Here is a 56,492-nt window from a genome sequence, read left to right as displayed (position 1 = left end):
GGTGAGGTCGGCTGTCACGACAGTGCCGTTCTTGATGATGGTGGTCATGGCTCGCTCCCTTATTTGATTGTGGCGATCGGCAGCACCGACTGCCGAAGTCCGATAATACTGATCAATGCACTCTCAAGCCGCTGCATCTCGTCGTCACCGAGATGCCCGATGATCTGACGGATCGACGCCTTTCTGAGGTGGGTCAGCTTGTCGGTCATGATCTGGGATATTGCCTGCAGCCCGTTACTCGCCGAGGGCGTCAGGGTCGGTCGAAAATCCGGAGAGTCAGAGAGAAACGTCGTCAGCGGGCATAGGAGAAGCGTGACGTGGCCTTCGATAAACTCGTCGGCGTGGACGATGACCGCGGGTCTTGGCTTGCCAAGGTCACCCTGAAACGCCGCCGTGACCATGTCGCCTCTTTTCAGGTTCACGGTTTCTCCCAGTCGTCAGCAGGGCTTTCGTCAGTGAATTTTATGATGCCAGCGTTGCGATCCGCCTCTGCCGATGCCTTCGCCTGCAGGGCCGCCCGCAATCGATAAGCCTCGCTGGTAAAGTCCGGCACCCAAACCTCGATCGGCCGGTAGCCCTTGCGGATCAGCTCGGCGCGTTCTTCTTCAGAGACTTCCCGTGGCCTGCCCATGTCATTGCCTCCTGTCACTGCTGGCGCATTGCCGCGCTATGGACGAGTTTTCCGCGTCGAGCTCAATGCGATGGCTCGAACCTCGTCGCACGCGCGTTTGCCCGTCGCGCTGACGGCGCGGCGATGCTTGAAAACAAGAATTTCCGGTGCGGGTGACATGCGGCTGGCTCCGCTTTTGTTGCCGGCGTCGAGTGTAGCTCGGATCTCCTCACGCCACAATCTCCGCCGTTTCCAGCACCGCATGCAGCAGCACGTCGCAGCCGGCGGCGGCCCAGTCCTTGGAGATCTCCTCGGCCTCGTTGTGCGAGACGCCGTCGACGCAGGGGCAGAAGATCATCGTCGAGGGTGCCAGTCTGGATGCCCAGCACGCATCGTGACCGGCGCCGGAGATGATGTCCAGGTGGCTGTAGCCGAGCTTGACCGCGGCATCGCGCACCCGGCCGACCAGAACCGGATCGAAGGTCACCGGATCGAAATGACCGACGGCTTCCACCGCGCAGCCGACGCCGAGCTCTTCGCAGATCTCGATTGCGCCCGCCTCGATCTTTTCCCGCATCCGGTCGAGCTTTTCCTGCGTCGGCGTGCGCATGTCGACGGTGAAGACGACCTTGCCGGGCAGCACGTTTCGGGAATTGGGCGAGAAAAACGCCTGGCCGACGCCGGCGACAGCGCCCGGCTGCTCCGCCATCGCCACGTCCTGCACCAGTTCCAGAATACGGCCGAAAGCAAGCCCGGCATTGACGCGGCGGTCCATCGGCGTCGAGCCGGTATGTGCTTCCTTTCCCGTCAGCGTGAATTCCAGCCACCACAGGCCCTGGCAGTGAGTAACGACGCCGATCTGTTTTTGCTCGGCTTCGAGGATTGGGCCCTGCTCGATATGATATTCGAAATAGGCATGCATCTTGCGGGCGCCGACCTCTTCGTCGCCCAGCCAGCCGATCCGCTTCAGCTCTTCGCCATAGGTCTTGCCGTCCGGATCCTTGCGGCTATAGGCGTAGTCGAGCGAATGAACACCGGCAAACACACCGGAGGCGAGCATGGCCGGCGCAAACCGCGCACCTTCCTCGTTCGCCCAGTTGGTGACGACGACAGGATGCTTCGTCTTCACCCCGAGATCGTTCATCGAGCGCACGACTTCGAGCCCCGCCAGCACGCCGAGCACACCGTCATATTTGCCGCCGGTCGGCTGGGTATCGAGGTGGGAGCCGATATAGACCGGCAGCGCATCCGGATCGGTGCCGGCGCGGGTCGCAAACATCGTGCCCATCTTGTCGGTGCCGACTGTCATGCCGGCGTCTTCGCACCAGCGCTTGAACAGGTGGCGGCCTTCGCCGTCCTCGTCGGTCAAGGTCTGGCGGTTGTTGCCGCCGGCAATGCCGGGGCCGATCTTTGCCATCTCCTCCAGCATGTCCCACAGCCGGTCGCCGTTCACACGCATGTTCTCGCCCGGTGCTGCCGCCATCATCCTGTCCTTACCCGTTATGCCTGCTTGAGCCGCGTTCCAGACCGACGTTTGCACGATCTGAAACATCGGCATTGCGTTTGTTTTGTCTGTGATCGATAATTTGACCGACTGGTAAAACATACAATGTCCCGACCGCCACTCAAGCCGTAAATCACGAAAAATACTCGCCTATTTTCGCGCCACATGCCCTGAAAATGGGCCTCGTGATACGAATCTGGATCAGCGTTTGGGACTGCAAGGCAGGATACGGATGGCCATTCCACGAGCGGCGAAAACGCAGCGGCGCACCCGCATCCAGGAGGAGAAGGAAGAGGTCATTCTCGAGGCCGCTCTCGAGGTGTTTTCGGTCAGCGGTTTCCGCGGCACGACGATCGACCAGATCGCCGAGGCGGCTGGCATGTCGAAGCCGAACCTGCTCTATTATTTCCGCACCAAGGAAGCGATACACCGCCAGCTGATCGACCGGGTGCTCTCCACCTGGCTGGAGCCGCTCCGGGCTTTCGACGCCACGGGCAATCCTGCATCGGAAATCCGCTCCTATATCCGCCGCAAGCTCGAAATGGCGCGCGATTTCCCCCGCGAAAGCCGTCTTTTCGCCAACGAGATCCTGCAGGGCGCGCCGCATATCGAGGACGAACTGAAAGGCCCGCTGAAAGACCTGGTCGACGAAAAGGCCCGCGTCATCCGCGCCTGGTCGAAAGCCGGCAAGATCCGCACCTGCGACCCTTATCACCTGATCTTCTCGATCTGGTCCACCACGCAACATTACGCCGATTTCGACGTCCAGGTCCGCGCCGTCCTCGGCCAGGACCAGGACGGCGAGGACCGTTTCGAGGACGCGGCGAGATTTCTGGAGGGGCTGTTTCTGGAGGGGCTGAAGGTTTGAGGGCTTCCTGGAGGACTTTGCGTCACAGGCGCGGCCGATGTTGCATCTCCGGCGGCAGCCGTCTTGGCGAGGCGCCCCTCACACACTCCCTCATTCCTGTGCGTGTCACAGGAATCCAGGCTGCCCAAGTCCTTGGGCTAAGGAGAGCCTTCCCGCGCCGCAGACGCGACGCTGCTGGATCCCTGTGACGAGCACAGGGATGAGGGTGGAGAGAGCTTTTGCGCCTCAAGCGGCAATGGCTCCAGCGTCCTAAGCGACAGCCGACTTGGGATCACAAGCGGCAGCCGTCTTCGCGAGCGGCCCTCCCACACTCCCTCATTCCTGTGCTCGTCACAGGAATCCAGTCAGCCGAAGTCCTTGGGCTGAGAAGACCCTTCCGCGCCGCGGACGCGACGCTGCTGGATCCCTGTGACGAGCACAGGGATTAGGGTGTGGAGAGGGTTCAGGGTGCGGAGAGGGGGATGAGGGCGGATAGGGGTGAGCCCTGAGCCCTGAGGGCGGAGAGGTGCCGATCCAGGGGAGCGTGCCGGGAAAGCCTCACGTGCAGAACCCCCGAAACAAAAAAAACGCCGGCGCGAGGCCGGCGTCTTCGTTGTCCTTGGGAGGACGCTTTATCTTAGGCGGCAGCCGACTTCGCGAGCGGCACTTCCGAAATCGTCTTCAGAACCTGCGAGGCGATCGCGTAGGGGTCGCCCTGGCTGTTCGGACGGCGGTCTTCGAGGTAGCCCTTGTAGCCGTTGTTGACGAAGGAATGCGGCACGCGGATCGAGGCGCCACGGTCGGCAACGCCGTAGGAGAACTTGTTCCACGGAGCCGTTTCGTGCTTGCCGGTCAGACGCAGGTGGTTGTCCGGGCCGTAGACGTCGATATGGTCCTGCAGGTTCTTGTCGAACTGCGCCATCAGCGCCTCGAAATACTCCTTGCCGCCCACTTCGCGCATGTACTTGGTCGAGAAGTTGCAGTGCATGCCGGAGCCGTTCCAGTCGGTATCTCCGAGCGGCTTGCAATGGAACTCGATGTCGATGCCGTACTGTTCCGTCAGACGCAGAAGCAGGTAGCGGGCCATCCAGATCTGGTCGGCGGCGCGCTTGGAGCCCTTGCCGAAAATCTGGAATTCCCACTGGCCCTTGGCCACTTCGGCATTGATGCCTTCGTGGTTGATGCCGGCTGCGAGGCACTGGTCGAGATGCTCTTCAACGATTTCGCGGGCAACCGAACCGACGTTCTTGTAGCCGACGCCCGTGTAGTACGGACCCTGCGGAGCGGGGTAGCCGCTTTCCGGGAAGCCGAGCGGACGGCCGTCTTCGTAGAAGAAGTATTCCTGTTCGAAACCGAACCATGCATCTTCGTCATCGAGGATGGTCGCGCGGCTGTTGGACGCGTGCGGGGTAACGCCATCAGGCATCATCACTTCGCACATGACCAGCGCACCGTTGGTGCGGGCCGGATCCGGGTAGATGGCGACCGGCTTCAGCACGCAGTCGGACGAACGGCCTTCGGCCTGATTGGTCGACGAACCGTCGAAGCCCCACAGCGGCAGCTGTTCCAGCGTCGGGAAGGTGTCGAATTCCTTGATCTGCGTCTTGCCACGCAGGTTCGGGACGGGGGTGTAACCGTCGAGCCAGATGTACTCGAGCTTAAACTTGGTCATATTTTATCTCTCAGGCCGTGGTGTTCATGGTTGAGCCATCCAGAGACTGCGACGCGAAAGCGCTGCATCCCGGGCATGAGACATAGAACGCACATACCGTGCCAGTTTCTGTCGTTGCCCGAAAATCCCGATAAAAAAGTCGTATGATTGGCCGGGCTTACATGTCTGCGGGTGACGACTGTAACGCCATCATCCCAGCCCGTTTGAAAATCAATCGATTTTTCGCACACCCACCGGGGGTCTTGAAACAAGGAATTCTGCTTCGCGTCTGAGTTCCGCCGACGAAACTATATCGCCCCGAGCTCGTTTGCTTTCATTCGTGCCTAGCGCCGAACAGGCAAATGATGTAAAATAGTGCAGAAAGCACAAAAAATGTGCATATCTCTGGTTGGTATGCGTTTGAGTGCGCATTGAGGAGGAGGCGATAGGATGGTTATTGGCATCCATCGTGAGACAGCGCAGATCCTGCAATTTCCATTGACGCCACGGATCCGTCTTGAGAACGGCGCCACGGTGCCGGTCGGGACCTACCCGGTCGCGGTGCAGGACCACTGCTGGTATCATGAAGAAGCAGTGAGCAGTGCGCTGGTCGACACCAAGCCGGAACAGGGGCCGAAACCCTGCTGAGCGTTGCGGGCCATCGCCGGATGGCCGATTCGAATTGAAAAATCCCGAGAGCATCGCTGCCCCCGGGATTTTACGGTCTGATTGTCCAGGCTTTTATCAGGCCGCGCGCATCCGGCGTGCCATGCCGCCGAGATCGCTGCCACCTTCCAGCTTGAAGTTGGAGAGAAGCGCCTGAAGCTGGCGGCTTTCGGCTGCAAGCGTCTCGCTTGCAGCGGTCGTTTCTTCCACCATCGCGGCGTTCTTCTGGGTCATCTGGTCCATGTGGTTGACCGAGGAGTTGATCTCGGCCAGCGCCGTCGACTGCTCGCGGGCAGCCGTGGCGATGGATTCCACATGTTCGTTGACCTTGTTGACCAGGCTTTCGATCTCGACAAGTGCTGTACCGGTCGAGCGCACCAGCGAAACGCCGCCTGCGACTTCGGAAGCCGAGGCGCTGATCAGCGTCTTGATTTCCTTTGCCGCATTGGCGGAGCGCTGGGCGAGCTCACGCACTTCCTGAGCGACGACGGCAAAGCCGCGACCGGCTTCGCCAGCACGGGCGGCTTCGACGCCGGCGTTCAGCGCCAACAGGTTGGTCTGGAAGGCAATCTCGTCGATGACGCCGATGATCTGGCTGATCTTCGTCGAGCTGTCTTCAATGCGGCTCATGGCGGTGACGGCGCTGCGAACAATTTCGCCCGACTTTGCCGCACTCTGCTTGGTCTCATAGACCATGTCGCGGGCTTCGGTGGCGCGGGCAGAGGCGGCACGCACCGTCGTGGTGATCTCGTCGAGGGCGGCTGCCGTTTCTTCAAGCGCTGCAGCCTGCTGCTCGGTCCGCTTGGAGAGGTCGTTTGCCGCCGAAGACAGTTCGGCAGAGTTGTCATTGATCGTGCCGGCTGCGCCGCGCACGTTGCTCATGGTGGCGCTCAGACGGTCCATCGTCGAGTTGACGTTGGTCTGAAGCTCGGCAAACGCACCCTGGAACTGGCCGTTCATGCTCTGGGTCAGGTCGGCATCGGCAAGCGCTGCGATGACGCGGCGAACTTCCGTGACGGCATTGTCGACGCTTTCCACCAGCTGGTTGACGCCCGATGCAAAGCGGTTGAGGTCTTCGTTCTGGTAGTCCTTGCGGATGCGGCCGGAAAAATCGCCGGCGACAGCGGATGCGACAACTTTCGAAATCGACGTCTGCAGGTCGCTGGAACGCTCGTGAAGGGCTGCTTCCTGTGCCTTGAGGTCGGTCATGGCGACAGCGTTGGTATGGAATACCTCGACGGCGCGGGCCATCGCGCCGATTTCGTCGCCGCGGCTTGCGTCGACGCCATCGATGTTCATATCGCCCTTGGCAAGGCGGGTCATGGCTTCGGTCAGCTCGCGGATGGGGCGAACGATGCCACGGCGTGCGACGATCGTGCTGATCGTGGCGCCGATGATGATGAAGGCGAGGGCCGACAGCGCCGAAACCAGCATGGCGGTGGTCGAGGACGCAACGGCTTCTTCGCGGGCCACAGCCAGTTCCTTGCCGGAATAGGTGCTGTAGACCTTGACGGAGTCGGTGACGACCTTCTGGCCATCCAGCGCCTTTTTCAGCGCAGCCGAGATGGCGGCGGTGTCGGCTGCATTCTTTTCGGCGGTGTCCACCATGCTGCGGATCGAGACGAAATAGCTGTCGAGGGCGGCTCTCACCGTCTTCAGCTGATCCTGTTCGGCAGCGTCTGCGGTTGCTTCGATCTTCGGCAGGCGGGCCAGCATTTCGCCGGCGCGCTTTTCGGCGTCGATGCGGAAATCCTTGGCTTTGTCCGGCGCCGCGGCCAACTGATAGGTCATGCGGCTAATTGCGATAATGTCGACCCGCAGATCCATCGCTTCACGAGCGACTTCTTCACGCGCGCCGACTGAAATGATTGCCTTTTGCAGGCCATAGAGCCCGCTTCCCGCAACGCCTGCAATAATAAGAGAAGAAAGGCCCATTACGACGGTAACGAGGCCGAGTTTCTTCGAAATAGCCATATCCCGAATTGCCATAGTGCACACCACTTCAACTTGCCCAACAATACATCCCAACCCGCCAATTCTCGGCATGCGCGAGGACGCCCACCTAAGCTATTGCCGTAATTGCGCTAATCGCTGGTTAAAATAGCGGGCGAATATTTGTCCGGACTTGGGCGAAAACTGACAGTACACGCTAAGGTTTGAATTTATTCTCGGTTTTGAGCAAATGCTCAGTATAGGGTACGCTAAAACTGCTATGAATCCCGAGGCTTCGTTGATCGAGCTGTAAGCCGACGCCGGCCTCGCCTATCGATGCCCCGAAAAACCACGGTCTGCTGCCATACGCTACGTGAGCAGAAAAACTGCCATTCGGCGCGCGTGTCAGTCGAGAACGACGCGGGCTGTGCCCGTAAATTAATATGAGTGAGAGAGTCGACTTTAATCTTTACTCTTAAATTCAAGTTTCATATGGTTCGCCAACGACGGGGTTTGCCCCGAATTATTCCGGCCCAATACGGAGAGCATCATGGCGAAGAAACAGAAGCGGAAAAGCACGAGTGGCGGAAATGCCGCATCCGATGCTGCGGCATCCTCGAACCGCAGCGCTGCCAATGGCGCCTCCGGGATCGGCGGGGAAGTGGTCGACATCCGCAGCTTTCTCTATGTCGGCGGCCGGGACTGCCAGGTGGCCCATCTGCGCGCCATCGCCACCCGCCACGGCGCGGAACTGATCCATCACGACGGTGGGTTGCGCGAGGCGGTTTCCCGCATCGATACGGTGCTTCCCTCGGTTGACTGCGTGTTCTGCCCGATCGACTGTATCAGCCACGATGCGTGTCTGCGGGTAAAGACCGGATGCAAGAAGTTCGGCGTCACCTTCATCCCCTTGCGCAACGGGTCGAAGTCAAGCCTTGAGCGGGCGCTGCAGACAATCAAGGATCGCAATGATGAAAACAGGTTATCCTGATCAGCCTATTCTCGATCGCGAGGGGCGCGATCTCGACGCGATGGCGGTCCTGCACAAGCTCGCCGAACAGAGCGGCGACGGCATGGTGACCGAGCTTTACCGGCTCGCGATGGACCGCTCGCAGGATACGGCTTTGCCGAGATCGATACCTTCGAGCCAAACCCGGACGGTCTAGCGCCGGTCCTCGGCGCGCAAAAACGCTCCGATCGCGATTGCGAGCCAGCCGAGAATCATAAGATTGCCGCCGAGTGGCGCGGCAAACGGAAACAGTCGGCTTCCGAGATAATGACGCGCCACCAGATCACCCGCAAACACGATCGTCCCAAGGCCCAAAATGAGACCGGCCAGCGTCGCTGTGCGGATCTGCTGATGTCCGAGATAAAGAGCGAGCAGCACCGGCGCGTGCGCCAGGCACATCATCGAGGCAGACCCGAGCAAAAGCGTATCGCCGCCATGACTTGCGGCAGCCGCAAGGCCTACGCCGCAGGCGCCCATCAGACCGCTCGTAAAGAGAATGAACGGCCGCAGTTTATCGAGTCTCGCCAAGGCTCTATTCCCTGTTTTGCATGTGATGAGCCAGCCGCTCGATCGGCGGCCAGATGATGTCGCGCAGGGCCGGGCTTGCGATCGTCTCGTCCATGGCGCGGCGGAAGCACAGCAACCATTCGTCGCGCTCCACCGGTCCGATCTCAGCCCCGAAATGGCGCGAGCGAAGGCGAGGGTGCCCGTGTTTTTCCACATAGACGGGCGGGCCGCCGAGATAGCCGGTCAGATAGTCATAGAACTTCGCTTCACTTCCCGTCAGACTTTGCGGATGAACGGCCCGGCAGCGCGCAGCTTCCGGCAGCGTATCCATCAGGGTGTAGAAGCGCGCCGCAAGGGCCCGAACCGTCGCATCACCCCCGATCGCCTCGTAAAGAGTAATCGTTTCGCCGGATGTGGTCTGCCTGTCCTCGTCTGCCATCACGGTTTCCATGGCTCACCCATCCGGCGTCTTAGACGGATCAAGGGTGGTTGATCGTTCAAGGCTTGGTAGGCCGGAGCAACCGTCAGGGCAAGACCCGGACTAGGGCCTGAGGGGCAAAGCGATGCCGGGCGACGGTCAGGGAGTATCTTTGCATCGATGGTGCCGCCGACGCGGGGTCGGCGGGCACGATGGAGTGCAGCGGCCTTTTTCAGGCGAGCATTCTGACCTTTTCGGTCACGCCTGCATCCGCATTCGACTCATGGGTCGAATTGAGCTTGCGGGCGACGATGTCGTGGTTGAGCCACACGACAGGACCGGTCGGGTTCGAGGTTTCCGCAAAGATCAGCTGTCCGGTTGCCTCAACGACCAGCGTGCTCAGCAGATCGCTGATCAGAACCTTGCTGTCCTTGTGCATCTGCGTGATCTCGGCCGAGGTGCCGATGGTGAGATCGGACTGGCCCTGGCTGTTTGGCATCGGCCAACGCTTGAAATCGTAGAAGGGCTGCATGACTTCGTCTGCCTGAAGATCGATGATCTTCTGCAGCGTGTCTTCAACCGTGTAGCCGTCTGCCAGGCGCTCCTGGCAGGCCTGCCACAGTTCTTCAGCCCAGGCGCCGCCGCCTTCCTTCTTCAATGCGAGAAGGAGAGGGATGAGCGGCAGTTCGATACCGGCAAACACGTCGGAAGAGTTGGTCCGGATTTCCGGGCAGTTGTAGACGGTCGCCTTGATGCCATCGGCCCAAGCCTTGCGCGCTACATCCTCAAGGCGCATCTTGGCATAGCCCTGCGTGTAGTTGGTGTAGGTCTGCCAGCGATATTCGTCGCCGATCAGGATGCCGGTGCCGTGATATCCATAGGCCGTGTAGCGCACCTGGTTGCCCGCTGCTTCGATCCGCGTGCGGATGGCGGTGCTGAGATCGATCAGGTGGTGATAGGTGTTGGCGGAAACCTCGTCGAAGTTTGCAAGGATCAGCTTGCCCATGTCGCTGTCGAGCAGTGTCTGCGAGGACATGTGGCGGGCGCCGCGGCCCTTGTAGATGCGGTTGGCAATGACGAGGAAAGCCTTCGCCTTGGGGATGCCACCCGCCATCGTATGAGCAAAGAAGACATTCTTGCCGGCCGGGATCATGTCTTCGAGGATCGCCATGACTTTCGTCAGCGAATCCCGGAAGCGCTCCACGCCGACTGTGCGGCATGCCTCGATGTGATCCCAGTCCAGTTTGTCGGTCTGCCAGCTTTCGAGCGTCATATCGGCCAGAAGATCGGTCGGGGTCGGCGTGCCGGCCGGTGAGTCGAGATCAAAGCCCGCCATCAGCGGAACGTTGATGATCTTGCCGCCGAGCTGCGTTTCCGCAGCCTGCAGTTCGTCATCGGTCAGCGGACGCAGCGCGTTGTTCTCGTCGCGGCGCCCGACGGTGATGCCGACGATCTTCATGCCCGCACGCTTGGCCTCTTCGATCAGCCCGGTCGCGTAACCGCGCCCGAACAGCTCGCCGAACAGAACAAACACGTCACCTTTGCGAAAGACGACATTTTGGGAAATGCGTTTCAGGGGGATCGGATTTTCCATGGCGCAAACTCTCTCAAAAAGGACCGGAATCGATCCCTCGAATATCTTTGAGACCTAGTGCACCATAAAAACGGGAAATGGGAACTCATTTTGCGTGTCCAAGTATGTCGATTCGTGAACTGGCGAGGTGATCAGGGCGGTTGTTAAGGCCGATCGTCCGCCTAACAGCCGTGCCGAAACCGTGTCGGGACGGCAGCCCGTCCGTCTTCCACGACCATCCGCGCTGTGCATAGCGCAACGCCGGCACGTGCGCGACAAGGCGCGTTGCATCAGATTTTATGAGCTCAATCTTGGAATAATCCTGCTGCGGCAGGGCCTATACGCGCTGCATGCGCTCTTGGAGCGCATCCACGACGGCCTGCAGGAACGCCTTGCGCCGCTCGTCCGTCGTTGCGTCAGCCGTGACCTTGAGCGGCCCGCGGATATTGTTCATGAAACCGGAGTGGTTGAAACTGTCGGCGGCCACGTTGACCTCGACCTCGTCCATGTAATGCGACAGCAGGGGCGCCAAAGCGAGGTTGGTGTCCTTCTGGTACTGGTGGGCCATCACCTGAGCAAGCTTACCCATCTGCACGTACGGACCGAATTCGGCGCTCATCTGTCATCGTCTCCTTCAATTCATGGCCTAGGCGCCTAAGGTAGGGTGAACGCGTCGCAACGCAAATGTCGATCGGGGATATGCCCGCGTTTTCCGAAATGGTCGCGAAAAGTTGAACGAATTGGCGCCGTTGCGTGCCACGGATACCCCAACCTCGTCCGAGGTCATTCAGCCTTTTCCGCCGCGGCGCATCGGCATGCGATCGATCAGGTCGAACATCTCGACGTCGCTGACGACCGTATCGCTTTTCAGCTTCACGCTGCCATCCTTGCCGACAAGGACGACATGAAACGCACCGTCCGCAATATTAGCCTCCGCGCGCAGCCTGCCCGCGTCGATCCGGTCGGCGTCACCATAGATCGTTTCCACGACATCTCCGGAAACCTGCAGCACAACCATGTCGCGCTCCGCCAATTCCGCCTTTTGCGATATCAGGATGCCGACCTGTCTTGCAATCGATGCATTGCCCTTGTCACCGAAAAGGATGAGGACACGCTTTTTCCATTCGAGGTGTGAAAGGCTGTCCATGGCAAACACCTGCGAGGTTGCGAGCGAGAGGGCGAAGGCGATGAGTGTTCGTTTCATGCGGTCATCTCCAGATCTACCGAAGGAACGCAACAAACGCGTGATGGTTCAGGTGCTTCCTGTCTGTACGCCCTCTCTGGATTCTTGAGCTAGTCGCTCCCATCTTATGATCATCAACTGAAATAGGGAGGTTGCGATGGCAGATACCTCTGCGCACGCACGCGATGGCAACGTCATGGAAATTCTGTCTCCCACCCGGGTCGCCGGCCCGGGCTCGCCCATCTGCGACTGCTGTCGACAACCAAGATCCGTGGAGGAGTTCGATCAGGATTGCTGCGGGATCTGCATGACCTGTCTCGAGTGTGACGACATGCTGGTGGATGTGGAGCCTGAGGCATCGCCTCGTACGGCGAGAGGGCGTCCGGTGCCGTGAGCGGCCAGATGGTGGCAATGGTGCCGGGCAGGGTGGTCTCGATACGCGCCACAGCGGAACCGCGGTGAACCATCGAACGCCTGGTCATGACGATGTCGACCAGAGAATGAAAGGAGGGCTGGATCCGTGAAAGAACTTCGGCCAGCGCTCCAGGTGCGTTCAGGAGTTGAAGAGCTGCATAATCGTCTCGCTGCTGCTATTGGCGATCTGCAACGCCTGAACGGCAAGTTGCTGCTGCGTCTGGATTGCGGACAGCCTGGCGGAGGCTTCCTCCATGTCCGTGTCGACAAGGCGGCTTACACCGCTTTCGATATTGTCCATGAGGCTTGAGTTGAAGCTTGTCTGCATGTCGAGACGCTGCTGGAGCGAACCAAGGAACGCGGCGCCGTCGACGACCCTCGATTTCGCGGTTTCGATGTAGCTCAGATAATTGTCGATATTGTCGGGGTTCTCTTCGATGTCGATGTCGAGAAAGTCGAGCGCCGGACGAGGCTCGTTGCTGACGCGGATTTGGCTGAACGTTATGCTTGTTCCGCTTCCCCATTTCCGATCGACTGCGGGATCTGACTTGATGGTGACGTGGGTGGCATCCGTCGCCTCGATGACTAGGTTTGGCCAATCGGCGTCGAGCAGCGAGTGCAGCAGAGTTTCCATCTCCTCTGTGACCTGAGCCCCTGACCTTCCTCCAGATTTTGGTAGAGTCCGTCACATCAAGGAGACGGACGAATGAAGCGTTCACGGTTCACGGAAGAACAGATCATCGGGATATTGAAGGAGCAGGAGGCGGGCGCGAAGACGGCGGACGTCTGCCGCAAGCACGGCATCTCGGACGCAACCTTCTACAAATACAAGGCGAAGTATGGCGGCATGGACGTGTCCGATGCGCGCAAGCTGAAGGCGCTTGAGGACGAGAATGCCAAGCTGAAGAAACTGCTCGCCGAAGCCATGCTGGACAATGCGATCCTGAAGGATGTCGCTGCAAAAAAATGGTGACGCCCGATGTGAAGCGGGATGCGGTGGCTCATGTCTGTGCGCAGCATGGGGTGAGCCAGCGTCGGGCGTGCGAGGTTCTGTCGGTGGATCGGTCGAGCATGCGATATCGCAGCGTGCGGCCTGACGATGCGGCCATTCGTGAGGCGATGAAGAAGGTGGCATCTGAACGACGCCGCTTCGGTTATCGCCGTATCCACGTCATGCTCGACCGGCAGGGGATCGTCATGAACCTGAAGAAGCTTCGGCGTCTTTATCGGGAGGAGAAGCTGACGGTGCGCAAGCGCGGCGGCCGGAAGCGAGCCTTGGGGACAAGGCGTCCTCTGGCTCTGCCCTCGCGTCCCAATGAGCGCTGGAGCCTGGACTTCGTCAGCGATGCCTTCACCGACGGTCGCCGCTTTCGGGTCCTGGCCGTCGTTGACGACTTCACCCGCGAATGCCTATGCCTGGTCGCCGATACATCCCTGTCAGGCGCAAGGCTTGCCCGTGAACTGGATAGTCTCATCGCCAGACGCGGAAAACCGAGGACGATTGTCTCGGACAACGGGACGGAGATGACCAGCATGGCCATCCTCAAATGGTGCCAGGAGAGCAAGGTCGAATGGCATTACATCGCCCCCGGCAAGCCGATGCAAAACGGCTTCGTCGAAAGCTTCAACGGCAGCTTCCGCGACGAGTGCCTGAACGAGACGCTGTTCTCGTCGCTCGCTCAGGCCCGCGCCGCAATCACTGCATGGAAGGAGGATTACAACAGAAACAGACCGCACTCGTCGCTGGGCAATATCACCCCCAGCGAATTCGCAATGAAAATGGCCATGGAAAAACAGGCCGCATGAGGCCAGATTAAAAATCCAAGACTCTCCCGAAAACTGGAGGGAGATTGGGTCTCAGGTCACGACAATTCCGTTCAAGTTGACGAGGAGATCAAGCTTACTGCCGCTGCTAAGAACGCGATTGCGTCCCAGTTCTCCGTCCCTTCTGTGGAAGTAAAGCTCTTTAAGGAGCTTCTGGCTGTGGGCCACTGCGTGCCTGAGGTCGCCACCGAGACGCTCGTGAACCGTTTCGATGACCCCGAGGATAAGTCAGCTCCTCGCCGTTTCGCGCATCGCCACTACGTCTTCTATCCAGGTGGCAACATCGTTGTTTCGCCAATCCTGTCCGAGGCGAGTGTCATTGTTGAGGTTGAGCCGATCGCCAGCCTCCTCGGGGAGATGCCCATCCAGGGGCACGTCGAGTTTCGAACCCAGCAGATCGCGTCTATTGAGGCGAACTTGGCTGGCGATCGCGCCGATGCCTTCGATTTAAGGGCGGAAGACGCGACCGGCACCAAGAGCGGTGTCGCACGTATCATTCTGTCGTCGCAGGCGGCCGTGAGGGACAAGGAGGGCAAATCCAAGACCATCCCTCTGTTGGTGCAGCAGGTCTACTCCAGGTCCGGCGTGTTTCCGCTGGCGCTTTCCCCCTTCATCCCGAAGCACACGTTCAAGGACGCGGACATTCTTTCGGCAATGAAGGAGATCGGGGCATCATGCGGAGATGCGATCAAGAAGACCAAACCAGTAACGATATCTGGATCAAAGGGCAAGGTCACGTTCTGCGTCGGTAAGGCAGAGAAGTCTGTCGATCACTCGGGTGTGACGAACGACTTTTCTCTCAACGTGCGTGCCGACGACTTCTCCGCAGTCTCTTGCGCGCTAGCCGATGTCGATATCACCACCGGCATCACGTTGGGCATCCATTCGGAGATGCTAGGGCTGAGTTTCGGAACCAAGTCAGCCTCCTACTCGGTCTATATCCCGAGGCAGGGCATCGATGGCACGCGTTCCAACCGCTTCAAAAGCAAGCTGGAGCCGCAGGTATGGCCAGGTCTCGCTTTGACCGAGGACGACGAAGCCGCTGAGGCTGAGTGACCTGCAATGTGGGGAGTGAAACGCTCCCCACTCTCTCCCCTTCATTCCGCTAAAAGGAATACAACGATGAAGTTCAACAATCATTGGGCCGACTATGCCCGCTATCTACCAGCGCCCAACGATCACTTTGTGAAGTTCGCAGCTCAGTCAGCCACCAATGCCCTCAATAGCCGTTTGCCAAATGGCGTTCTTGCCAGGCATACAAACTTTTTGAACCCTACGTCGCCACTCTTCTGTTGGCCCGACGTTCTCTTCACGGCGACATTTGGGGTCGGAACTGGTAAGCCCACCATCATTTCAAAACGGGATCGAACCAATACCTTTGTGTTGGGCGACAGCGGCGGCTTTTCACTAATCAGTGGCGCAATTAGCGCCTCCATGGGATCATGGCGTGAGGCTACCCTGGATTGGCAAGAGGCCGAATGCGATGTCGGCATTATTGTGGATGTACCGACCCGAGCCATCGACGTGCCCGCCAGCGGTTATACGAACTTTCAGCAATGCCTTGATCAGACCATCGACAATGCGGAGTTCGCCATAGCCAATCGCTCGCGTTCCGACCTCAAGCTGCTTGCGGTCTACCAGGGCCGCACTAAGGCGGAGGCCGACAACTGGGCGAAGGTGATGGAGACTTACCAGCCGCGATTTGATGGCATGGCCATCGCCGGTCATACGCGGCTGGAAATCGCCGACTGGATCAGACGTTTCCGTAGCATGATGGACCGTGGGCTGTTCGGTACCGTCTCCCACATCCACTTCCTTGGGACCAGCCAGCCTCGATTTGCGGTTCTCGCGACGGCCCTCCAGCGCGCGTTGCGAAAGCATATACGTCCCGATCTCAACGTTACCTTCGACAGTTCGACGAGCTTCACCTTTGCCCAAAAGTTTGGCCAGATCGTCACAGGGCTTCAGTCGGATCGAAAGGATATGCGCATGACAAATCATATCATGCCGAACCGTGGCGGGGAGTTCAACCGGTCTACCCCGTTCCCATATCGCAGTCCGCTCGCTGATCTTTGCACGGTAAGCGATTTTCTACCGGGAACAGATCCGACCAAAAACCCCTCAGACGTGGTTGGAAACAATATGCTTTCGCACCACTCCGTCTATGCGGAGCTATCAGCGATCCTGCAGGCGAACCGGCTCGTGGACCTGGCTCAGGAGGGCAAGAACGGCATGGTGCCCTATGAGATTACCCTAGCGATCGACCTGATCGACAAGGCGATTGGCGGATCGGATCGGGGGCTGGTCAGCCTGCAACAGCTGCTGAACAGAGGGGGCAACAAGATTGTGGCTGCGGTCGAAGACCGTGCCGATGAGGTTTGAAATGACCACGCAACGCCCGTTTGGCGCCTACATCATTAGTTACATGCCTGATGGCTTGAGAATTCGGAAGGAACGCCGCGACGACCTTGCCACGGTTCTCGACTGGTGGATGACCAAGACCTCAATCCCAATTACCCTGATCACGTCGAACTGGAAGTCGGCCGATTTTTTGCTCCTTGGTCTTTCCATCGATGTCGCCAAGCTCAACGTGGTCGAACAGCCTAGCCAGCCGCTCATTCTCAATCGGATCGCCAGCCTCCAAGCCTTCTATTCCAGCGAACACGACTGGGGGATAATGCTGGACGATGATGCGGTATTGTACGATGGCCCGCAGCATAATCGTGGACCTCGCTTGTTCGCTGAGATGGTTGCCAACGGCATCGCCGCCTACCACGGCGTGGACGTGTTTTTTCCAATCAATCCGCAGAAGATCGGCTTCTCGCCCATATATGCGACAGATCCCCCACTCTATGCGGCGCACCATGTCTTTGAGCGCAGCGTAGACCTCAAGGGTAGCATGTTTGTCGTGCGAAACTTTAAGAAGGAAGGGAAGCCTGTTGTCTTGCCCGATCCGAATTTCCTGCTGCATGGAGAGGATCGGCACTTTGCGCTTGAAGCCGTAAGCAGTGGCTACTCGGTCATGCGATGCGAAAACATTGTGCTGCGCGAATTGTCTGGTATCAGCCACTTTGGGGCAGATCGGCTGACCCAGATGAAGGTCGGCTACACTAGGCTCGCGCGAATGTATAAGGGCTACGGCTTGAAGATCAAGCCGGAAAGCCACCAGCAGGACCTAAAGGAGTTCTGGAAGAACTGCTGGGGAAACCGGCCCACAAGGATCATCGTTTGATAGGGGCACCGGGGCGGTTCCATCCCAGCTTGAACGATCCCGCTTTTCAAGTTCTGTCAAAAACAGATAGTCCTCGTCAATGGTCATTCCTCGCAGCATCTCCAGTGCCGGATACTGCCGGCATGCTTGATCGAACATGCTGCGACCCGCCTTCGATGGCGGCGGGCTTCTCAGCTTTGCAATGCCCCTGGTCAGTGGCAATTCAAAAAGCTCCGGCCCATCGACAACACGGCCCGTCATAGCCGCGGCGCCAAGATACGCGCTGATTGGCAGCGTTGGCGCGAATTCCTGGTCACGAACAAGCTCGATACCGAGCATTGGGCGCAACGCCAAGATGTCGGCGATCCACAGTGGCTGGAACACCGGGCCGCCATCGGTCAGATTGTGAAGTGCGTCAACACCGTGACCGCAAAGACGGCTTCGAGTAAGAAGCAACGTTTTGCCGTGGCGATCATACAGCCGTGCGACCGGCGGAAAATTGGCACCTAGTCGAGCGTGCCACTGAAGACGGCGCAGCAGGGTTTCCGGGAGTAGCCTACGATATCGTCCTGGTCTATCCATCTCCTGGGCGGCTACGTTTTTCCCCTCCATAAGCGCAAATAAGACGATGGCCCGCCAAGAGAGAGGCGACAGGTAGCTGCGCTGGTAGGTGTCGCCGTCGATCTCGTAGCGCAGGTAAAGCGACGTGCCCTTACGCTTGACAGTGGATAGGGGCCTGGAACCCACATACAGGTCTGCGGTGAACAGCAAGGCAAGATCGATTTGCGCTTGGGTTGGCTTCTCGCACTGGGCGTCTGTTCCTCCGTCCTGTTTGTTGGGCATCAGGGCCTCGCATCTGATTCGACCGGAACAAAGCTCCAGAGCGCGCAAAGGGCGAGTTCGAATTGATGGCTAAAAGCGGGCGGCTCCATCGCGGCCACCTAACAGCAAAGCATACTGGTCGAAGCGCATCACGCAGAAGCAAAGAAGCATCAAAGAACGCAACCGCCAACTAGCACAACGCAGCACTGCACCCGACATCAAGCGCGCGTCTACGGGCTTCTCCGGCGATCCTGGCGGCTTGCTAGAACGCAGAAGACATGGGATCAATTATGATCCCATGTCTTCTGCTAGCTTGCCGGGGAACTGCTCGGTTCATTCGGCCTTGCGCAGGAGCTTTCCCCGCTCGGCGGCGGCGGCGGTCAACTGCGCATCGAGCTCGCCAGCGCGAACCGCCTCGATCAGCGTATCGAGCACTGCGGGGAGCGCCAGAAGCTCGCCAACCTCGACCGCGTTCTTGTCTTTGGCAAACTCGATGGACTTACCAGCGTAACGGAGGCTGAAGTAGACCTTGCCGCTGCCATCGGTGAACCAGCTCTGTCGCACGCGCTTCAGCGTCTCGACCTCAATGCGTTGCCCTTCAGCATTCTTGCGGCGAACAATGTGCGTCGGTGCAAAGGCTTGGCCGGTGATCTTTGCCTCCGCCATCTGCTTCTGTTCGGCCAGCGTTGCAACCATCTTTTCACGCGCGCGCTGGCCCGGATCGACAGTTGCTCGAAATGGAACTGCGGTGGTAAGCTTAAGTGCCTTGAGGTGAGACATGCTGTGATCCTTAAAAAGTCGTTGATCGTACTTCCCGGATACAGCCGTCTGACAAAATAGCGAACGAAGATGTCGTTGCGGATTTCGCTTCCATTATTAGGTGCTCAGTTTTCGAGCAAAATGGGCATGCACTTCGGACCCGGACATGCGATGCTGCAATAAATTCAACGAATTTTATCGTTCTATCGTTAATCCAGGTTCATGGACGCGAACAAAACACCCGCGACAATTCTACAGAGGGTCAGCCTGCCAACAGGCTTCCTTTCGCTGCTTGCGATCTGGTGGTTGATCACTGCGTCCTTCGATATCCCACTGAGTGTACTGCCATCCCCGGCCGATGCGGTGATCGCGCTACTGGAGAGCAAGGGCGTGTTTCGATCGCTAGGAGTAACAATCCAGACGACGCTGATCGCCTTACTGGTTTCCGTCGTCGCGGGCGTCGCCATCGCACTTCTTCTGCATCGCTGGCTTCTGCTACAGCCGCTCGTTCTGCCGCTCTTGGTGACGCTCCAGGTCACTCCCGTTATCGTGCTTGCGCCGGTCGTGGTCGTGGTCGCACCACCCGGGCTGACGCAGGTCATCGTCGCCTTCCTGGTGGCGTTCTTCCCGATCACCGTCAGCACTTTGCAAGGGCTGAAGAGTACGCCGTCGGTTCTGCTCGATGCGATGCGGATCTATCCCGTGTCGCGATGGCAGACATTCTGTTACCTGAGATGGCCGTTCGCCTTGCCGTTCTTCTTCAGCGGGTTGCGTACCGCTGTCGGGCTGGCGCTTGTTGGCGCCGTCATTGCTGACATGATGACCGGTCGCGGCGGACAGTATTCCGGTATTGGCATGCGTATCCAGAGCGCACTGCAGGGCAATATCCGGCTCGTGTTCGGCGAAGCCCTGCTCGTCACTGCAGTTGGGATCCTGCTCATCGAAGCCGTTGAAATGATGTCCAAACTGACGCTTGGCCAATGGCGCAGAAATGACGGTTGACTTTGCCTGATGATGGTTGCATTGGCTGAACCTGAAGTTGAACTTCTTCTATGTCGTATTTGAAACAGCAGTCTAGGTCCGACATGCCGGCCAAAGTGCAGATGTCCCGAGCTGGGTCTGGGGAACCGTGATGCCTATTCGATTGATGACTGCATCCATCATCGCAATTCTTGCAGGCGGCAGCGAGGAGGCTCTGGCAGCCGACAAGGTTCGGTTCGGCACCGACTGGCTGGCGCAGGCCGACCATGGCGGCTTTTATCAGGCGCTGGCCGACGGCACCTATACAAAGCATGGGCTCGATGTGGAGATCATACCCGGCGGCCCGAATGCGGCAAACCAGGCGTTGCTGACGTCCGGCAAGATTGATTTCTATCTTGGTACGCCCCAGAACGTGATCAACGCGACGGTCGACGGCAGCCCCCTCGTTGATATCGCGGCAATCTATCAGAAAGCACCACAGATCCTGATGGCCCATCCCGGTGTCGAGACGTTCCAGGACCTGACCCGGCTTGCCGACATATTCATGAGTGCAGGCGGCTACGAAAGCTATTTCGCGTGGATGCTCGCGTCATTCCAGGGTTTTTCCGAGGAGCAGTATCGGCCATACAATGGCAGTCTCACGCCCTTCGTTACCAATACGCATTCCGCGCAACAGGGCCTTCTCACGTCCGAGCCGTACTCGGTGCAGCTGCAGGCGGGATGGTCACCGAAAGTGTTTCTGCTCGCCGACCAGGGCTACAAGCCTTATGCCCAGACGATCACCGTGCGACCATCGTTCATTGCTGACAGGCCCGATGTCATCCAGCGTTTCATCGACGCGACGATCGAAGGCTGGAATACCTACCTTTACGGCGACAACCATTCGGCAAACGAGCTTATCAAGCTCGAGAACCCGGACATGACGGACGAGCTTCTTGCCTATGCGCTCGACGTCATGAGACAATATGGCCTCGTGGATAACGACGAGACGGTGAAGACTGGCATCGGCTGCATCACCGAAGAACGCTACAGGTCATTCTTCGACACTCTGGTGGCGGCCGAGACGATCAGCGCAAACTTCGACTACCGTCGGGTTTTCGATGCGCAATTCGTCTGCAAGGGCGTCGGCGTCGCCTTCCGGAAATAACTCAGCGAGTTTGTGAGGAATGATGAGGCCGCTTTATGTCGGCCCCACCTCACGCGACCGGTATCGATCAGTTGAACAACTGCATGATGGTCTCCGGCGCGCTGTTGGCAATCTGGAGCGACTGCACGGCGAGCTGTTGCTGCGTTTGCTTCGCCGAAAGGATCGCCGATGCCTCTTCCATGTCGGCGTCAACGAGGCGACCGACGCCTTGTTCGATATTGTCCATGAGCGTGGCATTGAATTGTGCCTGTATGTCGATCCGGTTTTCCGCCGCACCCAGCGTCGCACCACTCTTGATGACGCGCTCCAGCATCATGTCGAGACCGTTGATGTAGTTGTCGAGATCATTGGCCGGATCGGTGATATCGACATCGAGGATATCGAAATTAGGGCCCCGAACGTTGTCTTCGACGTTGTCGATCGAAAACCAGGAGCGATTGCCCTTGTCGGGATAGAGGGAGCTGTCGATAGTGAAGACGACACTTCCTCCACTAGAAGAAACGATAACGCCGGATGTCGAGAGCGTTCCACCATCTCTGTTTTTTGCCAGATTGAGAATGGAGGCGAGATCCGCTGAGGAATTAACCATGCCGTCAGCCGTTCCGAGCGCGGCATCAACGATATCGCGCGTGACGACGAACTCCTGCTCCTCGGTGTTCGGTAAATTCAAGTCGAAGGTGAAATCAACATCACGATAGATCTGGAAGGGACCGGTGAACGCAAAGGAGGTCTGCGCGTAGCTGCCCGGGGCATCCTGATACGGCGTATCCTCGAACCCGCCGGCAGTAGCCGCTGGGCTTCTGATTACGTTCGTCACCTGAATGCTCGACCCGCTGTTTCCGCTCTGCTCTGTGCTTACGATGGAGAGGAGGGAGCTACTATAGGAGCTTCCATAGGTCGAGACGCGGCTTGAGAGGCCTGCATCTGCGAGGGCTTTGCGGATCACGGTGGCATAGTCGTCATCGTCCGAAATGATGCCATCCGTGGTGCCAAGCGCCGCATCGACAGTCGCCTTGTCGATGGAGACGTTCGTTGCCGCCGTTCCATCAATTGAGATATCAAATGAGATGCTCTCTCCGGCAGCCAACGTCACCGGTCCGGTCATCTCCCATTGCTGATAGCCGTTGCGGTTCTGGCCAGCCGGATCGGCATTGCGGAAGCCTCCGATACCACCGAGCGAGCGAATGTCCTTCTGCAGTGAGCCGCCGCCGCCAACATTGAACACGCTGACATCAGCGGTATCAATCTCCGTCTTGTCGACCTGAACGGTCCCATCCGGTGAACGGATGAAACCGGAGACCACGTAGTCCGGCAGGGAAGAAAGGACCGCAAGATTGTCGTCGGACTTGGTGTTTAACCAGTTCACGCCGCTAAAGCTCGCAGATGTCGCTGTGGCCACCAGCTGATCTTTGAGTGCATCCAGTTCGCTTTGAACCTTCGACCTGTCGATGCTCGTTTCTGTCGCCGTCACCAACTTTGCACGGAAGTCGCTCACGATATCGATCGTCGTGTCGATCGCCGCCACCGCGACGTCGATTTTTGCAGATCCAATGCCGATGGCATCATTGACTGCCGAGTTGGCCTTGTTGTCAGAGCGCATCGTGGTCGAGATCGACCAGTACGCCACGTTATCGGACGCGGTCTGGATGCGAAGGCCGGAGCTGACTTGCTGCTGTGCGGTATCGAGCTGGTTGTTGACCGTGCGAAGGGTCTGAAGTGCCGCTGTTGCGGAGGTATTGGTTAGTATGCTGGTCACGTTAAAAAGCCCCAAGAGCAAGGGCTAGCCCCCGGACGCGAAAACGGGTCCGGCGAAGTAAGCTAGCAATGATCGGAACATCGTTAACGGTTAACCCAAAGGGTGCCCGTCGTAATGGCGGGACCGTAACCTTTGAAACCCCAGGTCTGGGTTCTAAGGCTGCTCAGCAATTTTGTGGTGTAAATGATTGCCGTGCACTTGTGTTGTAGTTTTCGACTGGAAATGGTTAACGGACGGTTAAAAGCTGCAAGCAAAACTTGATATTACGCAAATTTCTGCGGCGGCAGTAAGGGGAGGTACTCTGTGGAAAAGCATTCCGACCGGCAGCCCGATCGCCCGGTCTACCGCCTACCAAGGACAGTCGCGACCAGTTCCAACTCCGGGTCGAAGTCGCTGACGAGCATCTTCAGCTGCGCTTGGATTTCCCCGGAATTGGTAATGTCGTTCAGCGGGATCACGTTCCTGCGCAAAAAGCGTGAGTAGAGCCTACCAGTTTCGGCTGCGTCCGGCTGGAACTGAATGCGGTCAAGATTGCTGGCGACGGCCGCGGTCTTGATCGCTTCGATCATGCCTTTCCGAACCTCGTGCGAAGAAGCCGGGCCGACCTCGGCATTCAATCGCAGATATCCTGATATGCCGTCCTCGCTCACCCGCATCTCGGCCAGAAGGATCATTGGATAACCCGCCCACCATCTTTCGCAACCCTTCCAGACAATACCCATCTTGTCGAGCTCATCCCGCCATTGGATAGGAAGGAAAGCCACAAGGTTCTTAGCCGATCCGGCATAGAGGAAATGGCGACCCCCGATCTCGACCTGTTGCTTGGGCCTCAGCTCGCTACCGAACACACTTCGGATCGCACTATCGAAACCGGTATTCGCATTTGCCTTTGCAAGCAGGCCAAGCAGTTTTTTGCTGTCGAGATAAAGCTGGCGCGTCTGTTTTTTCATTTCGGAGCGTTCACGTTAAATCAGTCGGTTATTATTTTGGCGCAGGTAGAAATAAGCATCTAGGGGACTGAATGCGTTGAGGAAAGAACCTTGGGGTGGAGAGGGTAATCATTGTGCTTACGCTGCGCTAGCGTATTTCCGATCCATTAGAGATCAAGAAGAAAAATAAAAATCAATGATTTCTTTGGTTTAGTGGCGCACCCGACAGGATTCGAACCTGTGACCTTTGGAATCGGAATCCAACACTCTATCCAGCTGAGCTACGGGTGCATGCCGAAAAGCGATGACTCGCTTCGTCCGATGAGACGGTTCTTAACCCAGGATGCTTGCGGCATCAATTGGCAAAATCGGGAAATCGCAGCCTGTGGGCAAGATAGCGGCCGTGGGCGTCCCGCGGGGCTGCGTCGGGGAGAGGGAAAGTGGGAGTGATCCCTTGCAATTTTCGCTGGGGACAGGGATATCGTCGGGGCAGGGCCGTATCTGGCCGCGAGGGGAGCAGGCAGGCATGATCGATCCGAACCACCCGTTTTATGGGCCGCTCTGGCGGCGGATCCTCATTCCGGCGATCTGCTTCGGCTGGGCTGTGTTCGAGCTTTATGCCGGTTCGGTCACCTGGGCTGTCATTTCCGGGGGTCTCGGCCTTTATGCGGCCTACAAGCTGTTTCTCGAAAAGCGGCCGGCTGCACCGGTTACGATGGCCGAGCCTGCACAAGACGAGGATGCGCCGGCCGACGATGCGCAGGTGCGCAATGCGCCTGAGCGGCCTGCCGACAGGACGTTCGACAAGACCTGAACTTTAAAATCAGCCGAACATCCGCGCGTGGATTTCCCGCGCCCTGATCGCCTGGTCGATCAGCAGGTTGGCGATCTGCATCCGCGTGGTCGCCGCCGGACGGAACCGCTCGGCCACGCCGTCCGGATGGTTGGTCTTGGCAAACCGTCTTCGCTTGTCGTTAAGCGTGGCTTCCGTGTCGACGTCGACAATAGCAAGTTCGCCGGCAATCTCATCCGTCGTCAACCGGGTCAGGTGTACAGGTATGGACGGTTCTACCGGATCGACCGGCTGCGGCTGCGGGGTTTCGGATGTGAAATCACCTGGCGAGGGCGGAGCTTGCGCCTCCATCTCTTGCTGCGTGCCGGCTCCTGGTTCCAGTTCCGAGATGTCGGCGAGGTCTGCGAAATAGGCGTTGGTGTCGCCAGTCGCACCTGTCTCTGGTTCCTCGTCGGTCGTCGAGATGACGAAACCCGTTCCAAGGCCGCGGACGCGGAAATCCGCTGCCGCCTCTGTCGGTTGGTCGTCGTCGCGCTCGCGCTTCAGCCGTGTCAGCACCGACTGGAAGATCGATTGTCCCAGCAGCATTTCCGCTCCCTTGCTATCGGCGCAGACAATCATGCCTGGATGGTGCCGGGCTTGCGCGAGAGTCGGTTAAATTTACGTAAACAACGACGGCTGTCTTAGGCAGCCGATCCTGATGTCACGACTGGTTTTGTCCTTGCGTGGTCTGGCTCTGCCCGCCCTGAACCTGGCTCTGTCCACCTTGGCTTTGGCTCTGTACACCGCTCTGGCTTTGAGAACCCTGGGTCTGTGAGCCTTGAGCTTGAGTCTGGCCCTCATCCTCCACCGTCAGCGACACCTTGAGGTTTTCGCCGAACGTCTCGGAGACCCGGCCGATGCGCATGCCGGAGATCGGGGCTGCGTCGCGGTAGTCGAGGCCGGTGGCGAGCCGCACATAGCGCTCGTCCGGGCAGACGTCGTTGGCCGCATCGAAGCCCACCCAGCCGAGGCCCGGAATATGCGCCTCCGCCCAGGCGTGCGTCGCCACCTGTTCGGTCGTGCCCTCCATCAGAAGATAGCCGGAAACATAGCGGGCAGGGATATCGCGCAGCCGCGCGGCGGCAAGGAAGATGTGGGTGTGGTCCTGGCAGACGCCGGTCTTTGCGGCAAGCGCTTCTTCGGCGGTGGTTTCTGTCGTTGTGGTGCCCGGCGTATAGGCCACGGTCTCGTGGATCGTTTCCATCAGCGCATGCATGCGGGCAAGCTCGCTGTCGCCGGTCAGGGCTTCTGCCAGCGCCTTTACCAGCGGGCCGGCTGCCGTGCGCGGGGTTTCGCGGAGAAACAGCCAGAGCGGGCAGAAGCCCTGATGGGTGCCGAAAACGCCGGCCTTGTCCACGGTTTCCACTTCGCCCGAGGCGACGATGCGGATTGTGTTCTCGCCGCCTTCCGACGACACCAGTTCGACGCGGTTGCCGTACTGGTCGGCATAGCCTGCCTCAACCGTGGCGCCGTCCACGCTCACCGTCCAGTTGATGATCTTCTGGGTGGATCCTGCGGTCGGCGTCAGGCGAAGCCGCTGCAGCGAATAGGGCAGCGGTTCGTCATAGGTATATTCCGTCGTATGGGAAATCTTCAGGCGCATTGTTTCAAATCCTCAAGGGACGCCACTCGGCCCGTCCTACTGGTAAAAGCGATAGCCTTGCGAAATCTCGGCGCTCAACTGGTTGTTGCGCGATACGAATTCCTCGAGAAACTCATGCAGGCCGTGATCCATGATCTCGGTGATCGAGCCCCGCGTCAGCGTCGCGCGGATCGCGTCGGCCGTGTCGTGGGCCGTGTGCCGCTCTGCGTATTCCCGCTGCAGGTAGCCGAGATTGCTGACGATCTTTTCGTAGCAATAGGCAAGCGAGCGCGGCATCTGAACTTTCAGGATCAGGAAGTCGGCGATATTGCCGGCCTGATAGTCGCCGTCATAGACCCAGCCATAGGAGCGGTGAGCGGAAACCGAGCGAAGGATCGATTCCCACTGGAAATTATCAAGCGCGCCGCCGACCTGGCTGACGGAGGGCAGAAGCACGTAATATTTCACGTCGAGAATGCGGCTCGTGTTGTCGGCGCGCTCGATAAAGGTGCCGATGCGCGAGAAATTGTAGAGATCGTTTCGCAGCATGGAGCCGTGAAAAGCACCGCGGATGAGGGCGCAGCGGTGCTTGATGACGTCGATCAGTTCCGGCAGTTCGGTGGCCTTGAGGTTGCGCGCAAGCCGTGCCTTGAGATCGAGCCAGGCCTCGTTGGTGGCTTCCCAGGTTTCGCGCGTCAGGGCAGTTCTGACCATGCGGGCATTGTTGCGGCCCGATTCGATGCACGACAGGACGCTCGACGAATTGGCCGTGTCGCGCAGGAGATAATCCACCGCGTCGGCTGCCGTCAGCTTGGCATGCACCTGCTTATAGGCATCGCGCACGCCGGCACTTTCCAGAACGCCGTGCCAGTCCTCGTCGGAGGATCCGGCCCGCGTCAGCGAGACGCGCAGACCGGCATCGACGAGGCGGGCGATGTTTTCGGCACGCTCGATGTAGCGGAACATCCAGTAGAGGCCGTTTGCAGTTCTTCCCAGCATGTGTTTACGCCCTCAATCTTCCAGTACCCATGTGTCCTTGGTGCCGCCGCCCTGGCTGGAATTGACCACAAGCGAACCCTGTTTCAGGGCCACGCGTGTCAATCCGCCGGGAATGATCTTCACCTTGTCGGACACGAGGACATAAGGGCGCAGATCGACGTGGCGGGGGGCAACGCCCTTGTTGACGAAGATCGGCACGGTGGACAGAGCCAGCGTCGGCTGGGCGATGTAGTTGGTCGGTCGCGCCTTGAGCTTTGCGGCAAACTCGGCGCGCTCGGCTTTCGTCGCGGTCGGGCCGACCAGCATGCCGTAGCCGCCCGATCCATGCACTTCCTTGACTACCAGTTCCTCGAGATGCTCGAGCACGTATTTGAGGCTGTCGGCTTCCGAGCAGCGCCAGGTCGGCACGTTTTCCAGAAGCGCCTTGCGGCCGGTATAGAACTCGACGATCTCAGGCATGTAGGAATAGATCGCCTTGTCGTCGCAGATGCCGGTGCCCGGCGCATTGGCGATGGTGATGTTACCGGAGCGGTAGACGTCCATGATGCCAGGAACGCCAAGCGCCGAATCCGGCCGGAATGTCAGCGGATCGAGGTAATCGTCGTCGACGCGGCGGTAGAGCACGTCGATCGCCTCATAGCCGCGCGTCGTGCGCATCTTCACCTTGCCATCGATGACACGAAGGTCCGATCCCTCGACCAGTTCGACGCCCATCTGGTCGGCCAGGAACGAGTGCTCGTAATAGGCGGAATTGTAGATGCCGGGGGTCAGCACCGCGACACGCGGCCGTCCCTTGCAGCCGGGGGGTGCGAGCGAGGCCAGCGACTGGCGCAGCTGGCGCGGATAATCCTCCACGCGCTGCACCTTGTTCAGGGTGAACAGCTCGGGGAACATCTGCATCATCGTCTCGCGGTTCTCCAGCATGTAGGAGACGCCGGACGGGGTTCGGGCATTATCCTCCAGCACGTAGAACTGGTCCTCGCCGGTGCGCACGATATCGGTGCCGACAATGTGCGTATAGACGCCGCCCGGCGGCTTGAAGCCGATCATTTCGGGCAGGAAGGCCACGTTCTTCTCGATCAGCTCGCGCGGAATGCGGCCGGCCTTGATGATTTCCTGCTTGTGGTAGATGTCGTCGAGAAAGGCATTGAGCGCCACGACGCGCTGCTCGATGCCTTGCGCGAGCTTGCGCCATTCGCGGGCGGCAATGATGCGGGGAATGATGTCGAAGGGGATGAGTTTTTCGGAACTGTCGGCATGACCATAGACCGCGAAGGTGATGCCGGTCTTGCGGAAGATGTTTTCGGCATCCTGCGTCTTGCGGATCAGATGCGCCGTATCCTGGCTGGCATACCAATCGTGGTAGGTCTTATAGGGCAGACGCGGCTGGTCGTCCGCGGTTAACATTTCATCAAATGCCAAAGGTATGTTCCCCATTTTTGGTCATAAGAATACAACGGCATTGGCAATGCAAGAACCATGCTCAGTTGCGTATGACAAATATACGACCCGTCCTGATGCGGTGAGATAGGGCCTGAACGACGATCAAAAAGGGCAACTGCCGATGGAATTAGCGACGGCTCATCTTCGGTCGTAGAAAGACCGCTCGTCAAAGCAGCAACTGCCTCATCGCTGATCACACCGGAGACCGGATCTTAGTCGCACACCGTCAGATGCGCTGATGGGAACGGTGAGTATTTCTACTTTGACCGCGTCGCCGCCACAGCCTAATCAGACGCCGGATCATTTCCCGCCCACCGGCCTTGTCAAAGCCACGCTCCGGAACCTTCTAATGCTCGACCGCCTGGCTCCGGCCGTTTTTGTTTTCCTGTGGTCGACCGGGTGGATCGTCGCCAAATATGCGTCCGCCCATGCGGACCCCGTCACCTTTCTGGCCGCCCGGCATGCACTGGCGGCCGTCGTCTTCCTTTGTCTCGGGCTTGCCCTGCGGGTCACGTGGCCGAAGACCGGACGCGAGATCGGCCATGCGGTGCTCTCAGGCATTTTTCTGCACGGGCTTTATCTCGCCGGCGTCTGGTATGCGATCGGGCAGGGCGTGCCTTCGGGGCTGTCGGGCATCATTGCCGGGCTGCAGCCGCTGATGACGGCGGCGGTCGCGCCGTTCCTGCTTAGCGAAACGCTTTCCCGCCGCCAGAAGCTCGGCCTCGCGCTCGGCTTTGCCGGTATCTTCATCGCCATCTCGCCGCAGCTTTTTAGAAGCCTGTCGGCCGGCATGACCGGGCTCGGCCTGCCGCTTCTCCTCAATCTCATGGCGATGGGGTCGGTCACCTACGGTACGATCTACCAGAAGCGCTACCTGCAGCAGGGCAACCTCGTCGCCATCGGCACGCTGCAATATGTCGGAGCGTTCATCGTGACGCTGCCGGTCGCCTATCTGATCGAGCCCATGCGCTTCGACTGGACCACCCAGGCACTCGCCGCCATGGCCTGGTCCGTCATCGGCATCTCGCTCGGTGCCGTGGCACTGCTCCTCTACCTCATCCGCCGCGGACAGGTTTCCCGCGCAGCCTCGCTGATCTATCTCGTGCCCCCCGTTGTTGCCGTCGAAGCGGCGATCCTGTTTGGCGAACCCCTGACCCTCCCCATGGTCACCGGCACCGCGATCGTGGTTCTCGGCGTGTATCTGGTGAACCGCAAGACGAGGGCGGGGTGAGGGCCATTTGAGGCTGAACCTCTCTCGCTCCGACCTCCTCTGCGTCAACATGGCGGATGTTGTACGCAGCCGTTCTCATGTACTGCTCCGCCCGCCCGTTAATGCACTCAAAAGCCTGGATATCACCGACATGTGGGATTGGTTCCCGATCGTCTTCTTCCCGCTCAAGATCATCGTGCTCGGCACTGGCATGTTCTTCGCCATCAAGTGGCATAGGGATCAAGAGAAGAAGAAGTAGCGGGAGAGGAAGCTGGCTTCTGTGCAAGCAGCCCGATCGCTGGCGGGGATGGGGAGTAAGCCCGGGGGCAGCTTTGCGCCAATTGCGGAAGTGGAAAGTATTCAAGCTTGATCCAATACATCAATGACCGGATCATGACTGCTCCTAAAAGCAACCTCGAATCACTTTTTTGGTCAGTTGTGAATCGTCGTCGGTTTTTCTGATCTTATATCACAGACCGGAGGCGCTTCTCGCTTCTGAGGCTTTGCGCTCAAAGGCGCGTTCTATTGCGTGATTAAGAAAGGCAAAGTCGTCGAAACTGTAACTATCTTCCTCCGGCACACTTTCGCGAATGCTCGTAACCGATTCTCCTGCGCGAAGGCGTCGACGACGCTTCGCCGCAACATCGGGAGTTCCGACAAGATCGATCAGCGCTATTTTCGGGGCCGCATGGATGCCCACCACTTACTCGAGATGCCGTTCAGATGATCACGAAGCCTGTCTTCAACATGTTCAGGGCTCCAAACAGCGGCGCATTCTAGGCGGTTCGCCTCTTCAAAACTGAGCGGAGACTCGGCATTCGCGATGGCATCATACGCTGAAATTCTGCCTGAAATCCCGTCCTGCTTAAAAAACACCGCGCCGTCCAACTCGGACACCGTGGGTGGATCAACCCTTCCAACGATGGGCCATCGCCCGGACTTCGCAGCTCTGTCCATCACCCATAGCTTGAAGAGAACCGCTCGATCTCGCACGTCTTGAACCGGTTCTTCACGTTCGGAAACGCCGTCAAGAAAAGCGAACAGCGGATGCGTTAGGGCGACGGCGTGAAATTGCTTCTCGTTTCCGAGGTCGATCCTAACGATATCACCTCGTTTCTGCTTTCTGCCGCTGACCATCGCGCCCTCGCTGTCCAGCGGCATGTTTAGCGGGTTCCGAGAAGTCCGCAAAGGGCGAAAAGGCGACCTCGGCAGCTTTGCGCCACAAGCGGTCACTGAAGCGATCTGATCCTCAGGCTACTGAGGCAAAGCTTTCGAATAGCCAATGGGAGATGAGATGCCTCGTTATGACTTCAATCACCTAGAGCACATGGCCAAAAAGTATATCGAGGATAGCAAAGTTGCTGATGCGATCAAGATTTACCTCTTCATGTCGGATGGAGACCCCTCACTCGATGCGGGCTATCTCGGAGAGCGGCTGGGCATTTGTTACGAGCAGCTAGGCGACCTTCACGCGGCGAAATACTGGTACGGGCGTGCGGTCGAGGAAAATCCAGAGGTAAGGCTTGAAGCAGCGCAAGCCTACGAACGCCTGAGCAATGTCGGCATCGACCATCTGCTGTAAGTCCGCTTCGGGCCGAAGCTGTCACGGGCGAAAATCGATAACCATCGATAAGCTCTAATTATCAGCGGTCACCTGCCAGCCGAGCCCGACGCATCGTTAGCCGTTGTCAGTGGTCGGTTCCGGCTGGGGGCGAAATGACACTCCACGCGCAAGTGGCTGCTGTCCCAATTGAACCCTCTTGAATTTTAGGCTCGAGAAGTCGTTATTCCTATGGACAAATTGCTGTCGAAAACAGACTATTATTTAATTGAGCCAGCCGCTCGGCAGCTTTGCGCCAGAAACGGTCATGATCGTTGGGGCCGAACTCTTCCCATATGATCCAATTCTTTGACCCGCTTGCCGGGAATTCCACGGAATTGGTCGATGGAAGTTCGGCCTTGATTGTCTTCCGTCGTAACGCTGAAGCCGCGCAGATCGCCTTGCCCCGAAAACCGAGCCGAGAGTCTGCGGAAGTCTTGCGCCGTAATCCCGTGCCGGTCACAAAGATGCGGTAGTTCTTTTTGGTATTCCTTGACAGCATTTGCAAAGGATTGACTGACCAATCCGCCAGACGTTCCTCCGGATAAAAAGTCTACGTCAATATAACCCTCAGGGGCGGACGCAACTTCGGCGTAAACATCCGTCATATAAACGCCGATCATAAGGCCCATCCCAGACGCCAATGAGTCCGCGATGTTATGACCTACGGCTTTAAGCTTATTGAATTTCGACATCCTTATTTTCCTAATATCACACGCATTGGGTGGCCATGGGCGATCTTACTACCCGCAGTGATGACCGCTATGGGCCAGAAGGAGAGTTAGGGAGCTATGTGCTCGAAGTGGACTGGAGGCGTCGAGCTTGGCCGCTAGAACGACGGCAGCGTTTCAATTTACCCCTGTGAAGAAATAGACGCCGCCGAATGGGTTGTATTTGAAGTCGTCTTCTTCATATTCGTTGATGGCCTTCAACTCCGCGCCGTAGCGTGCGACTACTGCTTCTACGCCGTCCGCTGCCATCTCGTCTGCGACGCTGTCGATCATCGCACTGAGTGCCAGCTCATCTACGGATGAGTTGCTCCGTACGAACACCTCCGGTAGACCTACAAGATGAAAGCCCACGCTAGATAAGTAGTATCCATCGGTAAGCGGCCTCTTTGCAAAGGCTAGACGGCACGCTCTAGTAGCCGCGCCAGGTTCCGCGCCTTCCGCTTCCTGCGCCAGCTGCCGCCACCGGGCGGCTCCATGCGCGACGCCAGCGCTTTCCCCCTTCGCAGCGGTCGCGCCAGCCGCAAGCAATCGCTCCACCAGCCTAAGAGCTGTCAGCGAAACGGCAGGAGCTTCCGCAGCCTCCATGTGCGGACCGACGACATAAACGACGCATCCATGGCTGATAACCGCCTCGACGTCATGTTGGTGCCACGCGTCTTCGTGTACCTGATCCCAAAAAACGCGAAGCTCTCGCTCATACGGACGTCCGGAGCGTCCTGAGTGGATTCCATGTCGATTTCGAAATCCGTAGCAAAGTCTTTGATGGCGTCTTTTGCAGCCTGCAGTAAATCCTGGAACCCGTCTACGGATCCAAGGAAGCAAAGTACATTCCGCGGCCTGTATTCGGAGAAAGGCGTATGGTGCATTGTATTCTTCGCAAACAATTGGGAATTAGGTAGATGATGCGAAACCCACCGCACCGTTTACGTGCAAATGCGCTCGCAATGATGATAGGTCGATGTCAGCTTAGAGCCGGAAGGCGAGCTTGGCAGCTTTGCTCCGTGATGAGACCGTTTCGTTGCAGCAGCTAGGAGGGTGCGTAACAATTTTAATTCCGATCGGCGACTCTGTCGATGCAATAGTTCGAAAGGTAAGCCATCAAGAACACTAAATACTGATACTCACTCATGTCTAAAGTTATTGCTTACTTTATTCGTATGCGAAGAAATCCTTCAAGCAATGCCCAAGCAAACGCCGCTGCTAAAAACATGATGATTCCAACATTGCCTTGCGCGAAACCACCAGGGGAGACAACCGCCTTAAAGCTTTGACCTACGATAAATATTATTGGGAAAATTACAATTGCCCATCTTATTTCTTTATTCCTGATGACAGGATCGTTTTTATCTGAAAACGGGGTGTAAGTATAACGTGCGTGCCTTATTCGAAGAGTGACAACAGCTGCTATACTCGCCAATCCACTAAGGTATATGATATTCGTGTACTGCTTGAAAAACGATAATACCATTATCGCTTCTACCAAAACAATAGTGTAAGTGATCGTGTCTTTAACACCAGGTATAAGCATGGTTTCTCGTTCCATTAGCAGTGGTAGATCGCGGCGATGATGCGGTCTGATCAGAAACTTTGTCTCCGGTTTGCGACCCATCGTGCTTGTTTGTAGCGGCATTTGCCTTGCTTGCAGCTTGGGTCTTCTCCATACTCGATGGAGAAAGGAAGGAATGCATAAATTTCAGCAACCCCAATGACTGCTTGTGGCCGTCACCGCACCAGCCGACCACATCAATCCGGGACGCCGTTTGGAAACAACGTCCGCACGTCGGAAGAGCGGTACGTTTTGGAGCCGCAGTCATCGGCAAAGGCAAGATATTCCGCAAAGAAGTTGGCTCGTAGCCGCAAGAATTCGCGTGTGTTTTTTGTCAAATCGTTCTGTTCGGCAACCGATTTCTCGATCTCGTCCAGTTGCATGTCCAAACTGTCTTTCGGAGCACTCGTTTGACGCTGCTTGTTGACGACACCGTGTGATTCGTCGACAGCTAGCGCCAAGCGCTTGATGCTCAGCTGGAGCCGCTCCTTTTCGACAGCAGCATATCTGATGATGCAGGCTCGCAGCTCTTCCGGGGCGAGAATCGCTGACTGACCGTCGGCAAACTCAGCAGGAACGCCAAACGGAAGCAAATCTCTCGAAATCGAAAAACGGTCCGAGCTCATGTCCGTTGAAAACAGTGCGAAAATCAAAAGCGGGCCAAGCAAGATTTCATCCCGATTGTCTATGCGGCAGTCATTTGCGGGATACTATTGTACATGAAATCCATTTGAAAGACGCCGTTGCGTCATATCTGCTGGACGAGGATTGAAGTCGATCGGCACCGAAATGCATCTGTCGCTTCGTGGCAGGACGCTGAGAAGAGACGGCTCGCGCCACCCCCAATACCAATACCCCACAAACAAAACGGCCAGGATTTCTCCCAGCCGTCTGAACTCTCTCAACTGCTTCTCGCGTTAAGCGCGTGTGGTGCGCTTGCGGCCCTGATGGCCGGCGGTGCGCTGGTCGATGGGGGCCTGGCCGCGGTTGTCGTTGCCGAAGCGAACCGGGCCGCGACCGTCGCCCTTGGGGGCTGCGGCCGGCGTGTGCCGGTTTGGCTTGGCTTCGCCGGATGCGGCGGCCGCATTGCCCTGATGGGCCTTGCGCTGGCTGCCGGCTTCACGCGCGCCGTGGCTTGCATGGTCGCGGTTGCCGGAACCGGCTGGCTTGGCTGAGCCACGGTTGTCAGGACGACCGCCAGTCTTTGCGCCCGGGTTGCCGAACTGCTTCTTGACCGGACGGAAATCCGAAGTCGAGGACAGATCGTTATCTGGCGCTACGCTTGCTGCTGCCGGCCGTGCAGCCTGCGAACGGGGAGCCTGGCTTCTTGGCGCTTCTGCACCGTCACCAGCGAAGAACGGCTTGCGGGCCGGACGTTCGCGGCGCGGGCCACGGGCTTCGCCGGCAGCACCGGCACCGCGGCCTTCGCCGCCGCCGCCATTGCCGCGTGGCTGGCCGCCACGGCCGCCCTTGTTGCCGCCGCGGGCATTGGCGCCGCCACGGTTGTTGTTGCCGTTGGCGCGAACCGGACGGTTCATCGTCTCAGGGCGCTCGCCGGTCAGCGTCTTGATCTCGATGTTCATCAGCTTTTCGATGTCGCGCAGCAGCATCGTTTCGTCCGGTGCGCAAAAAGCGATCGCGATGCCTTCGCGGCCGGCACGGGCCGTGCGGCCGATGCGGTGAATATAGGCTTCCGCGACATCAGGCAGATCGTAGTTGTAGACGTGGCTGACGGCCGGGATATCGATGCCGCGGGCCGCGACGTCGGTCGCGATCAGCGTCTTGATCTCGCCATCACGGAAACCCTTGAGTGCCCGTTCGCGCTGGCCCTGGCTCTTGTTGCCGTGGATCGAGGCGACCGAGAAACCGATGTTTTCAAAGTGCTTCATCAGCTTTTCAGCGGTGTGCTTGGTGCGCATGAAGACGATCGAGCGGCCATCCGGGTTGTCCATCAGCGACTTGCGCAGAAGGTCGGTCTTGTCGCCCTTGCCGGCAACGAAGTGGACGAACTGGTCCACCTTGTCGGCTGCCTTGCCCGCAGGCGTCACTTCCACCTTGACCGGATCGGTCAGGAAGTCGGCGGCCAGATCTGCGATGGCCTTCGGCATGGTGGCCGAAAACAGCATGGTCTGGCGCTTCTTCGGCACCATTTTCGAAATCTTCCGCAGGTCATGCACAAAGCCGAGGTCGAGCATCTGGTCGGCTTCGTCGAGCACGAGGAAGCGAACCGTCGTCAGGCCGATGGCGCGGCGCGAGATCAGGTCGAGCAGGCGGCCAGGCGTGGCGACGAGAATGTCGGTGCCCTTTTCCAGCTGCAGCTGCTGCTTGTTGATCGAGACGCCGCCGACGACGAGATTGATCTTGAGCGGACGGCCCTTGATGAAGGTCTTCAGGTTGGCGGCGATCTGGTTGACCAGTTCGCGGGTCGGCGCAAGGATCAGCGCGCGGGTGGTGCGGTTGTCGGGGCGGGTCGCGTCGGCCATCAGGCGCTCGATCAGCGGCAGGCCGAAAGCTGCGGTCTTGCCGGTGCCGGTCTGCGCAAGGCCGATCAGGTCGCGGCCTTCGAGGAGAAGCGGAATTGCCTGGGCCTGGATCGGCGTCGGGGTTTCAAAACCAAGCTCGGTGAGCGTGGCGACGATCTGCTTGGACACGCCAAGAGATTCAAAATTCGTCAAGTCGAATACCTTTCGGGGCGCCAAAAGCGGACGCTCCGAAATGGCACCATGCCATCCGGGCTGCTTGTGGCGTCAAGAACCCCGCGTGATTTGGGAACTTGTGTGTTGGAAATTACTTTCCAGCGCTTGAACCCTCATCCCGAGGGCGATCTATCTGTGCGCCTTGTTCCTTCTTCGCGCTGTCAGTATGGACGCGGGGCAGCTCACGCGGCTGCCGGAAGGTGAAAGCTGGCATGCATTTGGTTGATTTGCCGCCGAAAGTCAAGGTTCTTCTGCAAAACGACGCAGGCTGTCCGCTAGCTGCGACCCGGTAGGCACTCACGTCACAGGGGATTTTCTCGAGTCGTCAGCCCTCCGAGCGGCGGCCACACGAACGGCGATCCCCAAGGCAATGGTCGCGCAGAGTGGCGGCCCAAAACGAAAAAACGGCGGTGCATCGCACCGCCGTATCGCAAATCTTGATGGACGCCTGGACGCTTTAGTAGCAGACCCGTGCGCGGTAGGCTTCGCCATACTCGTTTTCCACCCATTCATGGTGGCAACGCGGTGGTGGTGGCGGTGCGGCATAATAGGCGCGACGGTAGACGACCGGCGGCGGTGGTGGCGGAGCATATTCGTATTGCGGCTCCACATAGACCGGACGCTGCGATCCTGACACGATCGCGCCGCCGATCAGGCCGCCTGCAATCCCTGCCGCGGCACCCAGCAGCACATCGTCGCCGTGGTGACGGTAGTGATCGCGGGCCTGCGCTGCCGGTGCCGTCGCAGCAAGTGCGCCGGCGACTGAGAGAGCCGCAATGCCAGCAGTAATGGTCTTTTTCATGATCGACATGCCTGGTTCCTTTCCCCGTGGTGTTTCGAGGTACGATCAGAGCGTCGCTCTCAATCACGGCGGATTGATGGAAGTTTTATCGCCGTAGTCTGAACGCCTATTCAGACTCCACCGTGGAAAAATTGCTTTTCGAAAGGTGTCGGCAACCCAGGGTCTGCCCGGAGATTGAATTGCGGCGAAAACCCGGCAATTTGCGGGAGGAATTGTGGCTCGAGCTGTCTGGCGGTTTTGGCGGGCAAGAAAAAGCGCCGGGTCTGAACCCGGCGCCGGAGATGATCAGCAGTTGTTCGTCGTGGTGCCGGAACCGTCGGTCGAACCGCTGGTTGCCGAAGGTGCGCCACCGACACCCGTCGTGTCGCAGCCGCCTTTGCTCGTGCCGTTTCCGGTCGTCATGCTCTTGGAATCCGTGCTGCCCGTGGTCGTCCCATCGTTGGCGCTATTGGACGGCGTTTTGGACGGTGTGTTGGACGGCGTCTGGCCGGTTGTGCCGCTGCTCGTTCCGGATGCAGCGCCTGCGCCAGACGCGCCGGAACCTGCGGATCCACCGGATGCACCTTGAGCGAATGCCGATGTTGCAAGGCCAAGCGTCAGCGTGGCAATCGTCACAAGTTTCATCATCGAAAATTTCCTTTGTTCGCTTCACGTCAGGGTTAACCGGCGTCGGCGTCCAAGGTTGCCTGATGCTGCCGATTTAGTGTCATTGCGTTGATCCTCGATGCGTGAAACGCCCCCGGCCGCACTCCATTCGAACTTGCGAAAACGCAAATATTAAACAACCCTGTGTTCCGGGCAACGTGTTGTTAATACTCGCTATGGTGTTATCGGGTCGGTTTCCGAAAAATGGTGGGATCCCGCATGCGCGGGAGTGAGCGGGGCAGGGTGCACACGAAGAGCGAACGCCTGGAAAGCAAGTTTCTGGAGCGGGCCTGCGCCCGCATCGTGGATCTCCCCGAACCCGCCTATATCAAGAACTGCCGGCTCGCATATGTCGCCGTCAACCCCGCCTATGCGGCCATGGTCGGCGCTCGCCCGGAGGAGCTCGTCGGCCAGACAAGCCGCAGCCTCGGCAGCGATGGCGAAAAGGACGAGCGCAAGGAAAAGGAATGCCGCGCCCTGGTGTTCGGTGCCGAAGAAAAGGCGTTGGCGTTCAACGCCGACGGGATTTTCTCCCATGAGATCCATATCGAACGGTTTTTGACGGAGGACGATCATTCCTACGTCTTCGGCCATTTCCTGCCGGTCGGCGCTGCATCGCGCCCAACGGGTAATGGCGTCCCCGCGCCGCTCGAAGCGACAGCGAAGCCGTTTTCGCTGTTTGAGAACGGTCTTCTCGACGACGCGATCGACATGCTCGAAATGGGCATCGGCATCTACGACCGCGACAATGTGCTCGTTTACTGCAATTCGCAGCTTGTCGACCATTTCGATGCCTGCGGCATCGTCATCAAGCCGGGCATAGCGCTGGAGGACATCATCCACCGCGCCTATGATCAGCGGGAACGTGCGGCAAGCGGCAATGCGTCCGTAACGCTTGCGCCGCGCGAGAAGTGGGTGGAACAGCGTCTCCGTGCCTTCCTCGTTCCCTATCACGAGCGGATCGACAAGCTGCCGGATGGGCGCTGGATGCGCAGTCTCAACAAACGGCTGGAAAACGGCCTGCTGATCGCCATCCGCCACGACGTCACCGACTTCAAGGACCAGGAGATGCTGCTGCGCAGCCAGGTGGCGGAAACCGGGCTTTTCCGCGCCATCCTGGAAGACCTGCCGGCCCCCGTGTTCGTTCGCAACGAAAAGCACGAGCTGACCTATGCCAACCACGCCTACGAGCAAATGCTGGGCAGCGAACGGGAAAACTATCTCGGCAAGACGGAAGCCCAGATGTTTCCCTGGGCGGCGGAGCGGTTCTGGAACGAAAACGCCCGCGTGCTGGACGGCGAGGCGATCGACAAGTCGGAGGATATGACCTTCCCGGACGGTTCGGTCATTCCGGTTCTTACACGCCTGCGCTCGATTGAGGTCGACGACGGCAGCCGCTATCTGGTCTGCTCGCGCACAGACGTGTCGCTGATCAAGGAAGCGCAGCAAAAGGCGGAAAAGGTCAGCCAGGATCTGCAGACGATCCTGTCGGCCCAGCCGGTCGGCATCGGTATTCTCGATGCGGATCTGGTGTTCGAATACGCCAACCCCGCCTTCTATACATCCTGGGATACGGACAAGCGCTTCGATCTGGCCGGCCGTTCCTACCGGGATTTCATGAAGGTCAATTACGACAACGGTATCTATGCCGGCTCGGACCTGGATTTCGATGCGATCTACAATGCCCGCATCGCCGCACTGACAGCCAGCAACGATCATCCGCCGATCGAGATCCGCACCCATGGCGGCCATTACCTGCTGATTTCCGGCACGCAGCTGACCGATGGCAAGATCCTCATCAGCCATACCGATATCACCGCGATGCGCCAACGCGATGCGGACATCCGGCAAGCGCAGGAAGCGCTGCAGAAACACGGCGCGCTGATGCGCGACGCAACCAGCGCAATGTCTCAGGGGCTGCTCATCCTGCATGACGGCGCGATTATCTTTTCAAACGATGCGCTTGCCGCCATGCTGGAGATGCCGGCCGACATGCTGTCGATCGGCAAAAGCTGGCGCAACGTCTTTGGCTACTGCGCAAAACGCGGCGATCTTGGCGATGCGCGCACCTCGACCGCGGCGCTGCGCGAATGGGAAGCGAGCGTTGCCTCTGGAGAGCCGGTATTTACCTCGTTCCGCGTCGAGGACCGCCGCTGGATCCAGCTCGAGGCCCGCCCGACCGGGGACGACCACTGGCTTGCCGTCTTCACGGATGTCACCGAGAGCAAGGAACGCGAGGCGGACCTGACGCGCCTGCTCAACCGGGCGGAAGCGGCCGACCGGGCGAAGTCGGAATTCCTTGCCAACATGAGCCACGAGATCCGCACGCCGATGAACGGCGTGCTCGGCATGGCCGAACTGCTCGCCAAGTCCAGCCTCGATACCCGCCAGAAGACCTTCGTCGACATCATCGTCAAATCCGGCAACGCGCTTTTGACGATCATCAACGACATTCTCGATTTCTCCAAGATCGATGCCGGCCAGATGAAGCTGCGCAAGGCGCCGTTCGATCCGGTCGAGGCAATCGAGGACGTGGCGACGCTTCTGTCGTCGGCCGCTGCCGACAAGGATATCGAACTGATCGTCCGCGGCGAGGTGTCTGTGCGCGAAACGGTCCTCGGCGATGCCGGCCGCTTCCGCCAGATCGTCACCAATCTGGTCGGCAATGCCGTCAAGTTTACCGAAAAGGGCCATGTCTTCATCGACTTGAAGTCGCGGCCGATCGATGGTGACCAGCTGATGCTGTCGATCCGCATCGAGGATACCGGCCTTGGCATTCCCGAAGAAAAGCTTCGGTCGGTGTTTGAAAAGTTCAGCCAGGTGGATACGTCGTCCACCCGCCGTCATGAAGGCACCGGGCTTGGTCTTGCGATTACGTCCGGTCTGGTCGAGCTGTTCGGCGGTTCCGTCGAGGTCGAGAGCGAGCTTGGCCGCGGTTCGGTCTTTACCGTCAACCTGCCGTTTGCCGTGGTTGCCGAACGCAAGATGGAAGTGACGCTGCCGGTCAGCACCAGCGGTGCCCGGGTGCTCGTGATCGACGACAACGCTGTGAACCGCCGCATCCTCACCGAGCAGCTGAGCATGTGGGGCTTCGAGACCGTTGCCGCTGAAAACGGGGCGGAGGGTCTTGCCTTCCTCCACGAAGCAACCAGGCTCGGCATCGTCATCGATGTGGTCGTGCTGGATTATCACATGCCGGAGATGAACGGGTTCGACTGCGCCAAGGCGATCCGGCGCGACAGGCGCTTCGATTTCACCGGCATCGTCTTCCTGACGTCGATGGACATGGCAAACGACGAGACGATGTTTGCCGAGCTCAATGTTCAGGCGCATCTGATGAAGCCCGCCCGCGCAGCCCTTTTGCGCAGCACGATCATCGACGTCGTCCGCGTCATCCGCACCCGGCGCCGCGCATCCGGGCAGGCGGTGCCGCTCATTGCGTCGTCTGCTCCCGCCGTCGACACAGCTGGCTCAAAGCCTGCAGAACCGGTGGCGCAGGAAAACACCGTCGCTCCTGTGATCAAACCAACGCTCGATGTTCTCGTGGCTGAGGACAACGAGGTTAACCAGATCGTCTTTACCCAAATCCTGCAGATGACCGGCTGGCTGTTCCAGATCGTCAAGAACGGGGCGGAAGCGGTCGAGGCCTGGCAGAAGTATGATCCGGCGGTGATCATCATGGACGTGTCGATGCCGGTGATGAACGGTCACCAGGCAACCCGCAAGATCCGCGAACTCGAAAACTCGACCGGCACGCATGTCCCGATCATCGGCGTCACCGCCCATGCGCTCGAAAGCGACCGCGAACTCTGCTTCCAGGTCGGCATGGACGATTATCTATCCAAGCCGATCAGTCCCGAAGCGCTGGAAAACAAGATCCGCCACTGGCTGGACGGCGCCGTCGTTGTTTCGGCGCTGGACGGCAACTGAGGCCTTGGAGCCTCAGTCCTTGCGTCCGCGCAGCATCTCGCGTTTGCCCGCAAAGCCGGTCTGGCGCTCCACGGTGAAACCCGCGGCCGCCAGATTGCGGCGGACGAAGCCTGCCGCCGCATAGGTTCCGAACGTGCCGCCCGGGCGGGTGCGGTCGAAAAGTGCCTGCATCAGCTCCGGCGACCACATGTCGGGATTCCGCGACGGCGCGAAGCCATCGAGGAACCAGGCATCGAAGTCAGCCTCTTCAGCCGTGACCCCGTCGAGCGCTGGGCCGCAGACAACCATCAGCGTTGTCTGGTCGTCGAGGTCGATGGTGATCCGGCCGCTCGGCTCATCCGGCCATGCTTGCGTCAGTGCCTGCCGTTGCGCATCGATTTCCGGCCACCGCGCCAGTGCCCGCCCGATCTCGTCGCGCTGCATTGGATAGAGCTCGAACGATGTGAAATGCAGCCGCGTGCCGGGTTTGCGGAAAAGGGCCCACTGGCGCCAGGTCTCGCAGGCGTTGAGGCCGGTGCCGAAACCGAGTTCGCCGATCCGGAACGTGTCTCCAGCTGGCGACATCTCGATCCAGCGCTCCGGCAGGCCGTTTCCGGCCAGAAACACATGGCCGCATTCCAGCCGGCCATCGGTGCGGCAATAAAAGTGGTCGCCAAATTCCGTCGAATACGGCATATCGCCGTCATGCCAGTCGAGCGCCGGGGCTTCAGGCGTGGCGTCGTCTTTTACAATTTCGGGATCGTGATTGCTCATGGAAGATGCGGATAATCCTCGAGGTCCCCGGGGTCAATCGCCAGCGATGCCGCATCTCCCCGGCGATCATGTCGATCTCCTGATCATCGGCGGCGGCATCATGGGCCTCTGGGCTGCGGTCAAGGCGGAACGGCTCGGCATCCGAACCCTTTTGGTCGAAGCCGGACGGTTGGGGCAGGGTGCCAGCGGCGGCATTCTGGGCGCGCTGATGTCGCATGTGCCCGACCGCTGGAACGACAAGAAACAGGCGCAGTTCGATGCGCTGGTCGCCCTCGAAGACGAAGTTTCTAGGCTCGAAGGCGAGACCGGGCTGTCCTGCGGTTATCGCCGCTCCGGTCGGCTGATCCCGCTGCCGAAACCGCACTTGAGACCCATCGCCCTACGCCATCAGCAGGAGGCAGAGGTCAACTGGCGGCACGACGGCGATCCGTTCCAATGGCATGTGCTCGATGCGTCCCCCTTCGCAGGTTGGCCGGATCCGGCCTTTACCGAAGCCGGCATCGTGCACGACACGTTTGCCGCCCGCGTTTCCCCCCGCCATCTCATGGCAGCGCTCGCCGCCGTCCTTGGCAACGCCCGGCATGTCAGCGTGATCGAAGGACTGCCGGCGGAGCGGATCGACCCTGTCGCAAACCGCGTCGAATTTGCCGATGGACGCTCGATCGGTTTTGGCCATTGCATGATTGCGGCCGGCCCGCAGTCGTTTCCGCTGCTTGGTCCCCTGTCTCCATCCATCTCGGTTCCGCTGGGACAGCCGGTGAAGGGGCAGGCGGCGCTGTTGAAGGCCGATATCGATCCGTCGCTGCCGATCCTCTTCCTCAACGGCCTCTATGTCATCGCCCATGACGATGGCCACGTGGCGGTCGGCAGCACCAGCGAGGAGGAGTTCGACGCGCCGTTTGCCACCGATGCCAAGCTCGACGATCTCCTGGTCCGCGCCCGCGCGCTCGTGCCGGCACTTTCCGGTGCGGAAGTGGTGGAGCGCTGGGCCGGCTTGAGGCCCAAGGCGATCGGCCGTGAGCCGATGGTGGGGCCGCATCCCGACCATCCAACCGTCATCGCTCTCACCGGCGGCTTCAAGGTCAGCTTCGGGCTTGCCCACAGGCTTGCGGATGCCGCGCTCGGTTTCGTCATCGGTCAAGAGCACTCGCTTCCCGAGAGTTTTATACTTTGGGATCATCTTTCGGTTGCTACGCGTTAAACGCGCGTTTCGGCCTTTTCTCGTCGTTAATCTGTCACGCAAATCGCGTAACCCAATTCGTGGGATTGATGAGCATGCGTGAATAAACGAACAGGGGCAGAAAAGGTGACGCATGCGCTACGCACTCTATTTTACGCCACCTGCGCATGATCCGCTGACGCTTGCCGCGGCGCAATGGCTCGGCCGCAGTGCCTATTCCGGTGAGGCGATGGAGCCGCCCGAGATCTGCAACCTAGGTTTGCATGAGATCGCCTATCATACCGCGCTGCCGCGTCGCTGCGGTTTTCACGCCACGCTGAAGGCGCCGTTCCGGCTGGCGCCTGAAATCACCGAACAGATGCTGCTGCGCCATCTGATGCGCTTTGCCGGTGCCCATGATCCGTTCGAACTGCCGCCTCTCGAAGTGGCCCGGCTCGGCAATTATTTCGGCCTTGTGCCGGCGCTTCCCTGCGAGCGGATGCGGTTTCTCGCCTGCGCCGTCGTGCAGGAATTCGATGCGTTTCGGGCGCCGCTCTCGGAAGGCGAACTGGAACGCGCCGATCCCGGCGATCTCTCGGCACCGCAGTTTTCCAATCTTCATCGCTGGGGCAACCCTTACGTGATGGAAGAATACCGCTTTCACATGACGCTGACGGGCCCGATGACACCGGCCGAAATGCCGCGTTTCGAAACGGCCTTGCGCGCCCATTTCAATCCGTATCTGCTGCGTCCCTTGGAAATCGCCAACATCGCGCTGTTCGTCGAAAATGAGCCCGGTGCGCCGTTCCATGTCCATTCTCTGCATCCGATGGGGCGCGTTTCCGCCCGCAAGATCGCCTGAGCGATCACGTTCCGTCTCGACATCGGCGGAAAGGCTGGGCTACCTTCCACAAGAGATAATCGAGGTGGACCATGCCCATAACCATAAAAGACTACCCCCGCGATCTCGTCGGCTATGGCCGCCACACGCCCGATCCGAAATGGCCCAACGGCGCCAATATCGCCGTGCAGTTCGTGATCAACTACGAAGAGGGCGGCGAAAGCTCGATCTTGGACGATGATCCGGCGTCGGAAAACCTGCTGTCCGAAATCGTCGGCGCCGCCGCCTGGCCGGGCCAGCGCAATCTCAACATGGAATCGATCTACGAATACGGTTCGCGCGCCGGTTTCTGGCGGCTGCACCGGCTGTTTACCGAACTCAAGGTCCAGACCACCGTCTACGGCGTGACGCTTGCCATGGCCCGCAATCCCGAAGCTGTCTCAGCCATGAAGGAAGCCGGCTGGGAGATCGCCAGCCACGGTTATCGCTGGCTCGAATACAAGGATTTCGACGACGCACGGGAACGCGAACACATTCTTGAGGCGGTGCGCCTGCATACCGAACTGACCGGCGAGCGTCCTTACGGCATGTATCAGGGCAAGCCATCCGACAACACGCTGAAGCTTGTCATGGAAGAGGGCGGTTTCCTCTATTCGTCCGACAGCTATGCCGACGATCTGCCCTATTGGGTGCCGGGGCTGGATGGCAAGCCGTTCCTGATCATCCCTTATACGCTGGAAACCAACGACATGCGCTTTGCCACGCCGCAGGGTTTCAACACCGGCGATCAGTTCTTCACCTATCTCAAGGATGCGTTCGACACGCTTTACCGGGAAGGCGAGGAGGGGGCGGCAAAGATGCTGTCGGTCGGTCTGCACTGCCGCCTCGTCGGGCGTCCGGGTCGCGTGGCGGCGCTGCGGCGGTTCATGGAATACGTGCTCTCGCACGACAAGGTCTGGCTGCCGCAACGCATCGAGATCGCCCGCCACTGGCATGCCCATCACAAGCCGTCAGATGTGTCGGCATCAAGCACGGTGACCGGCCGATGACCGCCCGCAACGATTTCGTCGCGACCTTCGGTGGCGTGTTCGAACATTCGCCCTTTATCGCCGAGCGCGCCTATGACGGCGGCATGATCTTCGTGCCGCTGACCGCCAAGGGCGTGCATGAGGCTATGGTGGCGGTTTTTCGCGCCGCGGACCCGCAGGAGAAGCTCGGCATCCTCAACGCCCATCCGGACCTTGCCGGCAAGCTCGCCATCGCCGGCGGACTGACGCAAGAGAGCAAGAACGAACAGGCCGGCGCCGGGCTCGATCGTCTGAGCCCAGATGAGCACGCACGTTTCACCGAACTCAACGCCGCCTATGTCGCAAAATTCGGCTTCCCCTTCATCATCGCCGTGAAAGGCCTGACAAGGGACGACATCCTCGCCGCCTTCGAGACCCGCGTCGGCAACGACGCCGATGAGGAGTTCAAGACCGCCTGCGCCCAGGTGGAAAGGATCGCACATCTGCGGCTGCTGGCGCTTTTGCCGGAGACGTGAGGGGGTTGCTTTCTTCGCCGTCGCTTGTGGCCTATATTGGATGGATAACGAGTGGTGGCCACATGAGACCGTCGGAAGCGCTGGAGAAGAACAGGGGAGTGATCCGGGAGATTGTCGCCCGTCGGCAGGTCTTTAACGCGCGCGTCTACGGTTCCGTCCTGCGGGGCGAGGATCATGCTGGAAGCGATCTGGATATTCTGGTCGACCCGTCGCCGGATACATCGCTTTTTACTCTTGGCGGGCTGCAATGGGAGCTCGAACAAGCACTCGGCGTTCCCGTCGATATCAAGGTGCCCGGCGACTTTCCTCCCAATTTGCGCGAGCGCATCGTTTCTGAAGCGCTTGCCATATGACGGGCGGTCGGCTGGAGGTCTACCTAGAGCGCATATCTGTCGCGGGATCACGCGCTATTGCTTATGTCGACGGTGCGGACCGCGTATCATTCGGAGCGGACCAGCGGACGCAGGATGCGGTAATCGCCAACATCGCTGCGATCGGCGAATGCGTGACGAAAATCATGGACAGGTTTCCCGAATTCGCCGCCGCTCACCCGGAGGTGCCGTGGCAGGATATCAGGGCTATGCGCAATCGGGTCGCGCATCAATATTTCGATATCGACGTCGATACGGTGTGGCGCACGGTGACGATCGATCTTCCCGACCTTCTCGAGCAACTCCAATCTCTGCGCAACTTCCATGCCCAAGGCGAATGATTTGACCGACCATGAAACCCTCCGCATCCTCCCGCTCACCAAAGCCGCTTTCGCAGCCTATGGCGATGTGATCGAGGCCGATCCGGCGACGATGCGGCTGATCAACAACGGCACGACGGAGCGCTACCATGGGCTTGCCTCACCAGTTGTGGTCGGGCCGGCCGAGCGGCTGATCTTCAACATTTTTCGCGGCCAGCCGCGGAGTTTTCCGCACGAGGTTGGGATGATGGAGCGGCATCCGTTCGGCAGCCAGAGTTTCATGCCACTCTCCGGGCGGCCGTTTCTGGTGGGCGTTTCCGACGACGAGGACGGCCGGCCTGGGCGTCCGAAAATCTTTCTAGCGCAGCCGCATCAGGGCGTAAACTATTTCGCCAACACCTGGCATCATCCGCTGATGGCGCTGGGTGAGATCAGCGATTTTCTCGTCGTCGATCGCGACAACACGGCCGCCAATCTCGAGGAATTCTTCTTCGAAACACCCTATCGCATCACGGAGCCCAGCCTATGACCGGCCTCACCACCCATGTGCTCGATACCGCAAGCGGTACGCCTGCCTCCGGGCTCGTCATCGACCTCTACCTGATCGACGGCGACGTTCGCGAAAAACTCATGACGGTCACGACCAATGCCGATGGCCGCATTGATGGCGGACCGATCCTGTCCGGCGACACCTTCATTGTAGGAACCTACGAGCTCGTCTTCCATGCCGGGGACTATCTGCGTTCCCACGGCGTCGCACTGACCGAGCCGGCCTTCCTCGACGTCATCCCGATCCGCTTCGGCATGTCCGATGTCTCGGCGCATTACCATGTGCCGCTGCTGATCTCGCCCTATGGCTATTCCACCTACAGAGGAAGCTGATGCGGTTTGCAGCGATCGCCGATATCCACGGAAACTGCGCCGCGCTTCAGGCGGTGCTTGATGATATCGCAGACCTCGGCATCCGCGATATCGTCAATCTCGGCGATTGTTTCAGCGGCCCGCTGGAGGCTGACAGGACCGGTGATCTGCTGCTGCTTCTCGATGAAGCCGCAGTGCAGACCGTGCGCGGCAACCACGATCGCTATCTCCTGGAAACGCCGCCCGACGCCTTGGCGGCCTCGGATCGGCACGCGCACGGGCAGATGTCGCCGCGGCATTTCGAATGGCTGCGCAAACTGCCGTTCAGCATGGTCTGGCGCGACGACGTTTACCTGTGCCATGCGACGCCGGAGAACGACAATCTCTATTGGCTCGAAACGGTCACTGCGGACGGCCACGTGACGCTGCGGCCGCAAGCCGAGATCGAGGCGCTGGCCGACGGCATCGCGCAATCGCTGATCCTCTGCGGTCACAGCCATGTCGCTCGCGTCGTGCAGCTCTCGGATGGCCGGCTGATCGTCAATCCCGGCAGCGTCGGCCAGCCCGCCTATGACGACGATGCCCCCGTCTATCACAAGGTCGAAACAGGCCATGCACTGGCGTCCTACGCGGTGATCGAAAAGACCGACAAAGGCTTTGCGCCGACACTGCGCACCGTTGCCTACGATCACATGGCAATGTCGCGGCTTGCCGCGAAAAACGACCGTCCCGACTGGGCAAGCGCATTGGCGACCGGCAGGGTGTGAGGGGCTGCCGGTTCCGGATCGGCATTCCATTCCAGTCTTCATCCACCGCTAAAATTCCGACGGAAACCATTCCGCAAGGCTTCTTCCAGATACTCTCCTGCGACGAGACAGGGGATGATTCGATGGCTCAATCACGCGCAAAACCGGCTGCGAAACGCAAGCGCAGCGCCGGGACCAAACGCTCTTCCTCGCGTTCGGGCGGTTCGCTCTGGCTTTGGGGGGCTGCTCTTGTCGTGGTCGGCGGCTCGATCGCGCTTTATGATCATTCGAGTGCTGCGCGCCGCTTCGTGACCAGTCTCACCTCTTCAAAGCCTGTTCAGACGGCGGCACGGCCTACCCAGCGCGATGACAATCCGGTACCGCCAAAACCGGTCGTTGCCGCTGCACCTCTGCAGCGCCCGGTCACGCCGCGGCCGACCGCTGCGCTTGACCAGAGCCAGACGGCCGCGATCATTCCGCCGGCGCCGATCGGCAAGCCGGGGCTGGACGCGGTTGCCGCACAGTCGGCGGCTCAGCCGGGGGCGCCGAGAGTGGGCGAAAAGCTCGCCGGCGCCTATGAGGCAAAATTCTTTCTCTGCGGCACCGCCAAGCAGGACGACTGCGTCGTGTCCGCCGACCGCTTCGTCCTCCATGGTCAGAAGATCCGGCTGGTCGGCGTCGAAGTCCCCAATATCGCAAAGCCCCGGTGCGAGGCCGAGCGGATCAAGGCAAGCGATGCCAAGCTGCGGGTCCGCGCGTTCCTCGATTCCGGTCCGTTCGACCTGATGAGCTGGCGCGGCAATGATGCGGCGGTGGACGGTCACCAGTTGCGCGAAGTCACCCGCAACGGCCGCTCGCTTGCCGATATCCTCGTCAAAGAGGGACTGGCGAAGCGCCCGGGCGCCGGCAAATCCGGCTGGTGCTCCTGAGCCTCAGCCGCTTTTCGCCGGGCCTCCACCTTACTTCGAAGGCTGGCCGTTGGACGCAGAGATCCCGCCATCGACCGGCAGGTTGACGCCCGTCACGAAGCGCGCATCGTCGCTCGCCAGAAACGCGATCACAGCGGCGATATCGGCCGGCTCGCAGGGACCTTCCAGCGCAAAGCGCGCGTTGAACTGGGCGAGCCGTTCCTGATTGTCCATGATGCTATCGGTCATGCCGGAGCGCGTCAGGCTCGGGCAGACCGCGTTGACGCGGATGCCGTCCTTGCCGTGATCCAGCGCCATCGCCCGGGTGAGATTGACGACACCACCCTTGGCGGCATTGTAGGCCGCCATGCCCCAGTCGCCACCGGTGCCGGAAACAGACGCGACGTTGACGATCGAGCCCCTGGTCGTCTTCAGATGCGGGATTGCCGCGCGGCTTGCGAAGAACACGCCGTCCAGATCGGTCGCCATCACCTTGCGCCAGTCGCTGGTCGACAGCGATGACACATCGCCCTGCACCGCCACGCCTGCATTGTTGACGAGAGTGTCCACGCGACCGAACGTCTTGACCGCGGCCTCGACCAGAGCGTTCACCTGGTCCTCGTCCGCCATGTCGCAGGCCTGCACGAGAACGCGGTCCTCGGGGTAGGGCGCGGCAACCGCCTCGAGCTTTTCGGGGGTGCGGCCGGCGATCACGACGAAGGCGCCCTCATCCAGAAACCGTTCTGCGGTCGCCTTGCCGATGCCCGATCCCGCGCCCGTGACGATGACGACTTTTTCGCTGAAGCGCTGCATGAAATTCTCCTTGTAAGCGATGCTGTTAGGGCCATCCTCCAAGGCTGCGAACGGGCAGGAACGGGGCGCGGTTCCACGGGCAGACGCGGCGAATATGCGATTGTTCGCATTTTATTAATATTGTTAGCAAAGACTGACGGACGGGACACATCGAAATCAGATGGCAGGCGTTGAGGGAGCGAACTACATCGGAGGCGAACATGGCTTTGTATCAGCGTACCGTGCTTGTCGTAGAAGATGAGCCCCTAATCCGGCTGCATCTGGCAGACACTTTGGAGGATGCCGGCTATACGGTTCTCGAGGCATCGAACGTGCTCGAGGCGGTGGCCGTCCTTGGGCAGTCCCGATCCGTTGACGCGGTCATTACCGATATCGACATGCCCGGCGCCCTCGACGGTTTCGACCTGATGAAGCTGATCTGCAGCTGCTACCGGGATACCGCCGTCATCGTCACGTCAGGCGGTCATGTCCTGTGCGAAGCCGAGCTTCAACCCGGCTGCGCCTTCATTGCCAAACCCTATGACCTGCCGAAAATGCTCGACATGCTCGCGGCGCGGATCGCCCAGGCCTCCACGCGGTCGTCCCAGGCATGGCCCTGCGGCAGACTGTGGGCCTAGGCTCAGAAGAAGAAATCAGAACCTCACGTCGGCGATGATGTCGCGGCCGCAGGTTTCGATGTCGCGCTTTCCGCACAAGGCCATCGAGATGTCCATTTCCTTGCGGATGATGTCGAGCGCTGCGGTCACGCCCGGCTTTCCCATCGCGCCGAGGCCATAGAGGAAGGGGCGGCCGATATAGGTGCCCTTGGCCCCCAGCGCCACAGCTTTCAGCACGTCCTGACCGGAGCGGATACCGCCGTCGAAATGCACCTCGATGCGGTCACCGACGGCTTCGACGATCTTCGGCAGCATGCTGATCGAGGAGGGGGCGCCATCCAGCTGGCGGCCGCCGTGGTTGGAGACAATGATCGCATCGGCGCCGGTATCGGCTGCGGCGCGTGCGTCTTCCTCGTCGAGAATACCCTTGATGATCAGCTTGCCGCCCCACAGATCCTTGATCCAGCGGATATCGTCCCAGGAGAGGCGCGGGTCGAACTGTTCGGCGGTCCAGGCACCGAGCGACGACAGGTCTGAGACGTTGCTGGCATGGCCCACGATATTGCCGAAGCCGCGACGCTTGGTGCGCAGCATTTCCAGGCACCATTGCGGCCTGGTCGCCAGCTGCAGCGCGCTGTTCAGCGTCCATTTGGGCGGCGCCGACAGGCCGTTTCTGATGTCCTTATGACGCTGGCCGAGGATCTGCAGATCGGCGGTGACGACCAGCGCCGAGCAGCCGGCCTGCTTGGCGCGGCCGATCAGCCGTTCGATAAAGCCACGGTCTTTGAGCACATAGAGCTGGAACCAGAACGGCTTGGTGGTGACCGAGCGCACATCCTCGATCGAGCAGATGCTCATGGTCGACAGCGTGAAGGGAACGCCGAATTCTTCGGCCGCCTGGGCTGCCAGCATCTCGCCATCGGCATGCTGCATGCCGGTCATTCCGGTCGGCGCGAGCGCCACGGGCATCGCCGCCGCCTGTCCCACCATCGTCGTTGCCAGCGATCGGTTGGTCATGTCGACCAGCACCCGCTGGCGCAGCTTGATCTTGGAAAAGTCTTCCTCGTTGGCACGGTATGTGCCTTCGGTCCAGGCGCCGCTATCGGCATAATCGAAGAACATCTTGGGCACACGACGGCGAGCCATGGTCTTCAGATCGGCAATGGTCAGCGGCTTGGACATGCGCAAAACTTCCTCCTCGATGGTTGTCCGACAACTACCATATCCGGGCGAGCTTGCCAGCGGAAACGTCGGTTTGGGGGAGCAGTTTTCTCAACCGCACCGCAGGTGCCGCGCCGCAACGGAAAACGGGCGGCCAAGGCCGCCCGTCGTAGTTTACTCAATCTGTGGCCGGGTTTTGTGGCTGGGCCTCAGAATTCTTCCCAGGACTGGGCCTGCGCCGCGGCCGATGACGAACCGCCGCCGAAGGCTGAAGCGATGCGGTTGCCGAGTGCTCGTGCCGGCGATGGTGTCTGGCGCGAGGCCGGCGATACGGCCATCGGACCCGACGGAGCATGGCCGCGACGACCGTTCGATGCGGAGCGGTTTTCGCCCTGGCCGAGGTTGAAGCGCGACAGGAGGTCGTTCAGCGAGGCTGCTTCCTTGGCAAGCGAGTGGCTGGCCGCAGTCGATTCTTCCACCATGGCGGCGTTCTGCTGGGTGCCCTGGTCCATCGTGTTGACCGCCGTGTTGATCTCCTGCAGCCCGACCGCCTGTTCGCGCGCGGAGTCGACGATTGCGTTGACGTGCCGGTTGATCTCCTGGACTTCGGCGACGATGACTTCCAGCGCCTTGCCGGTCTCGCCGACGAGGTGGACGCCGGAGCGGACGTGTTCGCTCGATGCGGTGATCAGTTCCTTGATCTCCTTGGCGGCCTTGGCAGACCGCTGTGCGAGTTCGCGGACTTCCTGTGCGACGACGGCGAAACCCTTGCCCGCTTCACCGGCACGCGCGGCTTCGACACCGGCGTTCAGGGCGAGAAGGTTGGTCTGGAAGGCGATTTCGTCGATGACGCCGATGATGCTGGAGATCTCGCCCGAGGACTTTTCGATCCCCTGCATGGCGGTGACCGCATCGCGCACGACTGCGCCGGAACGCTCGGCACCGGCACGGGCCTTGGTGACGAGGTTGCCGACTTCTTCGGCGCGCTTGCTGGAATCCTTCACCGTGGTGGTGATCTGCTCCAAGGCGGCTGCGGTTTCTTCGACCGATGCAGCCTGCTGTTCGGTGCGCTTGGACAAATCATCGGCGGCCGCACGGATCTCATTGGCGCCGCCGTCGATGCCGCGAGCGTTGTTGCCGACGGCCTGCAGGGTTTCCTGAAGGTTGGCAACCGAATCGTTGAAGTTGTTGCGCAGCGCATCAAGATGCGCGACGAACGGCGTGTCGAGGCGGTAGGCGACATCACCCTGCGCAAGCTTTGCCAGTCCGCCGGCAAGCTGGTCCACCGCGAACTGGGTGTCAGCTGCGTCCTTTGCCTTCTGCGCGTCGCGTTCGATGCGTTCGCGATCGGACAGGCTGCGGTTGGCATCGGCTTCGCGTTCGAGACGGATGCGCTCCAGCGCGTTGTCGCGGAACACGGCAACGGCTGCCGCCATGGCGCCAAGCTCGTCGCGGCGATCCTGACCTTCGACAGGGGCCTCCGTCTCACCGCGTGCCAGCGATGCCATGCGTTCGCGAAGGCTGGCGATCGGCTTGGTGATGCCCTTCGTCGCGATGATGAGTGAGGCGATGATGCCAAGGGCAAAGATGACGACCAGCGCTGCGAGCGTCTTTAAAATGAGGGCATTGGTGGTCTCGGTCATCTCGTCGCTGGTCTGGGCAATGCCTTTGTTGAAGCGATCCAGCAAAGTGACCATGTCCCTGCCGAGCGGCATGATTTGAAGGTCCGCCTGCGCAAGCAGCGCGCGGGCCTCTTCGTCACGATCGGAGGAGCCGGCCTCGACGGCCTTGTCGATCAGTGCAAGGGCTTCCTTGACACGGATGGCGATGCCGTTGACCTCAGGCATTTTCGACGCCAGTCCTGCCTGAACGGTGTCGAGGCGCATCAGCAGAGCCGTCTTGCTTTCCTTGTAGAAAGCTATTGCAGTCGTCATGGCCGGGTCGGTGCGTGAGTATGTAAGAATTTGATAGGCGGCGTAGCCTGAGGCGGCCAGGTTGCGGTTGACGCGCACAAATTCCACGGCCGCAACGTTGTCCGAAGAGATGAAATCCGAATAGCTGGTGTCGGCGGCCTTGTAGCGGCTTGCGACGAAGCTTGTGGCACTCAGTCCGACGACGCAGAGCGGGATGAGCACAGACAGTATTTTGGTGCGAATACTCGCGTTTTTCAGAAACGACATATATCCCTCGTGGAGGTCCAAAGAAGCCGTCATTCCATCAGCTTTGCTGGTGCCGGCCGGGAGGGCTGGGGCAAATGCATAAACTGACCGATTGGTCCGGCGAACTAACGTGGCATGACAGCTGCGCTCTGCCTTCATGGCTGCCAGTGGATGTTCTGTCACGGAACAGGGGTAATAAGTTATAGTTTAAATACAATTAAATAGAGATATTACTGGAAACATGCAGCGATTGCGGGATCTTTTCTTAATGTTTCTTGCGCAGGTTGCGCATGGCGGTGATGTTCGTATGTCATTTCGCGGCGTTGCCGCTCACGCGTCGAGCCCCGTCTTCATCGCCTTGCCCGCAACATAGGTTTCCACCACCGCGCGGTCGTCGCCCATGGTCTGCAGCAGGAACAGCTCTTCGGGCAGGGTCTTCACCGTTTCCATCCGAAGCCGCATTGCGGGTGTCGATCCGGCGTCGAGGATGACGAGGTCGGCCATCGATCCGATGTCGAGCGTGCCGATGTCGGCCTCCATGCCCAGCGCCTCCGCATTGCCGCGGGTCATCAGGTAGTAGCTTTCGAGCGGATTGAGACGTTCGCCCAGCAGTTGCTGTATCTTGTAGGCCTCGTCCATGGTCTTCAGCATCGAATAGCTGGAACCGCCGCCGATATCGGTCGCGACGGAAACACGGACGGGCTTTTCGCGTCTCCTCAAGGCTTTCAGCGGAAACAGGCCGGAACCGAGGAACAGGTTGGAGGTCGGGCAATGCACGGCAATGCTGCCGGCTTCCGACAGCGCATCTGCCTCACGCTCGGAGAGATGGATGGCGTGGCCGAGCAGCGTCTTTTTCCCCAGCAGGTCGTAACGGGCATAGATATCGGTATAGTCCGTCGCTTCCGGATAGAGCTCGGCAGTATACTTGATTTCGTCGTGGTTTTCCGAGAGGTGCGTCTGGATGAACAGGTCGGGGAATTCCTGCGCCAACGCTTCCGCCGCCTTCATCTGGCCCGGCGTCGAGGTGATGGCAAAGCGGGGCGTGATGGCGACGTGGTTGCGGCCCTTTCCGTGCCATTCGGCAATCACGGCTCTGGTTTCGTCATAGCCCATCTCGGCGGTATCGAGCAGGCCCTGCGGCGCATTGCGATCCATCATCACCTTGCCGCCGACCATGCACATGTTGCGCTTCATCGCCTCGGCGAAAAAGGCGTCGGCGGAAGTCTTGTGGACGGAGCAATAGGCAACCGCCGTCGTCGTGCCGTGGCGCAGGAACTCGTCGTAGAAATGCGTGGCGATGCGCGTCGCGTGATCGCTCTCGACGAAGCGGCATTCCTCGGGGAATGTGTAGGTGTTGAGCCATTCCAGAAGGTTGCCGGCATAGGACGCAATCACCTGCATCTGCGGAAAATGCACATGGGTGTCGATCATCCCCGGCAGGATGAGGTGCGGCCGGTGATCGATCTCCTCGATATCGGCTGGCGCCTCTTCCTTCACCGCCGCATAGTCGCCGGTTGCGGTGATCCGGCCGCCGGACACGAGGAGGGCGCCGTCGTGCTCGTACGAATAGCTGTCGGTATCGGTCATCGCGAGGGGCGCACGCTTGAATGAAAGAAGGCGGCCGCGGATCAGGGAATCTGTCATCTAAAACTCTATTTCGACGCTATTGCACTTTCATACCACGCAACGAGAAGACGGCGCTCCTCGAGGGTGATGGCGGACACGTTGCCTGGCGGCATGGCGTGGCTCCGGCCGGCCTGGATATAGATCTCGCGGGCGTGGGCGGCAATCTCCGCATCGGTTTCCAGCTTCACCGATTTTGGCGTGAAGGTGATGCCCTCCCAGACCGGCTCTGCTGCATGGCACATCGAACAGCGCCCCTGAACGACGTTGCGCGCCGCGACGAAATGCGTGTCGGATGCGAATGTCTGCTGGATCGGCGTCATGGCCGATGCGCTCGATATCTCGGTCTCGCCGGTCAGCACTTTCGGCACCGTCGAAAGCCACATGATGGTGATGAACAGGAGCACCGTCACTAGCCAGGTCCAGGTCGGCTTGCCCTTGCGCGCATGGGTGGTGTTGAACCAGTGCCGGATCGTCACGCCCATCAGGAAGATCAGCGCCGCGATCACCCAGTTGAAATGGGTGGCAAACGCCAGCGGATAATGGTTCGACAGCATGAAGAAGATGACGGGCAGCGTCAGGTAGTTGTTGTGCAGAGAACGCTGCTTGGCAATCGCGCCGTATTTCGGATCGGGCGTGCGTCCGGCGATCAGGTCGGCGACGACGATGCGCTGGTTGGGCATGATGATCATGAACACGTTGGCCGACATGATCGTGGCGGTGAAGGCGCCGAGATGCAGGAAGGCGGCGCGGCCGGAGAATATCTGCGTGTAGCCCCAGGCCATCGCGACCAGAACCACATAGAGAATGCCCATCAGCGCCCAGGTGTTTTTGCCAACAGGCGATTTGCACAGCTGGTCATAGATGACCCAGCCG

Annotated in this window: 57 protein-coding genes, 1 tRNA gene and 2 pseudogenes (2 of these 60 running past the window's edge); 25 read left to right on the top strand and 35 right to left on the bottom strand. The window is 59.6% G+C overall.

Going from position 1 to position 56,492, the window contains the following annotated elements:
• From hydA to J3A65_RS12830, 4 genes are all read right to left on the bottom strand, one after another.
• Positions 1–48, bottom strand: partial view of a dihydropyrimidinase gene (gene hydA / locus J3A65_RS12845; protein ID WP_209901545.1) — the start only. Its footprint begins 1,407 nt before the window's first position; 48 of the gene's 1,455 nt are visible here — the first part of the coding sequence; its start codon is at positions 46–48; the stop codon falls past the left edge of the window.
• Positions 49–59: 11 nt separating this feature from the next.
• A complete protein-coding gene (locus tag J3A65_RS12840; RefSeq protein WP_342344761.1) occupies positions 60–422 on the bottom strand; it encodes a type II toxin-antitoxin system PemK/MazF family toxin in 363 nt (120 codons plus the stop codon).
• A complete protein-coding gene (locus J3A65_RS12835) occupies positions 419–631 on the bottom strand; it encodes an antitoxin MazE-like protein (protein WP_209901543.1) in 213 nt (70 codons plus the stop codon). Before J3A65_RS12835 ends, J3A65_RS12840 begins: the two co-directional genes overlap by 4 nt.
• Before the next feature lie 208 nt (positions 632–839).
• Positions 840–2,093 carry a Zn-dependent hydrolase gene (locus tag J3A65_RS12830; protein ID WP_209903497.1) on the bottom strand — a complete coding sequence of 418 codons (1,254 nt, stop codon included), beginning with the start codon at positions 2,091–2,093 and terminating at the stop codon, positions 840–842.
• 253 nt (positions 2,094–2,346) lie between these two features.
• Here J3A65_RS12830 and J3A65_RS12825 point away from each other — a divergent pair, with 253 nt between their 5' ends.
• The gene (locus J3A65_RS12825) at positions 2,347–2,982 is read left to right on the top strand and encodes a TetR family transcriptional regulator C-terminal domain-containing protein (protein ID WP_209901540.1); all 636 of its coding nucleotides are present in this window, start codon (positions 2,347–2,349) and stop codon (positions 2,980–2,982) included.
• A gap of 616 nt (positions 2,983–3,598) precedes the next feature.
• Here J3A65_RS12825 and J3A65_RS12820 read toward each other — a convergent pair.
• Positions 3,599–4,633, bottom strand: a complete 1,035-nt coding sequence (locus J3A65_RS12820; RefSeq protein ID WP_062455284.1) for a glutamine synthetase beta-grasp domain-containing protein — start codon at positions 4,631–4,633, stop codon at positions 3,599–3,601.
• A gap of 429 nt (positions 4,634–5,062) precedes the next feature.
• Here J3A65_RS12820 and J3A65_RS12815 point away from each other — a divergent pair, with 429 nt between their 5' ends.
• Positions 5,063–5,260, top strand: a complete 198-nt coding sequence (locus J3A65_RS12815; protein WP_062455286.1) for a DUF2735 domain-containing protein — start codon at positions 5,063–5,065, stop codon at positions 5,258–5,260.
• A 96-nt stretch (positions 5,261–5,356) separates the two neighbouring features.
• Here the strand turns inward: J3A65_RS12815 and J3A65_RS12810 are convergent, their stop codons facing one another.
• Positions 5,357–7,267, bottom strand: a complete 1,911-nt coding sequence (locus J3A65_RS12810) for a methyl-accepting chemotaxis protein (RefSeq protein ID WP_062582721.1) — start codon at positions 7,265–7,267, stop codon at positions 5,357–5,359.
• 607 nt (positions 7,268–7,874) lie between these two features.
• Here J3A65_RS12810 and J3A65_RS12805 point away from each other — a divergent pair.
• A pseudogene (locus tag J3A65_RS12805) lies at positions 7,875–8,201 on the top strand (DUF2325 domain-containing protein); the annotation flags it as partial.
• The gene (locus tag J3A65_RS12800; protein ID WP_209901536.1) at positions 8,179–8,376 is read left to right on the top strand and encodes a hypothetical protein; all 198 of its coding nucleotides are present in this window, start codon (positions 8,179–8,181) and stop codon (positions 8,374–8,376) included. The pseudogene J3A65_RS12805 and the gene J3A65_RS12800, both read left to right, overlap by 23 nt.
• Here the strand turns inward: J3A65_RS12800 and J3A65_RS12795 are convergent.
• The 6 genes from J3A65_RS12795 to J3A65_RS12770 form a co-directional block, all read right to left on the bottom strand.
• Positions 8,373–8,696, bottom strand: coding sequence for a DUF423 domain-containing protein (locus J3A65_RS12795; RefSeq protein ID WP_082476311.1), 324 nt, complete (start codon positions 8,694–8,696; stop codon positions 8,373–8,375). The genes J3A65_RS12800 and J3A65_RS12795 overlap by 4 nt on opposite strands.
• A 55-nt stretch (positions 8,697–8,751) precedes the next feature.
• On the bottom strand, positions 8,752–9,165 hold the full coding sequence (locus J3A65_RS12790; RefSeq protein ID WP_062457851.1) for a group II truncated hemoglobin: 414 nt from the start codon (positions 9,163–9,165) through the stop codon (positions 8,752–8,754).
• 211 nt (positions 9,166–9,376) lie between these two features.
• Positions 9,377–10,738, bottom strand: coding sequence for a hypothetical protein (locus J3A65_RS12785; protein ID WP_209901534.1), 1,362 nt, complete (start codon positions 10,736–10,738; stop codon positions 9,377–9,379).
• A gap of 316 nt (positions 10,739–11,054) precedes the next feature.
• Positions 11,055–11,336 carry a hypothetical protein gene (locus J3A65_RS12780; RefSeq protein ID WP_062455296.1) on the bottom strand — a complete coding sequence of 94 codons (282 nt, stop codon included), beginning with the start codon at positions 11,334–11,336 and terminating at the stop codon, positions 11,055–11,057.
• Positions 11,337–11,504: 168 nt separating this feature from the next.
• On the bottom strand, positions 11,505–11,921 hold the full coding sequence (locus tag J3A65_RS12775) for a DUF4174 domain-containing protein (protein ID WP_209901532.1): 417 nt from the start codon (positions 11,919–11,921) through the stop codon (positions 11,505–11,507).
• A gap of 532 nt (positions 11,922–12,453) precedes the next feature.
• Positions 12,454–12,948, bottom strand: coding sequence for a flagellin (locus J3A65_RS12770; protein WP_209901530.1), 495 nt, complete (start codon positions 12,946–12,948; stop codon positions 12,454–12,456).
• A 72-nt stretch (positions 12,949–13,020) separates the two neighbouring features.
• Here J3A65_RS12770 and J3A65_RS12765 point away from each other — a divergent pair.
• The 4 genes from J3A65_RS12765 to J3A65_RS12750 all read left to right on the top strand — a co-directional run bounded on the left by J3A65_RS12765 (position 13,021) and on the right by J3A65_RS12750 (position 17,370).
• Positions 13,021–14,120 (top strand): IS3 family transposase gene (locus tag J3A65_RS12765; protein WP_209899056.1). Its coding sequence is split into 2 segments (ribosomal slippage): positions 13,021–13,273 and positions 13,273–14,120, totalling 1,101 coding nucleotides; the frame shifts between segments, so codons are not numbered across the junction.
• Positions 14,121–14,336: 216 nt separating this feature from the next.
• Positions 14,337–15,194 (top strand): hypothetical protein, encoded by an 858-nt coding sequence (locus J3A65_RS12760; protein ID WP_209901528.1) that lies wholly within the window; start codon positions 14,337–14,339, stop codon positions 15,192–15,194.
• 66 nt (positions 15,195–15,260) lie between these two features.
• Positions 15,261–16,520 (top strand): hypothetical protein, encoded by a 1,260-nt coding sequence (locus J3A65_RS12755; protein ID WP_209901525.1) that lies wholly within the window; start codon positions 15,261–15,263, stop codon positions 16,518–16,520.
• A 1-nt stretch (position 16,521) separates the two neighbouring features.
• Positions 16,522–17,370 carry a hypothetical protein gene (locus J3A65_RS12750; protein WP_209901523.1) on the top strand — a complete coding sequence of 283 codons (849 nt, stop codon included), beginning with the start codon at positions 16,522–16,524 and terminating at the stop codon, positions 17,368–17,370.
• Here J3A65_RS12750 and J3A65_RS12745 read toward each other — a convergent pair.
• On the bottom strand, positions 17,314–18,192 hold the full coding sequence (locus J3A65_RS12745) for a DUF2958 domain-containing protein (protein WP_209901521.1): 879 nt from the start codon (positions 18,190–18,192) through the stop codon (positions 17,314–17,316). The genes J3A65_RS12750 and J3A65_RS12745 overlap by 57 nt on opposite strands.
• Before the next feature lie 312 nt (positions 18,193–18,504).
• Positions 18,505–18,951: a hypothetical protein gene (locus J3A65_RS12740; protein ID WP_209901519.1), complete on the bottom strand. Its 447-nt coding sequence runs from the start codon at positions 18,949–18,951 to the stop codon at positions 18,505–18,507.
• A gap of 201 nt (positions 18,952–19,152) precedes the next feature.
• Between J3A65_RS12740 and J3A65_RS12735 the strand changes: the two genes are divergently transcribed.
• Both J3A65_RS12735 and J3A65_RS12730 read left to right on the top strand, forming a co-directional pair.
• Entirely contained in the window at positions 19,153–19,932 is a 780-nt protein-coding gene (locus J3A65_RS12735) for an ABC transporter permease subunit (protein ID WP_209901517.1), read from the top strand.
• A gap of 130 nt (positions 19,933–20,062) precedes the next feature.
• Positions 20,063–21,058: an ABC transporter substrate-binding protein gene (locus tag J3A65_RS12730; protein ID WP_113110822.1), complete on the top strand. Its 996-nt coding sequence runs from the start codon at positions 20,063–20,065 to the stop codon at positions 21,056–21,058.
• 67 nt (positions 21,059–21,125) lie between these two features.
• On the opposite strand, the gene J3A65_RS12725 is transcribed toward J3A65_RS12730, so the two are convergent.
• The 3 genes from J3A65_RS12725 to J3A65_RS12715 all read right to left on the bottom strand — a co-directional run bounded on the left by J3A65_RS12725 (position 21,126) and on the right by J3A65_RS12715 (position 24,034).
• Complete coding sequence (locus J3A65_RS12725) at positions 21,126–22,814, bottom strand: flagellin (RefSeq protein WP_162728324.1); 1,689 nt, start codon at positions 22,812–22,814, stop codon at positions 21,126–21,128.
• A 341-nt stretch (positions 22,815–23,155) separates the two neighbouring features.
• Positions 23,156–23,764, bottom strand: a complete 609-nt coding sequence (locus tag J3A65_RS12720) for a hypothetical protein (RefSeq protein ID WP_209901515.1) — start codon at positions 23,762–23,764, stop codon at positions 23,156–23,158.
• 193 nt (positions 23,765–23,957) lie between these two features.
• A tRNA-Arg gene (locus tag J3A65_RS12715) sits at positions 23,958–24,034 on the bottom strand.
• 235 nt (positions 24,035–24,269) lie between these two features.
• Between J3A65_RS12715 and J3A65_RS12710 the strand changes: the two genes are divergently transcribed.
• Entirely contained in the window at positions 24,270–24,557 is a 288-nt protein-coding gene (locus J3A65_RS12710) for a DUF3329 domain-containing protein (RefSeq protein WP_175487240.1), read from the top strand.
• Positions 24,558–24,566: 9 nt separating this feature from the next.
• On the opposite strand, the gene J3A65_RS12705 is transcribed toward J3A65_RS12710, so the two are convergent.
• The 4 genes and pseudogenes from J3A65_RS12705 to J3A65_RS12690 form a co-directional block, all read right to left on the bottom strand.
• Positions 24,567–25,124: a hypothetical protein gene (locus J3A65_RS12705; RefSeq protein WP_082472049.1), complete on the bottom strand. Its 558-nt coding sequence runs from the start codon at positions 25,122–25,124 to the stop codon at positions 24,567–24,569.
• Positions 25,125–25,356: 232 nt separating this feature from the next.
• Positions 25,357–26,181: pseudogene (locus tag J3A65_RS12700) on the bottom strand (transglutaminase family protein); the annotation flags it as partial.
• A 36-nt stretch (positions 26,182–26,217) separates the two neighbouring features.
• Positions 26,218–27,159 (bottom strand): alpha-E domain-containing protein, encoded by a 942-nt coding sequence (locus tag J3A65_RS12695; protein ID WP_062455418.1) that lies wholly within the window; start codon positions 27,157–27,159, stop codon positions 26,218–26,220.
• Between the two features lie 12 nt (positions 27,160–27,171).
• A complete protein-coding gene (locus J3A65_RS12690; RefSeq protein ID WP_062582734.1) occupies positions 27,172–28,581 on the bottom strand; it encodes a circularly permuted type 2 ATP-grasp protein in 1,410 nt (469 codons plus the stop codon).
• A 370-nt stretch (positions 28,582–28,951) separates the two neighbouring features.
• Between J3A65_RS12690 and J3A65_RS12685 the strand changes: the two genes are divergently transcribed.
• A complete protein-coding gene (locus tag J3A65_RS12685) occupies positions 28,952–29,833 on the top strand; it encodes a DMT family transporter (RefSeq protein WP_209901511.1) in 882 nt (293 codons plus the stop codon).
• A gap of 651 nt (positions 29,834–30,484) precedes the next feature.
• Here J3A65_RS12685 and J3A65_RS12680 read toward each other — a convergent pair.
• A complete protein-coding gene (locus J3A65_RS12680) occupies positions 30,485–30,973 on the bottom strand; it encodes an Imm26 family immunity protein (protein WP_245341536.1) in 489 nt (162 codons plus the stop codon).
• A 133-nt stretch (positions 30,974–31,106) separates the two neighbouring features.
• Between J3A65_RS12680 and J3A65_RS12675 the strand changes: the two genes are divergently transcribed.
• A complete protein-coding gene (locus J3A65_RS12675) occupies positions 31,107–31,394 on the top strand; it encodes a hypothetical protein (protein ID WP_209901509.1) in 288 nt (95 codons plus the stop codon).
• A gap of 284 nt (positions 31,395–31,678) precedes the next feature.
• Here J3A65_RS12675 and J3A65_RS12670 read toward each other — a convergent pair whose 3' ends face one another.
• The 7 genes from J3A65_RS12670 to J3A65_RS12640 form a co-directional block, all read right to left on the bottom strand.
• Entirely contained in the window at positions 31,679–32,107 is a 429-nt protein-coding gene (locus J3A65_RS12670; RefSeq protein WP_209901507.1) for a hypothetical protein, read from the bottom strand.
• A gap of 153 nt (positions 32,108–32,260) precedes the next feature.
• On the bottom strand, positions 32,261–32,416 hold the full coding sequence (locus J3A65_RS12665; RefSeq protein WP_209901506.1) for a hypothetical protein: 156 nt from the start codon (positions 32,414–32,416) through the stop codon (positions 32,261–32,263).
• Positions 32,417–33,287: 871 nt separating this feature from the next.
• Positions 33,288–33,773 carry a hypothetical protein gene (locus J3A65_RS12660; RefSeq protein ID WP_209901504.1) on the bottom strand — a complete coding sequence of 162 codons (486 nt, stop codon included), beginning with the start codon at positions 33,771–33,773 and terminating at the stop codon, positions 33,288–33,290.
• Positions 33,774–33,886: 113 nt separating this feature from the next.
• Positions 33,887–34,357 (bottom strand): hypothetical protein, encoded by a 471-nt coding sequence (locus J3A65_RS12655; RefSeq protein ID WP_209901502.1) that lies wholly within the window; start codon positions 34,355–34,357, stop codon positions 33,887–33,889.
• Between the two features lie 249 nt (positions 34,358–34,606).
• Complete coding sequence (locus tag J3A65_RS12650) at positions 34,607–36,364, bottom strand: DEAD/DEAH box helicase (protein WP_245341535.1); 1,758 nt, start codon at positions 36,362–36,364, stop codon at positions 34,607–34,609.
• Positions 36,365–36,842: 478 nt separating this feature from the next.
• On the bottom strand, positions 36,843–37,196 hold the full coding sequence (locus J3A65_RS12645; protein WP_062455439.1) for a hypothetical protein: 354 nt from the start codon (positions 37,194–37,196) through the stop codon (positions 36,843–36,845).
• Positions 37,197–37,472: 276 nt separating this feature from the next.
• A complete protein-coding gene (locus tag J3A65_RS12640; protein WP_062455440.1) occupies positions 37,473–37,814 on the bottom strand; it encodes a hypothetical protein in 342 nt (113 codons plus the stop codon).
• 261 nt (positions 37,815–38,075) lie between these two features.
• Here J3A65_RS12640 and J3A65_RS12635 point away from each other — a divergent pair, with 261 nt between their 5' ends.
• Entirely contained in the window at positions 38,076–41,762 is a 3,687-nt protein-coding gene (locus tag J3A65_RS12635) for a response regulator (RefSeq protein ID WP_348635216.1), read from the top strand.
• A gap of 12 nt (positions 41,763–41,774) precedes the next feature.
• Here the strand turns inward: J3A65_RS12635 and mnmD are convergent, their stop codons facing one another.
• Complete coding sequence (gene mnmD / locus J3A65_RS12630) at positions 41,775–42,515, bottom strand: tRNA (5-methylaminomethyl-2-thiouridine)(34)-methyltransferase MnmD (protein ID WP_209901498.1); 741 nt, start codon at positions 42,513–42,515, stop codon at positions 41,775–41,777.
• 46 nt (positions 42,516–42,561) lie between these two features.
• Between mnmD and J3A65_RS12625 the strand changes: the two genes are divergently transcribed.
• From J3A65_RS12625 to J3A65_RS12580, 10 genes are all read left to right on the top strand, one after another.
• A complete protein-coding gene (locus tag J3A65_RS12625) occupies positions 42,562–43,716 on the top strand; it encodes an FAD-binding oxidoreductase (RefSeq protein WP_245341534.1) in 1,155 nt (384 codons plus the stop codon).
• A gap of 112 nt (positions 43,717–43,828) precedes the next feature.
• Positions 43,829–44,536 carry a DUF1045 domain-containing protein gene (locus tag J3A65_RS12620; RefSeq protein WP_062582757.1) on the top strand — a complete coding sequence of 236 codons (708 nt, stop codon included), beginning with the start codon at positions 43,829–43,831 and terminating at the stop codon, positions 44,534–44,536.
• Positions 44,537–44,613: 77 nt separating this feature from the next.
• Positions 44,614–45,564 carry an allantoinase PuuE gene (puuE, locus tag J3A65_RS12615; protein WP_209903493.1) on the top strand — a complete coding sequence of 317 codons (951 nt, stop codon included), beginning with the start codon at positions 44,614–44,616 and terminating at the stop codon, positions 45,562–45,564.
• Positions 45,561–46,058: a 2-oxo-4-hydroxy-4-carboxy-5-ureidoimidazoline decarboxylase gene (gene uraD, locus J3A65_RS12610; protein ID WP_209901493.1), complete on the top strand. Its 498-nt coding sequence runs from the start codon at positions 45,561–45,563 to the stop codon at positions 46,056–46,058. Before puuE ends, uraD begins: the two co-directional genes overlap by 4 nt.
• A gap of 98 nt (positions 46,059–46,156) precedes the next feature.
• Positions 46,157–46,411 carry a nucleotidyltransferase family protein gene (locus J3A65_RS12605; protein ID WP_348635215.1) on the top strand — a complete coding sequence of 85 codons (255 nt, stop codon included), beginning with the start codon at positions 46,157–46,159 and terminating at the stop codon, positions 46,409–46,411.
• Positions 46,408–46,770: a DUF86 domain-containing protein gene (locus tag J3A65_RS12600; RefSeq protein WP_174196364.1), complete on the top strand. Its 363-nt coding sequence runs from the start codon at positions 46,408–46,410 to the stop codon at positions 46,768–46,770. The genes J3A65_RS12605 and J3A65_RS12600 overlap by 4 nt, the downstream gene beginning before the upstream one ends.
• Before the next feature lies 1 nt (position 46,771).
• On the top strand, positions 46,772–47,278 hold the full coding sequence (locus J3A65_RS12595; protein ID WP_245341532.1) for an ureidoglycolate lyase: 507 nt from the start codon (positions 46,772–46,774) through the stop codon (positions 47,276–47,278).
• Positions 47,275–47,631: a hydroxyisourate hydrolase gene (uraH, locus tag J3A65_RS12590; RefSeq protein WP_209901489.1), complete on the top strand. Its 357-nt coding sequence runs from the start codon at positions 47,275–47,277 to the stop codon at positions 47,629–47,631. The genes J3A65_RS12595 and uraH overlap by 4 nt, the downstream gene beginning before the upstream one ends.
• Positions 47,631–48,377, top strand: coding sequence for a metallophosphoesterase family protein (locus J3A65_RS12585; RefSeq protein WP_209901487.1), 747 nt, complete (start codon positions 47,631–47,633; stop codon positions 48,375–48,377). Before uraH ends, J3A65_RS12585 begins: the two co-directional genes overlap by 1 nt.
• Positions 48,378–48,499: 122 nt before the next feature.
• Positions 48,500–49,285: a hypothetical protein gene (locus J3A65_RS12580; RefSeq protein WP_209901484.1), complete on the top strand. Its 786-nt coding sequence runs from the start codon at positions 48,500–48,502 to the stop codon at positions 49,283–49,285.
• Between the two features lie 30 nt (positions 49,286–49,315).
• Here J3A65_RS12580 and J3A65_RS12575 read toward each other — a convergent pair whose 3' ends face one another.
• Positions 49,316–50,077 (bottom strand): SDR family oxidoreductase, encoded by a 762-nt coding sequence (locus tag J3A65_RS12575; RefSeq protein WP_209901482.1) that lies wholly within the window; start codon positions 50,075–50,077, stop codon positions 49,316–49,318.
• Between the two features lie 200 nt (positions 50,078–50,277).
• On the opposite strand from J3A65_RS12575, the gene J3A65_RS12570 reads away from it, so the two are divergent.
• Positions 50,278–50,694: a response regulator gene (locus tag J3A65_RS12570; protein ID WP_244508741.1), complete on the top strand. Its 417-nt coding sequence runs from the start codon at positions 50,278–50,280 to the stop codon at positions 50,692–50,694.
• Between the two features lie 15 nt (positions 50,695–50,709).
• Here the strand turns inward: J3A65_RS12570 and J3A65_RS12565 are convergent, their stop codons facing one another.
• The 4 genes from J3A65_RS12565 to puuD all read right to left on the bottom strand — a co-directional run.
• Positions 50,710–51,855 carry an alpha-hydroxy acid oxidase gene (locus tag J3A65_RS12565; RefSeq protein ID WP_209901480.1) on the bottom strand — a complete coding sequence of 382 codons (1,146 nt, stop codon included), beginning with the start codon at positions 51,853–51,855 and terminating at the stop codon, positions 50,710–50,712.
• A 188-nt stretch (positions 51,856–52,043) separates the two neighbouring features.
• A complete protein-coding gene (locus tag J3A65_RS12560; RefSeq protein WP_209901478.1) occupies positions 52,044–54,014 on the bottom strand; it encodes a methyl-accepting chemotaxis protein in 1,971 nt (656 codons plus the stop codon).
• Between the two features lie 309 nt (positions 54,015–54,323).
• On the bottom strand, positions 54,324–55,637 hold the full coding sequence (gene guaD, locus J3A65_RS12555) for a guanine deaminase (RefSeq protein ID WP_209901475.1): 1,314 nt from the start codon (positions 55,635–55,637) through the stop codon (positions 54,324–54,326).
• 8 nt (positions 55,638–55,645) lie between these two features.
• Positions 55,646–56,492: the 3' portion of a urate hydroxylase PuuD gene (gene puuD / locus J3A65_RS12550; RefSeq protein ID WP_209901473.1), read on the bottom strand. 395 nt of this gene lie beyond the right edge of the window; the window shows 847 of its 1,242 coding nt (coding positions 396–1,242); the start codon falls outside the window, past its right edge; the stop codon is at positions 55,646–55,648.

This window comes from Rhizobium sp. PvP014 (assembly GCF_017876855.1).
Classification (GTDB): domain Bacteria; phylum Pseudomonadota; class Alphaproteobacteria; order Rhizobiales; family Rhizobiaceae; genus Neorhizobium; species Neorhizobium soli.
Note: the sequence above shows the minus strand (reverse complement) of the source record. Positions and strands in the feature narration are given on the sequence as shown.

Coding starts and splice junctions, on each gene's coding strand:
- J3A65_RS12835 (WP_209901543.1), bottom strand. CDS start 631: ATGGGCAGGCCACGGGAAGTCTCTGAAGAAGAACGCGCCGAGCTGATC.
- J3A65_RS12830 (WP_209903497.1), bottom strand. CDS start 2,093: ATGGCGGCAGCACCGGGCGAGAACATGCGTGTGAACGGCGACCGGCTG.
- J3A65_RS12825 (WP_209901540.1), top strand. CDS start 2,347: ATGGCCATTCCACGAGCGGCGAAAACGCAGCGGCGCACCCGCATCCAG.
- J3A65_RS12820 (WP_062455284.1), bottom strand. CDS start 4,633: ATGACCAAGTTTAAGCTCGAGTACATCTGGCTCGACGGTTACACCCCC.
- J3A65_RS12815 (WP_062455286.1), top strand. CDS start 5,063: ATGGTTATTGGCATCCATCGTGAGACAGCGCAGATCCTGCAATTTCCA.
- J3A65_RS12810 (WP_062582721.1), bottom strand. CDS start 7,267: ATGGCAATTCGGGATATGGCTATTTCGAAGAAACTCGGCCTCGTTACC.
- J3A65_RS12800 (WP_209901536.1), top strand. CDS start 8,179: ATGATGAAAACAGGTTATCCTGATCAGCCTATTCTCGATCGCGAGGGG.
- J3A65_RS12795 (WP_082476311.1), bottom strand. CDS start 8,696: ATGGGCGCCTGCGGCGTAGGCCTTGCGGCTGCCGCAAGTCATGGCGGC.
- J3A65_RS12790 (WP_062457851.1), bottom strand. CDS start 9,165: ATGGCAGACGAGGACAGGCAGACCACATCCGGCGAAACGATTACTCTT.
- J3A65_RS12785 (WP_209901534.1), bottom strand. CDS start 10,738: ATGGAAAATCCGATCCCCCTGAAACGCATTTCCCAAAATGTCGTCTTT.
- J3A65_RS12780 (WP_062455296.1), bottom strand. CDS start 11,336: ATGAGCGCCGAATTCGGTCCGTACGTGCAGATGGGTAAGCTTGCTCAG.
- J3A65_RS12775 (WP_209901532.1), bottom strand. CDS start 11,921: ATGAAACGAACACTCATCGCCTTCGCCCTCTCGCTCGCAACCTCGCAG.
- J3A65_RS12770 (WP_209901530.1), bottom strand. CDS start 12,948: ATGGAAACTCTGCTGCACTCGCTGCTCGACGCCGATTGGCCAAACCTA.
- J3A65_RS12755 (WP_209901525.1), top strand. CDS start 15,261: ATGAAGTTCAACAATCATTGGGCCGACTATGCCCGCTATCTACCAGCG.
- J3A65_RS12750 (WP_209901523.1), top strand. CDS start 16,522: ATGACCACGCAACGCCCGTTTGGCGCCTACATCATTAGTTACATGCCT.
- J3A65_RS12745 (WP_209901521.1), bottom strand. CDS start 18,192: ATGCCCAACAAACAGGACGGAGGAACAGACGCCCAGTGCGAGAAGCCA.
- J3A65_RS12740 (WP_209901519.1), bottom strand. CDS start 18,951: ATGTCTCACCTCAAGGCACTTAAGCTTACCACCGCAGTTCCATTTCGA.
- J3A65_RS12735 (WP_209901517.1), top strand. CDS start 19,153: ATGGACGCGAACAAAACACCCGCGACAATTCTACAGAGGGTCAGCCTG.
- J3A65_RS12730 (WP_113110822.1), top strand. CDS start 20,063: ATGCCTATTCGATTGATGACTGCATCCATCATCGCAATTCTTGCAGGC.
- J3A65_RS12720 (WP_209901515.1), bottom strand. CDS start 23,764: ATGAAAAAACAGACGCGCCAGCTTTATCTCGACAGCAAAAAACTGCTT.
- J3A65_RS12710 (WP_175487240.1), top strand. CDS start 24,270: ATGATCGATCCGAACCACCCGTTTTATGGGCCGCTCTGGCGGCGGATC.
- J3A65_RS12705 (WP_082472049.1), bottom strand. CDS start 25,124: ATGCTGCTGGGACAATCGATCTTCCAGTCGGTGCTGACACGGCTGAAG.
- J3A65_RS12695 (WP_062455418.1), bottom strand. CDS start 27,159: ATGCTGGGAAGAACTGCAAACGGCCTCTACTGGATGTTCCGCTACATC.
- J3A65_RS12685 (WP_209901511.1), top strand. CDS start 28,952: ATGCTCGACCGCCTGGCTCCGGCCGTTTTTGTTTTCCTGTGGTCGACC.
- J3A65_RS12680 (WP_245341536.1), bottom strand. CDS start 30,973: ATGCCGCTGGACAGCGAGGGCGCGATGGTCAGCGGCAGAAAGCAGAAA.
- J3A65_RS12675 (WP_209901509.1), top strand. CDS start 31,107: ATGCCTCGTTATGACTTCAATCACCTAGAGCACATGGCCAAAAAGTAT.
- J3A65_RS12670 (WP_209901507.1), bottom strand. CDS start 32,107: ATGTCGAAATTCAATAAGCTTAAAGCCGTAGGTCATAACATCGCGGAC.
- J3A65_RS12665 (WP_209901506.1), bottom strand. CDS start 32,416: ATGATCGACAGCGTCGCAGACGAGATGGCAGCGGACGGCGTAGAAGCA.
- J3A65_RS12660 (WP_209901504.1), bottom strand. CDS start 33,773: ATGCCGCTACAAACAAGCACGATGGGTCGCAAACCGGAGACAAAGTTT.
- J3A65_RS12645 (WP_062455439.1), bottom strand. CDS start 37,196: ATGTCGATCATGAAAAAGACCATTACTGCTGGCATTGCGGCTCTCTCA.
- J3A65_RS12640 (WP_062455440.1), bottom strand. CDS start 37,814: ATGATGAAACTTGTGACGATTGCCACGCTGACGCTTGGCCTTGCAACA.
- mnmD (WP_209901498.1), bottom strand. CDS start 42,515: ATGAGCAATCACGATCCCGAAATTGTAAAAGACGACGCCACGCCTGAA.
- J3A65_RS12625 (WP_245341534.1), top strand. CDS start 42,562: ATGCCGCATCTCCCCGGCGATCATGTCGATCTCCTGATCATCGGCGGC.
- J3A65_RS12620 (WP_062582757.1), top strand. CDS start 43,829: ATGCGCTACGCACTCTATTTTACGCCACCTGCGCATGATCCGCTGACG.
- uraD (WP_209901493.1), top strand. CDS start 45,561: ATGACCGCCCGCAACGATTTCGTCGCGACCTTCGGTGGCGTGTTCGAA.
- J3A65_RS12600 (WP_174196364.1), top strand. CDS start 46,408: ATGACGGGCGGTCGGCTGGAGGTCTACCTAGAGCGCATATCTGTCGCG.
- uraH (WP_209901489.1), top strand. CDS start 47,275: ATGACCGGCCTCACCACCCATGTGCTCGATACCGCAAGCGGTACGCCT.
- J3A65_RS12585 (WP_209901487.1), top strand. CDS start 47,631: ATGCGGTTTGCAGCGATCGCCGATATCCACGGAAACTGCGCCGCGCTT.
- J3A65_RS12580 (WP_209901484.1), top strand. CDS start 48,500: ATGGCTCAATCACGCGCAAAACCGGCTGCGAAACGCAAGCGCAGCGCC.
- J3A65_RS12575 (WP_209901482.1), bottom strand. CDS start 50,077: ATGCAGCGCTTCAGCGAAAAAGTCGTCATCGTCACGGGCGCGGGATCG.
- J3A65_RS12570 (WP_244508741.1), top strand. CDS start 50,278: ATGGCTTTGTATCAGCGTACCGTGCTTGTCGTAGAAGATGAGCCCCTA.
- J3A65_RS12565 (WP_209901480.1), bottom strand. CDS start 51,855: ATGTCCAAGCCGCTGACCATTGCCGATCTGAAGACCATGGCTCGCCGT.
- J3A65_RS12560 (WP_209901478.1), bottom strand. CDS start 54,014: ATGTCGTTTCTGAAAAACGCGAGTATTCGCACCAAAATACTGTCTGTG.
- guaD (WP_209901475.1), bottom strand. CDS start 55,637: ATGACAGATTCCCTGATCCGCGGCCGCCTTCTTTCATTCAAGCGTGCG.